The organism is Arthrobacter sp. SIMBA_036 (assembly GCF_046535135.1).
Taxonomy (GTDB): Bacteria; Actinomycetota; Actinomycetes; order Actinomycetales; family Micrococcaceae; genus Arthrobacter.
The window spans coordinates 1-57671 of record NZ_JAWRXG010000014.1 but is presented as its reverse complement, the minus strand read 5'-3'; the positions used below and the strand labels follow the sequence as shown (position 1 = coordinate 57671).

The window sequence follows — 57671 nt, the reverse complement described above, 5'->3', positions numbered from 1 at the left end:
ACAATTATTACACATTTCGTTTACATGCGGTAGACCGCAACTCCTCGCACAATGCGCAGCTTCTCAACAGTTTCCAGCATTGGTCAGCCTAAGCCATTCCAAATCTATACAACAACCTGTTGATTCTCTGATGTGATGTACGGCATACTTTCAACGGGTGGGGTTCAGGTCATCCATATCCGCCTTTTCACTCATTAGGTCGCCTGACCGCGGGCCCGAGCCAGGACGGTGATCGCCCTTGCCTGCTCGGTGTCGGCCGGCAGGGGCCGGTGCGCGTGGGCGTCGGTGCGAAGGATGATCGCCAGCACCAAGGCATCCCCCGGGTCGGACTTCTTCTTCGAGACACCGTGCCTATCGCGGTAGCGGGCGGCCGAGAGCGGATTGACCGCGTAGATCTTCCGGGTGCCGGCGCGCAGGGCTGCGACGAGCAGGCCTTGGCTTGTCTCGATCGCCACCGGGACCGGGTTCTGGGGTGTGTCTCCGTGTTCGGCGAGCCGTTCCATCAGGTCCCGGTAGCCTGCGGCGTCGTCGGTGACCCTGCGTTTGGCCAACAGCTCGCCGGTGCTGTCGATGATGGCAATGTCATGGTGGCCCTCCGCCCAGTCGATCCCGCAGTAGAGGTCCAATCTGTACTCCTCGCAGTCAAAGTGTGTTCTGTTCCCGGGGTGTGCCAGTTCGGATCACGCAGCGCCCTAATTCCAAGACTCGAAGTCAGCACCCCGAGTTTTGTTTCGGCGTCTCTGACTTCGGCCGCCGAGCGACCCCGGTCACCGGCACTGAGTGTGCGAATGGCGACCTGCCGCCGCCACAGCGCAAGCCGGCCACGGCGGCAGACCGCCAGCGCTGACCACCCCGGCAACGGGACGGCCACCTAAAGGGACTACTCTGCGAGGAGTTCGGCCGCATCGGACACCAGCACCGCCGCGCCTTCTGACATTTGCGGTCCCACCGGTCGAGGCTGCGCCGACGACCACCAGGGAGGCGCCCCAACGGGGTCCTGCTTGCGGGTGAATACCCCCACCGGGTATTTGACGGGATACCCGGGAGGGGTATAGCTTTGGGGGTATGGAAACTGTTGCCGTACCCGTTGACGAACACGTCAACCACGCCTACACCACGAACAAGGACGCCCTGCTGAAGCGACTGAGCCGCATCGAGGGCCAGGTCCGCGGGGTCAGCCGCATGGTCGAGGAGGAAAAATACTGCATCGACATCCTGACGCAGATCTCCGCGATCAATGCCGCCCTGCACAAGGTCAGTCTCGGCCTCATTGAGGACCACGTTTCCCATTGCGTGGTCAACGCCGCGGCCCGGACGATCGAAACCGGCGACCAAAGCTTCGTGGCCGACAAGGTTTCCGAAGTGACCACGGCCATCGGCCGCCTGCTGCGCTAAAAGGCCACCGCAGCGATTTTCAACCCCCACGAGAACAACCAGGAGAACACATGAGCAACGCGACGGGCTGCGGTTGTGGCTGCGGAAGCAACGCCAACAAGGGCCTCATCATCGAAACGCGGTCCGCCGCGGAAACGACGGACCTGAAAGCGAATACCGTCACCCTGGAAATTGACGGGATGACCTGCGGCCACTGCGTCGCTTCCGTCGCCGAGGAACTCCTTGCCGTCCGGGGTGTCAGCGACGTCGACATTGACCTCGCCGCCGGTGGAACCTCCACCGCTACCGTCACCACCAGCGCTCCCGTCGAGAACTCGGTTCTCGAAGCAGCCATCACGGAGGCCGGCTACACGCCCGTCTCCGTCAGCGCCTAAGCACCCGGCACCGACGGCCGGCCCCGCCGGCCCGCCGGGCACAGGGGCCGGGCCAGCGCCCGGGCCCCTGTCTCCGGATCTGCGACAAGAAATGGAATCATGAGCAACAACGTCACCTTCCCCGCCAATCAACGCATCGTCGAGCTGGACATCCAGGGCATGACCTGCGCCTCGTGCGTGGGCAGGGTCGAGCGGAAACTGGGCAAAATCGAGGGCGTCGAGGCCCTGGTAAACCTTCCGCTGGAATCGGCGCGGATCACGGTCCCCGAAAACGTCAGCGATGACCAACTCATTGCCACAGTCCAGTCGGCCGGCTACCAGGCAAACCTCAAGGCCGACCCGTACGCCACGGCCGGCGCGGGCGCCGCACGGGACACCGAAACCCCTGGCTCCCGCGACGTCGTTGAAGAACGCATGCCGGCCCCGGCCGGCCACGCCGACGTGGCCCCGAAATCGGACCTGAAACGGCGCCTGATTGTCGGTGCGATCTTCACGGTGCCGTTGTTCATCATTTCCATGATCCCGGTCGCACAATTCCCCCACTGGGGCTGGGTTGCGCTGGTACTGGCCACACCGGTCGTGTTCTGGTCCGCCTGGCCGTTCCACCGTGCCGCGGCCATTAACGCCCGCCACTTCGCCTCGACCATGGACACCCTTGTCTCCCTCGGCGTGCTGGCCGCCTACTTCTACTCCTTCTGGCAGCTGGGCGCGGACCCGAACATCACCGCACACACCGGCATGTCCATGAGCGACCACGCACTCTACTTCGAAACCGCCGGGGTGGTGGCAACCTTCCTGCTGCTAAGGCGCTGTTGGATCTGGGCGCCAAGGAAGCAACGGTGCTGCGTGACGGCGTCGAAACCAGAATCCCAACCTCTGAACTAATACAGGGGGATGAATTCGTGGTCCGCCCGGGCGAGAAGATCGCCACCGACGGCTTTGTCGTCACCGGCCACTCCGCGATCGATACCGCCCTGGTCACCGGCGAATCGGTACCCGTCGAGGTAGGCCCGGATGACACCGTCACTGGGGCCACCATCAACACCTCCGGCCGCCTTGTAGTCCGGGCCACCCGCGTCGGCAAGGACACCACGCTGGCCCAGATGGGGCGCCTGGTCTCCGAAGCCCAGACCGGCAAGGCCCCGATCGCCCGGCTGGCCGACCGCATCTCCGCCGTTTTCGTACCGATCGTGCTGGCCATCGCCGTTCTGACCTTCGTGCTCTGGATGGTGTTCACCGGAGACCTGAACGCAGCGTTCGCCGCATCCGTCGCGGTGCTGGTCATCGCCTGCCCGTGCGCCTTGGGACTGGCGACCCCCATCGGTCTGCTGGTGGGCACCGGGCGCGGCGCCCAGCTGGGCATCCTGATCCGCGGGCCACAGGTCCTCGAGGACACCCGCAAGATCGACACCGTGCTGCTGGACAAGACCGGCACCATCACCGAAGGCAATCTCGCAGTCACCTCCATCACCCCCGCCGAAGGATTCAGCCGGGCCGAACTGCTGGCCCTGGCCGGTGCGGTCGAGTCCGGGTCCGAGCACCCGATCGCCCACGCCATCGTCGACGCGGCACAGGCTGAAGCGCCCCTTGGGGTGGCCACCTCGTTCACCTCGGCACCGGGCGGCGGCGTCCGCGCCGCCGTCGCCACCCGAACCGTGGTTGCCGGCCGGGAAAGCTGGCTTGCCGAAAACGGCATCGACCTGACCGGCGCACAACGCGCCGGCCTTGCCGCCGCCCAGCAGAGCGGCGCCACCTCCATCATGATCGGCGTCGACGGAAGCTTCGCCGGACTGGTCAACCTCACCGACACCATCAAGGAATCCTCCGCGGCCGCCATCGCCAAACTCAAGGACCTGGGCCTGCGCCCGGTCCTGCTCACCGGCGACAACGCGGCAGTGGCCAAGCAGGTCGCCGCCACGGTCGGAATCGCCCCGGACGATGTATTCGCCGATGTGTTCCCCGACGGCAAAGCCGAGGCCGTGCGCAAGCTGCAGGACCGTGGCCAGGTTGTTGCCATGGTCGGCGACGGCGTCAACGATGCCCCGGCCCTGGCCCAGGCGGACCTTGGCATTGCCATGGGATCCGGTACCGACGTCGCCATCGAGGCCGCTGACCTGACCATCATGGGCAACGACCTCACCCAGGTCGCCCAGTCCATCGAGTTATCCCGCAAGACCCTGGGCACCATCAAAATGAACCTGTTCTGGGCCTTCGCCTACAACACCGCCGGCATCCCAATCGCCGCACTCGGCCTCCTGAACCCGATGATCGCCGGCGCCGCCATGGCCGCCAGCTCCGTCCTGGTCGTCGCCAACTCACTGCGGCTGCGCAGCTTCAGCAAGCACAACTAGAAAAGGGGGTGCCACACGCCGGGCCGGTCCGGCCGGCTGCCAGCCGGTGAGTCCGCACCCGGTCTGCATCCTCGAAACCCGCATCTTGATTCAAGGACGAGCCATGGAAGAGCACGCCCGGCACGATGCCCACCGCGGCCACGCCCCGGTCTCCGAAGCCATGCGGACCACGCCACCCATAGCCAAGCCATGCCCGCCGGGCACGCGCATTCGGCCATGGATGAGCATGCGGTCCATCAGCGCGGCCAGCACGCCGGACACAGCACGGCGATGTTCAAGAACGAGTTCTGGCTGTCGCTGCTGCTCTCGGTCCCGGTGGTCTACTTCAGCCCCATGTTCGACCGTTTAGCCGGCTACGAGCTCCCGGCGTTCCCGGGAGCTGCCTGGATCCCGCCGGTCCTGGGAACGGTGATCTTGCTACGAAATTGCTATCCACTTGATAGCAATCATAGATCCGGGTGGCTTACTTACTCGTAACTGTCGCGGACCTGCTCGAGACCGATCCTAAGAGCACGCAATGCCATCGGATGCTTCTTGCGGCCTTCGAGCTTAGCCACGTCCGCAAGTAAGTCCATGAGTTCACGGTCCTCGTCAAAACGAAGCAACATCGTTCTGGCGGTCCCCTTGTCCCTTGAATCACTAAGTGTGGGCGTGACACTGGGCCTGGCTGGAATTCCGCGCTCAGCGCTGACAGTCGGCGAGGTCAGTAGTGGTTCAGCGGCATTGCCAAACGCCTCGATAGCCTCGTCCCTAGCTTTCTCGGACGCGGACCGCTTCTTGATTGCCACTACCCCATCAACTCCTCTACCAGCCCACGGATCTCCCTCGCTGCTTTAGGGTTCTTCCACTCAACAACTCCGAGCCCCTCCCCCACCACGTCTCGATATGCCTTGCGCTCGTACAGAACGGTTCGCAGTGGTTCGATACTCGGATAGTCGGAAAGGTAATCCCTGGCGTCGCCACTTTCAGATTCGAACGCGTTGGTTGATACCCGTGTAAGAGCCCCCCTGACTCGAAGGGTGGGATTGAAGTCACGGGCAGTTTCGATCAACCTATCGACAGTCGCAAGGGTGTCGAGGTCAAATTGACTCGATTGCGTCAGGATCAACAATTGATGGGCCGCAGTCATGGCTGTGCGCATCTCCTTGCTGTCCTTCCCTGCCACATCGACAAGGACAACGTCATAGCTCGTATCCAGTTCACGCAGTGTCTCGTGCAGGCTGCCAAGCTTCTCCACTACAAAGATGCGAGGTTCATGCCCGGCCTCTTCGCGGTCTCCGGCCCAGCGAGCAGTGGACCGCTGCCGGTCACCGTCCACGACCGCTATACGCATCCCCCGCTTCGCCAGCTCAACAGCAAGGTTCGTTACAACCGTGGACTTGCCTACGCCGCCCTTTTCGCTACCCACAACAATGATCATGCCTCCAATCTAATGCCGAGAATGATAGCAAAACGCTAGCGACACGCTACCTGTTTGGTAGCACTATGAAAGCAGTATCAAATAGCCCCGATCCGGATAAGATCCTCCGAAACCGTGCTAGCAGTTTCAAACTGCTAGCACTTCACTATCAAACATGACCGCTACAAGCGTTGAGAGACGCCCAAGCTGGACCTGCGCCGTTACTCACCCCCTGGCTGGGAGGTCATGCGTCATATCGAATACTGTTCGCTACTAAATCGCTATTGAATCACTATCAATCTGCTAGTCGTTGCGCCTGGCAGGTACGACCGACCGATGACTATGAAGAGAGCAACTTGCTAGCGAAACACTAGTTATTCGATAGCACTGTGAAAGTAGTATCAGTACTCGGGCAGCGAACCAATACACACCCCAAGTCAACGCTCTAGCGCAGTACTACAACCAACCGGCCCGAGGACCAACCTCGAACTGCTGGATGAGCCTACATTCAACGCAACGGTTCCCGGCGCGCAGTAGGATTGCTGGACGCACTTGAAGCATGCCCTAGCGAAAGCTACTAAAGCACTATCAGATCGCTAGCATTTTGGTAGCTGCCAGCGAAACCCAACTGCACCGGAGACCTATGCCGGCTGACATATTCGCCACACTGCTGCATCATCCGGGGGTAACCAATACTCATCTCTTTCAGGATCGAACAAATCGATCTCAGCGGTCGCAGGCTGCAGTGTCTTGAACCTATCGAGGTAGGCATGCCAATTCGCGCGTTCCTGGCGGTTCCGGCGGATGTGGTCAAGGTAGTCGTCGAGCACCCCGAGCCTTGCAGCGAGCATGCGGAGGTTCGCTGAAATGGTTTTCCACGTTCCACCGTGGCGCTGGATCATGCCGAGCATCTCCATCTCAGCCAATGCAGCCGAGCAGGCGTTGCGGCTGACACCACTGTTACGAGCGACTTCCACGGTGGTGGGGGAGTGGTGCCCGCGTTCGATTGCCTCGTAGACAAGGGCAGCCACGTCTCCCAGGGCCCGAAATACGGGGCGGATGGCGTGAATTTTTCCTTTTCGCCACGTTAGCTCCCGTGCAAGCTGTTGGTAGTGCTCAGGGAGCTGAATAAGGTAAACATCGGCCGCTTTCTGACGTGCGTCGGCGATCTTAGTAAGGATCCCATCAGAAGCTTGAACCAGAATGGGCAGCAGCCTGGCGATGGTGACGTGATGTTTGCCCATCGCGACAGCAAGAGTGCGGCAACCAACATCCAGGATGTCTGTTTCTTTAGCCCGCATGTATCCCAACAATCCGCGGATCAGTACGCGGAGGCTGAGGCCTTCGCGACCGCGTTTTTGGAGTCTGTGGTCAAGGACTGCGTAAAGAACATTTTCCAAGTCGTTCACGAGTTGGTGTAAGGCGGCACCGCTGGTTGTGCTTGCCCCCCCCGTGGTTAAGGTAGGGCTTGTGTTGTTAATAAGTGCACTCTTTTTCCCCCAATTACGGGGGAGCGGTTTTCGCGTGCTCGAAGCTGTGTTGGTGAAGGCCTGGGCTTTGGCCCACTCGTAAGGAAGGAGCCTTGCCTGGCGTTCTGCAGATCCGTAGAGGGCAGCTAGGCCTGGGAACTGACCGACGAGTTCGTTTTCTACCTGCTGAAGGGACCAGCCACAGGCACTGAAGTGGTTCAGCACGGCCATTCGAGCCTCGGACGGGCCCTTGTATTTAGCCGTGTCGTACAAACCGGTTCGCGCGACCCGTCTCAGCGGCGTCTCACTACTGGATTTCCGTGAGAGCGCCGGTAGCCCGCCAGTCCGTTGAGCGGCTACGGTCTTCGCTTCTCGGGCCTTCAGTGCGCGTTTGCGGGCCAGCTCCGGTGCCAACGCCGTACGCAGCTGCACTAAGCCACGTGCTGGGTTGCGGCGGCGCAGGATGTCGTACGCCTGGGACAGGGGAGTGATGAGGGTTTGGTGGCCACCGGACTTGTGGATCGTTCCTGGGACGCGGATGCAGCCGTCTGTGATGTTCTGATGGGGGCTCGGGTCAAGACTGGTGGCCATAAGGCCTAGCGCTTCGACCAGTTCCCGGGCCTCCGCTGCGTCCATCCGGTCGTGCAGCGGCACGTACAGGTGTCGTCCTCCGCTGGGGGAGAAATCCTCCACGAACCTCATGCCGCACGCCGACAACAATCGACCCACCCGGAACGCGTCCGAGTCCACCACGCCCTTCAGCGCCTTGGAGGTATCAAAGTCCAAGCACAGAGTGGAGACTCGACCATCCGGGCCGTGCACCATTACAGCAGCAGGATGTCCCGGCAGAGAGCGAGTGATCTTCGGCGCTTTTTTCGGCCGAGGATATTGAAACCTCTGCCCAATCCACCGCCCCAACCGGTACGAAGGCGCGCCAGCAATCAGCGGAGCAAGGCCCCATGCATCTTCTGGTCTGGGACGTGGAGCGACACTCACAAGAGCATGCGTTGACGTCAATACCGGTTCCGGTACCATAGGGACAGTAGTTCCTTTCGAGGTAACACAAATGGCACCCACAGGGTGGGTGTTGTAACAGCTCTGATCCGGATCTTGGCGGATGAGGGATCTGAGCGAAGGATTAGGAAGGTCCCTCCTTTTAGGAGGGGCCTTCTTCCGTTAGGAAGCCTTATCGATAGGCAGGGCTCCTTGTTCCTGGTAGTCGTCTATGTCAGGCCAAGTCGGCAACCCGCGAGCATCCAGCCGGATGCTCATCAGGAGGCGTTCGGCTGCCTGTCCTTTGGAGAGCCCCATGTGGGTGGCAAGACGTTCCACCAGAGCTTTAGCATCAGCAGCAACGTCAACTTTGAGGACGACGTTGCTGGCCCCTGTACCCCGTACGCGTCTGTGGATGGCTGCACTCATAGGCCCGAGCTTATAGGTACCGGTACCGTTAACTACGCGGCCCGTTCGGCGTGTCGTTTCCATTAGACGAGGTCAGAAGCCTTTGGCGACGGCGGCCGCTGCGGCGAGCCAGGCGCGTTGGGTGGCGGGCTGTAGTGCGTCGTAGCGGATGGGTCCGTTGACCAGGGCGGGGTCGTAGGGGATGCGGACGACGGCGCGGACGTGTGGGGTGAAGCCGTCAGCGATTCTGCGGGCTTCGTCTTTGGCGCGTTTAAGCGCGTCTCCGCTCATGCTGCGTTTGGCGTCGGTGGATTCGGAGACGATCACCACGGCGTTACGGGCGAGCTCGGCGTCGTGGCCGCCCCGGGATTCGAGCGTCTGGAGGGTCAGGCGCGCGGCCTCGGCGCGGTCCTCAATGGCTGTTACGGGGACCACGAGCTGGTTGGTGTGGTGGATCATCCTCCGCCAGTTTGCCGACCGGGCGGTGTTGCCGGAGTCCATGACGATGAGCCGGTAGTAGCGGGTGAGCACCTGGTGGGCAATGTCCACTTCCTCGGCGGTCACTTCGTGGTCGCCTTCCTCGTTCTCGTCTGAGCGCAGGACGTCGAACTTGTCCGAGGTCTGGTGGTGTACGAATCGGGCGATCTCGGCGGCGTTGGTGCTGGGGGAGAGCAGGGTCTGGGATGAGTCAATGAGGTCCAGGACGCTGTTGTCGTGGCTGCCCTGTTCGGTCCGCCAACCGAGTGTCCCTTGGGATTCGTTGTTGTCCCAGGCGACGGTGGCGGCGCCGCTGTAGCGGGCCAGTATTGCACTGAGCATGACGACGGTGGGTGTCTTATTCGCTCCGCCCTTGCGGTTGACGACGGCCACGGTGCGGGGGCCGGGCCAGTGCTGGCTCACCGTGCGGATGTCTTCGCGCTCGGCGAGTTCGTCGGGGGAGGGTTCCATGCGAAATCCCAGGCGGGTGAGCGCGCCGCGCCAGCCGCGCGTGGCCGGCTCCATCGCGGGCGCGCTGACCAGGAAGGACGTCTCTTTGAGGCTCCGACGCGTGGCCGATTCCGGGGTGGCTGCCTTGGCAGGGGTCGAGGGTTCCTGGGTGTGGTTGACGGCTTCGTTGAAGGTGACGGGGGCAGCGGGAGCCGGGGTTTCCTTGGCGGCCGGTTCTATACGGGTTGGTGCCTGTGGTGCGGCGGGGGCCGGCTCTGGGTCTTGTTGTCTCCGTCGGCTGGGCTTGGCCGGGGCGGCTTCGCTGACGATGCCTTCGGGAGTGACGACGATAAGGCCCTGCCCGTCCGGGTCGGTGGTGCTGACCCGGACGGGCCGGCCAAGCTGGGCTGCGGTCTCGGTGATGAGCTGCAGCGCCTGGCTGAGCACGGCGGCCTCGTCCTCGGCTTGGATCGGATGGGAGGTGCCGTTGATGGTGACTTCGCCGGTGCCGTTGGCGCGCAGAACGGCGTTGATCTTGGGGAAGTCGAGTGCTTGGGTTTCCATCTTCTGTCCTTACTTGGTGCCGTTCGGGGGTGTGAAGCGGTTGACTTGCCAGGGCTTGTCGGCCGCACTGCGGAGCAGCTGCACGTCGTAGTCCCCGGCATTGGTCGGGAACACGACATGGCAGCCGAAGCCGTTGCTTTCATCGATCTTGAGCTGCCCTGCCCCGGTGATCTTTTTGGCTGGGATGTTGGCCGGGTCAACGTACTGGTAATCGGCTGCGGCTTGGGCCGTCAGGAGCTGTCCGAGCTCCTGGATCCAGACCTTGTCGGTGACTGTGGGGCGGGCGTAGAGCGTCATGGCCTTGGTCGCGGTGTCCAGGGCAGTGGCCTTGCTCGGCTCGTCCCAGGCAATGCCCAGGGTGGCCGGGGCGGTGCCTCCGGGGGCCTGGGACCTTCCTCCGGCGCTCAGTGTTGCCGGGGCGGTGGTGGAGGTGCTGTGCGACGGTTCGGCGGGTGTTGTGCTGGACGCCGGGGCGCAGGCCGTGCACACGAGCACGGCCGCGAGGGCTGTCAGGGCGCGTTTCATGGTTCCTCCGGTTAGTTGCTGCCGGGCAGGTACAGGAAGGCACTGGGAGTGCGGTTCGGGACCTTGCGTGTGTAGTAGGTGTGGTCGTTCGGTGCGGGGTTGCCGTTGTAGCCCTCTTCCAGGTAGCTGCCGTCCCCGTTGACGGCCTTGACGACGGCGACGTGCCCGTAGGTGCCGTCCGCGCCACCCGCGCCGGGGGCGTACCAGACGACAGCCCCGACGCGGGGGGTCTTGCCGGTGGGCCAGCCTTTGGCGTCCCATCCGTCCTTCCAGGTCAGGGCGGATCCGAGCAGAGCACCATCGGGCCGGAAGGTGCCGTTGAGGACCTTGTAGGGCGCGCTGGCGCTGCCCAGCTGCTGGTTGACGCGCCAGAGGGCGAAGTCGACGCATTCGCGGTTGAGCATGCCCAGGGGGGAGGGCTGGTAGATCTGCGCTGTCCGCCACGGCAGGTCATCGCCCTTGCCGGACTCACCCGGGATGCCGCAGGAGCTTGCCTCCCCGGCACCGGTGGGTTTGACGTCGCCCAGGGCGGCCACGACTTCCACGGCTGCCGGCCAGTAGGCCTGGTAGTGGAAAGGGTCGGCGTTGCGCTGGACCCTGTGCGCGGCCGTGGTGGGTTCGAGCTGGTCCCAGCCGCTGACCTTTTGCAGGGCCTTGAAGAAATTGGTGGCCGAGGTCGTAGGGTTCATCCGGTCCTGGTAGGAACCCCACGCGCCATTCCCGCGCTGCTGGAACAAGCCGCGGGAGTCCGGGCCCGGGCCGTCGCCGAGGTCCAGGACGCGCAGACCGGACTCACCCATGGCTGTCATGACACCGATGGTTTGCCCTCGGGCAGACAAACCCAGGGCTTTCCCGGCGTTGATGACCAGGGCGGCATTGGTCAGCTGTTCGCCCTGGTAGCCGGCAACGGCAACCCTGGGCAGCTTGCTTTGGTCAGCGCTGACGCTGCCGGCCCCCGGTGAGCAGACGTCGGCGGCGGCTTGGGAGCCGCCGCCGAACAGGATGATGGAAAGCACCAGCACCATCGGGGCGAGAACCGCCCCGATGACCAGCACCGGCCCGGTCTTTCGATACTGCACGTGTCCCCCTCACATTCAAGGCCGCTACGTCTGGGCCTGGTCCTCGCTTGCTCGTGGCGTCTTGCCCTCGCGAAGCGTGTTCCGGTTCTCCCACACCCAGTCTTTGACTTGATCTCTGGCGATGAGCCATGTTTTCTCGACCTGGTAGGCCGGAATTACTCCGGTCTGGAGCCACCGGTAAACCGTGTTGCGGGACAGACCGAAGATCTCTTCGAGGTCCTGGGGCGTAAGACGCTCCGGGTACTTGGCGAAGAGTGCTTCCAGGTATTTAGGGTCCACGCTCAGTCCGTCCCACAGCATAGGTTCATCGTAGCCCATCCATTGGTACTGTGATGTACTAGACGTGATTGAAAGGTACTAAAGTTGTAGTTGGGGGTCACTCTTGGCCTTTCGTGTCGGATGGTACAGATACGATCTTTGCTGACATGACAGGGGGATGTGAAATGTCAATCTCAAAAAACCGGTGGATGACCTTCGCGGAGACTGTGGAGGAACCACCTCCGGCCGTTGAAGAAACGCCGGCCTTCGCGCCCGTTGGGGCCACCAGGCCCCAGCTCAGCGTTCCGCAGCCGGACGCCGCGGACAGGCTGCCCCACTGGAACGTCTCCGGAATCACCCCGGACTACTGGTGGCTGGGCGTCCACGGCGGGGCGGGTGAAACCTCGCTCGCGCGCTTGGACAAGAACACCAGGGCCGCTGAGCACCGCTGGCCCATCACGGCCGCTGGTTCCACCGTCGTCCTCGTGGCCCGGTCCAACATGTCAGGCCTTCGCGCCGCGCAGCTGGCCGCCACCGAATGGGCCTCGGGCAGTCTTCCAGGAACCCACATTGCCGGCCTTGTTGTCCTGGCCGACGCTCCTGGACGCCTTCCCAAGGAGATCCGCGAGTTCGCCCGGGTCATCGGCGGGGGAGTACCGCATCTGTGGCATTTCCCATGGATCGAGGTGTGGCGCTTCGGTCACGACGTCCCGCCCGAGGACCTTCCCAAGGAAGCCCGCACCGTGCTTGACCAGGTGCGTATCGCAACGAACACCGCTGCCGGGCTCCCGGCTAACTAGAAAGAGGAAAAACCAATGCTGTTCTCCAAGGCCATGGAATGGTCCGGCTTTGTCATTACCGAGATCCCGAACCCGGGCACAGGTGAGGCCCCTCCCGGCTCCGCCGGTCTGCTGACGATCCTCAAGTGGGTCGCCTGGATCGTCTTCGGCCTGGCCGTCGCCGGCATCCTGATCACCGCCGGAACCATGATGATCAACAACCGTCGGGGTGAGGGCGGCGAACACGCCGGCCGCCTTGCCTGGGTCCTGGGCGGCTGCATCCTCGCAGCCTCCGCCGGCGGCGTCGTCGGCGCCCTGGTCTAAGGAGGAATCAAGCCATGACGGAACCGATAAGGAACGAAGAACAAAGCCCGTTGACCAAGCCCAAGTTCATCATCTCGGCCGTTGTCGTGGCGATCATTGTTGCGCTTGGGATCATCCTGGCCCTGGTTCCCAAAGGTGGCGGCACACCGTCACCTGAACCCACCAACGCCGGACCTAGTACCGGCAGCAGCCAGCCCAACGCCACGGCCGCCGCCAGCGTATGCGGCCTTCCGTCCGGTGACCAGGCAAAGCCGGCCACCGCGCCCGACACCAAGTGGGAACTGGTCGGAAAGATCGCTGCACCGACGTCACCGAAGCAGTTCGGTCCCGGAAAGACGGAACCGAACGGCCTTCGGTCGTGCTTCGCGCACTCACCAACCGGAGCGCTATACGCAGCCGCCAACGTCACGGTTCTTTCTGCCGCGGGCAAAGCCCGCCTCGTATTCGAGCAACTGGCAGTCCCAAGCCCGGAACGTGATGCCGTATTGAAGTCATCTCCCACCGCTGTCCCGGATTCTGTGACTGCACAGCTGGCCGGATACACGATCCGCTCGTATGACTCGGATCGAGCCGTGATCGATCTTGCCTTCAAGGGAGCAAATGGAGCCCTCGTATCCATTCCGGTTCCGTTGCAGTGGTACGGCGGCGACTGGAAGTTTGTTGTACCAGCCACAGGGGACACCGGTTCACGGCAGATTGCGGATCTGAGCAGCTACATCGAGTGGGCAGGTGTGTAAATGGCCGACTGTTCAGGATGGAACGCAATAAACCCTTTTTGCCATGCGGGAGCGGCGATCGAGGATGCTGCGAATGACTCGATCAAGAACATGGCCAAGGCAATTGCTGATGCCGTGGGACAGACGGTCAAGACCCTCGGGACGTTCTGGGTGAACGTGGGGACGCCTAGCCTGACGGAAGTGCCAGGGGGAGCCACGGCGAGTGATTCGGTGTTGTTCCTGCAGAACAGCCTCTACTTCTGGACGGCTGCTCTTGCTGTGCTGTCTGTATTGGTGGGTGCAGCCAAAATGATCATTGAACGCCGGGGAGCGCCGCTGCGGGATCTCGCCCGTTCGCTCGCAACGCTGATTGTCGTCTCGGGCGCGGGCGTCGCGGCGGTGGGGCTGCTGACCGAATCGGCGGATCAGTTCTCGGCCTGGATTATCAAGAACTCCACGGATGGAACGTCGTTCAACGACAACATCACCGGGATGTTGGCGCTCTCGGCCACTAGCCCGGTTGGATCGGTCATGATCATCCTTTTGGGGCTGATTGCGATTCTCGCTTCCATTCTCCAGATCGTGCTCATGATCGTGCGTGGTGGCCTGCTCGTGGTCCTCACGGGGATCTTCCCCACCGCGGCAGCCTTCACCAACACGGAGGCCGGAAAGGGCTGGTTCCAGAAGTGCACTGCGTGGCTGATTGCCTTCATCCTCTATAAGCCGGCAGCGGCCATTATCTACGCGACAGCGTTCCGTCTCACAGGTACCAAGATCTTCGGAAACGGTGGCGATGGCAAAGACTTCGGCTCTGCATTGTTGACGACTGTCACGGGCTTGGCGCTGATGGTCATTGCCTTGTTCGCTATGCCGGCCCTCATGCGGTTCGTGACGCCGATGGTTGGAGCGGTTGCCGGCGGCGGTGGTGCCGCTGCTGCTGGTGCTGTCGGCGGGCTGGCTTCCGGCGCCATCAACATGGGCAGCGCCGGCCGGGGTGAGGGCGGAACGGCCAGCACCATACCAAGCAGCTCACCGAATCAGTCTTCCGGCTCTCAGGGGCCTTCGGGCACCGGGAGCCAAGGCACAGCAGGGACGGCCGGCACGGCTGGTAAGACGAGCGGTCACGGTTCCTCCGCAACACCGCCCGCAGCGAGCGGTGCACAGGCAGGAACTGGAGCCCCTGCTGGCAGCGGTGGAGCTGCGACTGGTGGCCCGGCCTCCGTGGGTGGAGCCGGAGCCGCGGCTGGTGGGGCTGCGGCGGCAGCCGGCCCGGTGGGTGTCGGCGTCCTGGCAGCACAGAAAGGCCTTGAGGCCGGCCATGCGGCTGCCGGGGCTGTCAGGAACATGAGCGAAGAATCAACGGGGGGTGCCTGAGGTGGCGGCTATCGAAAACACATACGTGGAACCGACCTATGGCAACTGGCGTCGGCCGCGGAAGGCCGGTATCGGCACTCTGGGCGGTCTTGCCACGGCGGGCCTTTTCATCGGGCTGATTGTCACGGTGATCTGTTTCTTCGTCGGTGGTTGGGCTGCCGGGCTGGTGTCGTTGCTTGTCCTTGGTATGGCGCTGGCCGTTGTTTCGGTGACGGACAAGCACAACAAGTCCGTGGGTGAAAGGGTTTTTGCCCGGCTGGCGTTCCGCTCGGCGCGACGCAGACGCGCGAACATCTACCGTTCAGGGCCGTTGGGTTTGACTCCCTGGGGCGAGTATCAGCTGCCGGGGATCGCCGCCGGCTCAAGGCTTTACGAGTTCGCGGACTCCTACGGCCGGCCGTTCGCGTTGATCCACCTTCCGTCCACCGCTCACTACACGGTGGTCTTCGGCACGCAGCCTGACGGCGCGTCCTTGGTCGATCCTGACCAGATTGATGCCTGGGTGGCCAATTGGGGAGGCTGGCTGGCGTCCTTGTCGAATGAACCGGCCGTCGTGGCTGCATCGGTCACTGTAGAGACCGCACCGGATTCCGGGGCGCGCCTGCGCCGGGAAGTCGAGTCGAATATCCATGAGGACGCCCCGGCCATTGCCAAGGCAATGCTAAGAGAAGCCCTTCAGACGTACCCTCAAGGGTCGGCCACGATCCGCGCCTGGGTCGCACTGACGTTCAGCGCAGCAGCCAGGGCCGGCGGCAAGCGCCGCACCGCCGATGAGATCGCACGCGATCTCGCCTCCCGTCTCCCCGGCCTGACGGAACGCCTGGAATCCACCGGAGCCGGGGCCTGCTCGCCGCTGAATGCCCAGGAGCTGTGCGAAGTGGTTCGGGTCGCTTACGATCCTGCCGCCGCACGTCTCATTGACGAAGCCCACTACCAGGGCACCCCTGTTGACCTGGACTGGGGCGAGGTCGGTCCTTCGGCACATCAGGCCGGCTGGGAGAGCTACCGGCACGACTCAGGGCACTCGGTGTCCTGGACGATGACCGGAGCACCGCGCGGCCACGTCCTGGCGTCCGTGCTCGCCCGTCTCGTCGCCCCGCACGGGGAGATCGCCCGTAAGCGCGTCACCCTGCTGTACCGGCCCATTGAATCGGGCCGTGCGGCCGCCATTGTGGAATCTGACCAGACCAACGCCCTCACCCGGGCTTCATCGACCAGCCGGCCTACGGCACGCGCCCTGGTGGACGCCCGCGCAGCGACGGCCACGGCTGCCGAAGAAGCCAAGGGGGCGGGCTTGGTGAACTTCGGCCTGGTCGTCACGGCCACGGTGCTTTCCGCCAGCGCCTTGGAGGATGCTGTGGCCGTCGTGGAGGGCAACCTCGGCCCGTCCGCCCGCTTGCTGCTGCGACGGGTCTACGGCTCCCAGGATTCGGCTTTTGCCGCGTCCCTGCCGCTTGGTCTGGTCCTGCCCAAGCACTTGAAGGTGCCCGAAGAGATCCGCGAGGCCATGTGATGTTCGGTAGCAAAACCAAGCACAAAAGCGCCCCTTCCCGCACAACCAGGCTCGCCGCTGCTGTTGCACGGCGGCCCGGCCTGCGGGGCTGGCGCGGACGCGGGCAAGGTGAGGCCGTCTACGTGACGGCCGCCGACGAGTGGCGCGGCACCTCCGTACAGGTCTGCGGAATGTGGCCCTTCGTGGGCGGGTCCGGTACCCCGATTGTGGGGGTGCCGATCGGTGTTCACACCGACACCGGTGCACCGTTCGGGGGAGATCCCATCAGCTGGTTCATGCACGGCATGATCAACAACCCCTCGATGTTCGTTCTCGGGCTGCCGCACTACGGCAAGTCCACGCTGGTCCGGCACATCGTCCTGGGCCTGTCCGGGCGGGGGATCAACCCGTTGATCCTGGGCGATCTGAAGCCCGATTATGTTGATCTCATCGAAGCACTCGGCGGCCAGGTCATCAGCCTGGGGCCAGGACGTGGCCACCTCAATGTCCTGGACCCTGGCGAAGCCACGGGCGCGGCCGTCCGGCTGCTCGCCTCGGCAGAAGAACACCGGGCACAAGCCAACCAGGCCTCGGACCAGGAAGAAACTGTGCAGTTGCTGGCCGCAGCGGCGAAGGCGGAAAAGCTGGCCGAACAGCTCATGGCGGACTCGCACAACCGGCGCCTGAACATGATCACCGCGCTGATCACGATTGTGCGCAACGCCAAGCCCAGCTCTCACGAGGAATCCCTGATCGACCGCGCGCTGCACATCCTGGACGAGCGCCTGGACCGGGTGCCCCTGATCGGGGATCTGATCGAGGTCATCAAGGACGCGCCCGAGGAGCTGCGGGCGATTGCCTTGGACCGTGGCGACATGTCCCGGTACCTGGACGCAACGGACCAGCTGCGCCAGTCGCTGTACTCACTTAACGGGTCGGGCCGGTTCTCGGACATGTTCTCCCAGCCCACCGATCAGCCGATGGATCTGACCAAGCCGGTCGTCTTCGACCTCTCGGGGATCTCCGACACGCAGCGGGATATTCAGGCCGCTTGCCTGCTGGCGTGCTGGTCCACCGGGTTCGCCACCGTCCAGGTGGCCCACACCTTGGCCGACGCCGGTCTGGAGCCGCGCCGGAACTACTTCGTCGTCATGGACGAACTGTGGCGGGCGCTGCGCTCCGGTGAAGGCATGGTCGACCGGGTTGACTCCCTGACGCGCCTCAACCGCACCGAAGGAGTCGGTCAGGCCATGATCACGCACACCATGAGCGATCTGGAAGCCCTGCCCACCGAGTCCGAGCGGATGAAGGCCCGCGGCTTTGTGGAACGCTCCGGCATGGTCGTCTGCGGGGCACTCCCCGGGGCTGAGATGGAGAAACTGAACAAAGCCGTCACGCTCTCCCGCGCTGAACAGGCCCGCCTCATTTCCTGGGCCGATCCGGGATCCTGGACCGACGTCGGCGGCTCCCGCAAGCGCGTCCGACCCGGCCTGGGCAAATTCCTCTTCAAAGTCGGCGGCCGCCCAGGAGTTCCCGTGGCCTTGAAGCTCACCAGTGTCGAAAAATCGCTGCACGACACCAACAAACGCTGGACCATAAACAGCGGGAATGGCGAAGGGGACAACTGATGGGGGCACCCAACAGCGGCAAGCGATCCAGGCTCGACGGCGAGACGATCCTGCTCTGGATCTTCATCACCGCCGTGGTGCTCGGGGTCGGTTCGGTGACCGGAGCCGTTCACCTGGGATCGATGATCAGCGGTGACAACCAGAAATTGCCGGCCAACCCTTTTGAACTGGTCATCGGCCTGTTCACCCACAAGGTCATCTGGCCGGCGGCCGCCACAGGCGTTCTGATCGGTTTCGGCGTCGTGATCGTCGCCCTTGCGGTCCTCATCGTACGCGCCGTGCTGCGCCGCCGGTCCAAGCGGACACGGGTGGACGCCGCCGCCCAGCACATGGCCAAGGGCCGGGACCTTAAGGCGCTGAGCCTGCGCGGGGCGACGGCCACGGCCGAGCGTCTGGGCGTGAAAGGCTCACCCGGTGTCCCGGTCGGCAAGACCGTCCTGGGCGGGCAGATGGTCTACGGCTCCTGGGAAGACATGCACATCGACATCTGGGGGCCCCGGACGGGCAAGACGACGTCCCGGGCCATCCCGGCGATCCTTGCCGCCCCGGGAGCTGCCTTGGTGACCTCCAACAAGCGGGACATCGTTGACGGCACCCGCGACGTCCGAGCCGCCGACGGGCCGGTGTGGGTCTTCGACCCCCAAGCGGTCGCCCTCGAGGAACCCACCTGGTGGTGGAACCCCCTGTCCTACGTCACGGACGAAGTGAAAGCGGCCCGCCTGGCCGATCACTTCGCCGCAGGCTCCCGCGGCCCGGACGCCAAAACGGATGCCTACTTCGACCCTGCCGGGCAGGATCTCCTGGCCGGGCTCCTGCTCGCCGCGGCGCTGGACGGCCGGCCGATCACGCAGGTTCACACCTGGCTGACCAGGCCGGCGGACGACGAAGCGGTGGACATTCTCAAGGCCCACGGCTTCACCCAGACCTCCAACGCTGTCGGTGGCGTCGTCAATGCACCCGAGAAGCAGCGCGGCGGCGTGTACGGCACGGCGCTGCAGATGGCGTCCTGCCTGACCAACCGCCAGGTCGCCCGGTGGGTGACCCCGCAGGGCGAAGAAGACGAGCGGCCGCAGTTCGATCCGGCAGCGTTCGTCCGGTCCAAGGGCACGCTGTACAGCCTCTCCAAGGAAGGCAAAGGCACCGCAGGGCCACTGGTAACGGCGCTGACCGTGGCCACAGTCGAGGCCGCCGAAGAACTCGCCGTCCACTCACCCGGCGGCCGGCTCGCCACACCAATGATCGGCGTCCTGGACGAAGCAGCCAACGTCTGCCGCTGGCGAGAACTGCCCAACCTCTACAGCCACTACGGCTCCCGGGGCATCGTCCTGATGACCATCCTCCAATCCTGGTCCCAAGGCGTGGAAGTGTGGGGCCGCGACGGGATGCGCAAACTCTGGAGCGCATCCAACATCAAGGTCTACGGCGGCGGCGTCGCCGAAGCCGAGTTCCTCAACGAACTCGCACAGCTCGTAGGCGAATACCGGTACTCCAACATGACCAGAAGCCGCTCCAAACAAGGCACCTCCTACAGCCACGACGACGACCGAAAAGAACGCACACTCGACGTGTCGGACCTGGCCGCGTTCCCCCGCGGCCGAGCCATCATGTTCGCCTCCGGCGCCCCCGCAGCCCTGCTGGGGACGGTGCCCTGGATGAACGGGCCCCACGCTGACGCGGTGCGTGCCTCCATCACCGCACATGACCCGGCGAACAAGCCGGCGGCCGCAGCCGGGAACCGGTGGGTCACCGCGGGTGCCTCTGATGAGTGAGGGCCTGGGGGAGTGGGACGAGGAGCTGGAGGACCCCGCAGACCCGATGGAGCCAACCGAGGAGGATTCGGACGCGCCTGAGCTGTTCTACCCGAACGTGGCCGAATTCGTCAGCAGCAAGCTGGCCACCAGCTACCGCCGGCAGCTCAACGTGCAGGGTGGTGTGACTTGGTGCCCGCAGTGGTGGAAACACGCCGAAGCGATCAGCCGCCTCGAAGCGCTCTGGCGTGCCTGGGAGTTCCTGCGCCTGGACGGCACCACAGGGATGAGCGTGTGGTGGCGGGACCACGCAGACCACCACATGTCCGTTCTGCTCTCAACTGATGGGCCGTTTAAGGGCTGCACCCCGGACGACGGCCACCGCTCCAAACTCGCACCTCTACCCTGCGAGGAACCACCCGCAGGACTGTTCTAAACCGCATGTTGGTAGCCAGCACTGAAAGGTGACCACACGGGCTGGCCATGGTTGGGGTCAATCAGGGTTATCCACGGTTGGAACCAGGAGCCATCAGGAAAGCTCCCTCAGCAGCAGTAGCGGTGGATACCCAGCAAGGATTGTCCCCGGCTTTGGGCAGCTGGGAACAATCGCCCAATAGATTTCTGTATAATTCCGCGTCTCGTGATCCAGCCGCCTACTGGTGGACTGGTTCAAGCCATCATGCTGGTAGTAGGTGTGTGTGTCGCCAGCACGGGAAGGGGCACTTCAGAGCTATGGCGTGCTGCCGTGCGGACGGAGCGTTTGAGGGCCAGTGCCGTGCCGACCAACCGTGCGGCGCCGACCATTTCGGCGGAAGTTCGAAGACTCAGTGCGGGCATGCATGGCCGCGCCGCTGTCACCGTCGGCAGGCGTCCCAGAGTTTCTAGGCACCCTGCCGATTGTCCCCAAGGCTCCACCGACCCTTTCCCTTCCCACGCCCGCTACTGCTTAAAATAGTTGAGATAGGACTCGACTTCCTGAGACTTCTCCGGGCAGAAATACGCGACTGTCAGGCGGACTCCAGCAATGCCGCCGCCTGTCTTGTTCCCGCCAATGGAGCGAACGTCCACACCTAAAGCTGAGCCGGTCTGCTCACAGATCTGTTTCTCCATATAGTCGGCGAAGCCCTTAATGTTGTCCGGGACGACGCCGAGTGCGGCGAGGTCCGCCGCATAGTTGCCGCTCGTCGGAATTGTGGATTGTGTCGGCGTAGCGGTCACTGTCACAGTCTCGGTCGCCGTGGGCATTGTCGTGGGGCTCGATACGGCGCCCGCGCTGCTGCCTGATGCTCCGCAGCCAGACAAGAGCGCCACGACCAACACGCCGGTGCCGCTGTAGATGTGCTTCTTCATGGGTCCTTGTTCATTGTGGGTTGCTTGTGCTCGGGAATGGGCGAAAGCCTAGTGCTGGAATCTCCGTGTCACCGCGGCCGCTGGGGTTACCATCGTAATTCGTTACCGTTGACGCCAGCGCGGGGGCGAAACGCCAATTCGTGCGAGCCGAAAAACGGGTTCCTTAAGGTTTAGATGGCCTGCCTTGATCCGCGGGAAGCGCTAGGAGGAGCTTCCCGGTTTCGGTGATTTCTGGTTGGCGGTGCGGGCAGAGGACCGCAGGTCGCTGAGGACTAACTCCTATTTTGCGGCGTCGAGGAGTTGATAGCGGTCCATGAAGGCGGCCATGGCATCCCGGGCGACAGCGGTGAGGGGGGCGAACGTTCTCGTTCCGTCAGGTTGCGTCCATCCGGTGGTGATTCCCGTGTTCGCAAGCCAGGTGATCGGCTTGTAGAACTGGTTGTCGGTTGCGATGTCGGTAAAGGGGCTGATCGGCGGAGCGGTGAAGGCGGGGCTGCCGGCGAAACGGTACAGGAACGCTGCCATCGCGTCTCGGTTGACCGCGGATAGGGGGTGGTAGCTGTAGGTACCGTCCCCGTTCGGGTAGCCGGTGCTGATCTTGGCGGTGTTGAGCCAGGTGATTTCCTTGTAGAACTGCGTGGTGGGGGTGATGTCCGTGAAGGGGGAGATCGTCGGTGGCGTGTAGGCGGGGGACCCGGCGAGCCTGTACATGAACGCGGCCATGGCGTCGCGGTTCACGGGCGACAGGGGTTGGTAGCTGTTGGTGCCGTCCCCGTTCGGGTAGCCGGTGCTGACTCCGGTGGATCCGAGCCAGGTGATTTCGTCGTGGAACTGGGTTCCGGTGGGCACGTCTGTGAAGGAAACGTTCGGGCGCATGGTGAAATCAATGCCCGTTACTGTTTGGCCCGAGGTGACAGGTAGCCCGGCTGCGGTGCTGCGCAGTATTTTCCCTGCGTACCATTGTCCGGCGAACGGTTCGGGTTGAAAGTTTCCGTTGTTATAGGTGCTCCAGTCGGGGCCTGCGATCGCTTCAACTTTCACGGACCCGGCAGGCACCCGGGTGATGGTGTAGGTTCCGTCGGTGTTCACTCCACTGAAGGGTACGAATTGATTGAGCCAGTCACTGGGGGCGCAGGTCGCAGCCGCCGCTTCCGGTTTCATCGTCGGTCCGGCCTTTTGGGGCTTTGAGGCGAACTGCGTCACAGTTGAGGCAGTGGCCGTCGAAGACGAAGTGAACGCGCCGATGCAGGTGTTCGAAGCCGCGGACGGTCCGACTCGACCGGTGATGGTTGCTCCCTGGGCCATGGTAATAGCGGAGGCGGCAAGGGAGTGGCCCGATGTCACAGTGAGCGGGTCCGCCGTGGTGAAGGAGGTCTTGTTGGCGTACCACTGCGTGACAAGGGTTCCTTGAACGTAGGCACTGGTGGTCGAGTCGAGGTAATCACTCTCGTAGTACACCAATTTGTAACTGCCCGCGGGTAAGTTCAGTGAGTAACTGTTGTTGTAGACCCAGCCCGATCGGACGCCTCCGTTCCCGTTGCCGGAGGCGTCGAACGCCACGATTGTCATAGCGTTTTGGTTGGTTCCCGGTGGCAGATTCACTGTCCCGGTGATGGTGGCGGCAGGGGCCATCGTGACGTTAGCGCCGCTGAGCCCCTGGCCGGTTACCAAGGACAACACCGAGGTCTTGGCCTCAAGCGTGACGAGGTTGGTGCTGGCGTCAATGTATCGTGCTTCGAAATACACGATAACTCTGCCCGCAGGCACAGCGGGGATCTGATACGTACCATCGCTGGCAACGTTCGGTCCGTGCCACTCCCAGTCGCCTGGGCCGATCGCGTGAACGCTGATGCCGGACTGGATGGCCGCGAGCGGTGCAGAAACTGTTCCGCTGATTGTTGCCGTCTCCGCTAACTGGGCGGAGGGAGCCGCTGAAGCCGGCGGGGCCATCAGCCCGGCGAGAGGAAGGGCACTGAGGATTGTGAGTACTGTAACCAGCAGCCGCCCACGTGTTCTGACACCATGCATCGAAAGACCTGTTCAGTCATGGGCGACTGGACGTCGCACCCCCAAAAGCCTGCGAACGCAGACCCACGAACAAAATGAACCTAGAAATCATCAAGACCGCTATGGCTAGGGTCACGTTACCTCTCGTTGCATCGAAAGTGGAAACAATGTCGGAACGTGGGGCGAGCCGGATGGGGTGGAAGGAAGGGACCGGTCAGTGCTGGCTATTGATCCAACGCGGCCGGGTTTGCTAAGTTTCGCTCGTCTGCAGCAGCGGCGGACAACTATTGGGGGGCGGCACTTCCGTCACCATGTACGGAAGGACCGTCAATTGCTTGCGTCCCGAAAGCGCGGGCGGCTTTTTGCCGCCCTTCTCAGCACGATCACCGCATCGCTCCTCATCAGCGGAGCACCCGCTCTGGCCGCAACCGGTACAGGGTCCGTCAGCGGAAAAGTCTCCGTCCCGCCTGAGGGCTCGTCCACCACCTGGGTCGACGTGCATAACGCAACAAACTACTCCGACCACTACTACACGCTGGCCGGAACCGATGGTTCATATACGATCACGGGAATACCGTCAGGAAGCTACAAAGTTGATTTCTCCGCTGGCGGGGCCGTTGGCCAGTGGTACGCAAACCAATCCTCCTACGATGTCGCCACTGAGGTTAAGATCGGTGCCGGGCAGGCGATCACGGGTTTGAACGCGACACTCGTTAAAGGGGCAACGATCGGCGGCCACATCACGGTCCCTGCAGGGTATAACGCCTCGCAGGTTAAAGTGAACGCCTACGACCCCAAATCCTTCACGTCCTACTCAACAGTTCCGGTCGGATCCGATGGTCATTATTCCATCGGAGACTTGGCGTCAGGGTCGTACCAGATAGCCATCTGGGGACCAGGGCTCCTCGACAAAAACCTCGCAAGCCCGGTCACAGTGACGACGGGCCAATCGGTGACCGTCGACGCGACCATGGCTGGGGAGGCAACGATCAGCGGAACGATCACCGGCCCCCCAAGTTCCGAATTCGCCCAGATGAACGTACGCGTGTACGACGCCGCCGGCGACGGCACCGAGTCAGTGGAGAGCAGCAATGTCAACACCGACGGCACCTACAGCGTCGGGCGGCTGGCAGCGGGAACCTACAAAGTCTCCTTCAGCGCCGGTGATACGTATTTGGGCCAGTGGTACTCCGGAAAGGACAGCTTTGCTTCCGCGGCCGCGCTCACGGTAGGGGAGTCGCAGCACCTCACCGGGATCAACGCCGCCCTGGCTCAGGGCGGAGCGATTTCCGGAACCGTTGCCGGTCCCACCGGACCAGAGCTCACCAATGTTACCGCCTACGTGTACCAAGCGTCGGCAGCAGAGGGAGCCTACAACTACAAATCCTCCCCCGTTCAGTCTGATGGCTCGTTCACGGTTCCAGGGCTGCCGACAGGTTCCTACAAGGTGTACTTCGGAGACACGGGCTTTCAGGACACCAACGGCGTCCATCAACAGGCCTACGCCAGCCAATGGTATTCCAACCAAGCCACTTTCAACGCTGCCGGGGCTGTCACCGTCACTGCCGGGAAAACCACAACACTGGTCGGCGCAATATTAAACTTGGCCACCGCCGTCGCCGGCCGGGTTACCGGCCCGAATCCTGCCCAGATGACCGGAGTCTGCCTCGCAATCTTCCCAGCCTCCTCACCTTCCCAAGCCGTTCAACAGGCAGCGATGGGCGCGAAGCCGGAGAGTGCATCTGGCGGACCCTGCCTCGGTGTTTTTGCGAACGCGACGGCAGCGCCCACCGCGGTCACAGTTCCGGCTCAGGATGGTTCATACATCGTGCCGGGTCTGCCCGCGGGTTCCTACCGGGTCGTGGCCATGCCAGCGAACTACTGGAACGCGGGAACGTCCCAGCCCGTACCATTCGCTGAGCAATGGTTCGCCGGCAAGATCCTTCGAAGTTCCGCCACGATCGTTACCGGAGGCTCCGGAGAGACCAAACTCGGAGTTGACTTCGCGCTGCGCCCGACCATGGCCTTCGCGGACATCCCGACGGGTACCTTGTTCAATGACGAAATCACCTGGCTCGGGTCCGAAGGCATCAGCACAGGCTGGACTGAAGCGGACGGGACGCATACCTACCGGCCGCTCATCCCGGTGAACCGGGATGCGATGGCTGCTTTCCTGTACCGCCTGGCCGGCAGCCCGACCTTCACTGCCCCGGCAACCTCGCCCTTCACGGACGTCGCCACCGACAACCCCTTCTACAAACAGATCACCTGGCTGTCCTCCACTGGCATCAGCACCGGCTATCCCGGGCCGAACAACACCCGGACATTCCAGCCCCTCAGCCCTGTCAACCGTGACGCCATGGCGGCTTTCCTGTACAGGTTCGCCGGTAACCCCACCTACACGGCGCCCCTCGCCTCACCCTTCACTGACGTAACCACGAACAACCAGTTCTATACGCAGATTAACTGGCTCGCAGAAACCAAGATCACCACCGGATGGACCGCAACAGACGGAAGCAGGACCTTCCAACCCGTGGCCGCCGTCAACCGGGACGCCATGGCGGCCTTCATGTTCCGCTACCAAAACATGGATGCTTTCAAGCAGTAAACCGCCGACAAGTACAAGTGGGCCTTTCAGCCGGGCCATCGCTGGCCGGCGTGGTTCTCAACGACTGAGCTGATGCGAGTTGACCGGCAGTCCTGCGTTGCTTGAGCGAATCTTGACATATTTCTCGGTATCGCTTGAGGTGGGACCGTCATACTCGAATGGTTAGGCAGAAGCCCGGGCAGCCTGGGTAGATGGTCTTGCAGTGGGCTGTCTACCTCCGGTTCGCTTCCTTGCCGGGCATCCGGGAAGGTTTCCTTGCCCGCCCTCACTTCGTGCCACTCCTGACGAGGACCAGAACGCCCGGCTTACGGTTGCCTAACCCCAGGAATGCGAGGGGAGTGGACACACAGATCCGCGGCAAACCTACAGCAAGCACGCGCAGCACGACTACTCTTCCCATGCCACCGTTCAGGTCCCATCAAAAGAATCGAAGCCATGAAAGTTCGCAGTATTGCAGCACCGTTGCTCTTGCCGTTGATCACCTTTGGCATATACGCATTGGTCTGGAGCGTCAAGACCAAAAACGAATTGAACCAATCCGGAGCCTCCATCCCATCAGCCTGGCTGCTCATCGTACCTATCGCCAGCATCATCTGGCTCTGGAAGTACTCCGTCGGGGTCGAAATGTTCACTCGCAAAGGCCTTGGCCGACACGCGACTTTCTGGCTACTGCTTCTGCTTGGCTCGATTGGTTCGGCCATCGTCCAAAACAAATTCAACAAGGTCATCGAAGCTGTTCCTGCAGCTACAGCTGGCGCTGGAGCGAAGCTCTGAGTAATCCCGGATGACGGATCACCTGCCCAGACGGAGAGAAGGGACTATCCGCAGGAATTGAACCGCTCGCCGGATTCTGGACCAACGAAATTCAGTTCGGAATCCGAAGGAGCAGTCAGTTACGTTAAGTAGTCCATCTGAAATCCACTGCGAGGCCGCTGACGCATATTTTGAGAAGGGCTTCGTCAGTTGCGACGAAATGCAATCAGGTGCCCCCGGCTTGTTGACCGAACATCTTCGTTGGGCCCCGCTGTGACGACCAGAGCAAAGCAGAATTGTCAGGGTGTGCCCTAAGAGATCCACGGGCCTGTGTCAGAAGGCGGCAATATCCAACCTAACCTGACAGCCTAGGCTTGGTCATCTGACGTCAGGTTGGGGTGTACCTCAAGCTGACAGGTGGCGCCTAGGGTGGGGTCATCAGAAGTGAGGGACTTGATTTGCGGTCAACCGCGATCCCGGTTCCAGCGTCGACAAGCGGGAAAACTTTCATGGCTTATCCACCCCTGCTGCTGCTAGGGGAGCTACCCTTACGGCTCCCAAATAGTCTGCCGTGGATAGCCGAATTGGCCCCAACAGCGGATGCAATCAGGGTCACCGGAACGAGTTTGTCGAGCTCAGCCAGGTTGACGAAATCGCAATTATCGGGGGCTAACCCACGGGAGTAGAAGTAGCTGCGAATACTCCCGTGCACAGACGAACCGGACGTTTTCGCAGGTCAGAACCGCTTTGCATGCCTGGGAGTCTTTCGCCCGTGACATTGGATTTGGCGCGCCGAGCCTTAGTGCCGTAGGTTTCCTGCATCTAATGCATGTTTCCATGGTTTAGGGGTTGCAGTGACTGGAGTCGTTTCGGGTTTCGTCCCGCGGATGCTGGTGGATCCCGATGTCCGGCTTTTCAGGGCCCATGAGCGGGCTTTCACGGCGATGCTGGATGACCTGCGTACGCCGATGCGTTTTCCTCTTGGCCCGTGGCGAACGCAGGAACTGGGGCGTCCCGCCCGCGAAAGATCCGCGGACAATCAACACGGATAGTCGCCGAAAACTATCGAACGCGGAGAGCGGCAGATCTAGTCCCGACGTCACCTTTTCCACCACGCGCTCATCATTCTTTGCAGGGCATATTTCGTGATTGTCGCCTTCGACAAACAAGCTGAAGAAATTTGTCGGAACAGGAGCTGGCTGGGCCGCTGGGGTGGCGGATGATGGATCAAACCCATTCTCTAGGAGGCCACCTTGGCTAATTCACTGCTGGACGCATTGTCCCAACTCCAGCATCGGATGGTTGTGGATCTGGAGTTACTTGTATCCGCCGAGTCGCCGTCGGCGCATCCAGTGGAGCTCGGTTCGGCGGCGTATGTTGTCGCACATGTGGGGAGGGGGCTGCTCGGGTGTGAGCCGGTCTATCTGCCAGGAGAAGGTTGCGATCATCTGCTTTGGACCATGGGTGATCGGCCAAAGGTCCTGGTCGTTGGACACTACGACACTGTTTGGCCGCCGGGGACTACTGCTCGATGGCCGTTTTCTGTGGATGGAGACAAAGCCACGGGGCCGGGCTCTTTCGACATGAAGGCGGGCCTTGTGCAGGCGTTCTATGCAGTACAGGCCCTCGGACGCCCGGACGGAGTCCAGATTCTTATCACAGGGGATGAAGAAATCGGGTCACCGTCATCCCGGAGCTGGATTGAGAAGCTCGCAGCCGGTGCAGAAGCTGTCTTGGTCCTTGAGGCAAGTCTGGACGGTGCGTTGAAAACGAGTCGCAAGGGCGCAAGCACCTATCGGCTACATGCTCGGGGGCGTGCCTCGCACGCCGGTCTTGAGCCGGACGCCGGGGTCAACGCCACCCTTGAGATTGCGCAGCAGATCCTGTCGATAGAGAAGCTGGCGGACGCTCCGGCGGGAACGTCGGTTACGCCGACCACGCTTCGGTCAGGTGACGCTTCCAATCAGATTCCGGCTTCTTCCTGGCTGGACATCGATGTTCGCGCGGCGTCAATGGATGAGCTGGAACGGGTCGACTGCGCGCTTCGCAGCCTCCGGCCCCAGCTTGATGGCGCGAGTCTCAAGATCGAGGGGGGGATCGACAGGGGCCCGCTTGCGCAGGCCCGGGCCTCAGCCCTGTTTGACCGCGCAAATGAGGTAGCGCAGTTTCTCGGCCTGCCTCCTCTACGGCAGGCGATGGCTGGGGGAACCTCCGATGGAAACCTCACTGCGGCATTGGGGATTCCAACACTGGACGGTCTAGGCGCCGTAGGTGCAGGGGCCCATTGCGAGGGAGAATGGGCTCAGGTCAGCGCGATGCCCGAGCGGGCCGCCTTGCTGGCCGGGCTCATCGATTCTCTGCTCAGGAGCCCTGTCGAGAGCCCGTCGACCTCATAGGAGCCTAGGTATGGAGAACGACCCGAATCCCGAGTCAGGTACTTCCCTGAGCGTTCTGCTGGCAACTCTTGGGCCGTTGTTGCTGTGGCCCCACGGACATGCCGATGGTTCTCCTGCCGTCGACCCCGAGGTTCGGGCCTCTGTTGTATGGGATCCAATGGAGAAGGTGCCTTCCATACCGGGCGGGATTCTCCTTATGACTGGAGCCTCGATGGTTGAGGGAATTGCGTCGGCGGCTATTGAGCAGGCCGCAGCTTGCGGCTACGCCGCTGTTGTCATCAAACCCCGTGATTTGGCCGAGGGGGCAGTGGACGTATCCCTTGCCGGGGGCGTTCAGGTGCTGTGTGCTCCCGATGACGCCTCCTGGAATTCTCTTCATGCACTAATCAGTGCGGCTGTATCCAACCCCGGGGACATCCAGTCCGCCTCTATCGCTGGTGTCACGCCCGGTGACTTGTTCAGTCTGGCCAATGCGATAGCCGCAATGGCAGGAACTGCCGTCACCATTGAGAACGTCAACCGCGAAGTGGTGGCCTATTCAAATATTGCCGATCAGGAAACCGATGGCAGTCGCCGTGACGCGATTCTGGGCCGTGTCGTACCCGACCTGCCCTGGTATCTCGCCCGCTATCGGGCCGTGGCCATGGCAACCGAACCTGTTTTCTTCGGGCAGGAGCACGGAGCCTTGGACCGTGTGGCTATGCCGATACGCGTGGGATCACGCTTGATTGGTTCTCTGTGGGCTTTTGATGATGGTGGCAGTCGAAGTCAGGAAATTGCCAGGGTCCTCGCTGACGCGGCGCCTATCGCGTCTCTGCACCTGATGCACGCCGCCAGTGCCTACAGTTTGCAGCGCCACCGCCGCGGTGAACTGCTTACCGCGGCCCTCGGTGGCGATCAGATCAATCCTGGCGTTGCTCTCACGTTGGCCAGGCAAATGCCTGTCGTCCTCATCGGTTTTGCCCAGTCCGATGAACCTGGAACCGAGATCGATCTCGGGCGGGTTGCCGATATCATCGCGTTGAACGCTGAAGCTGTCCGCAGGACCGCCTCATGCACTGTCCTTCGAAGTTGCGTGTTTGTGCTCCTTCCCCGGGCTGATCAGCTCAGCAGCCAGCGAATCCAGCAATTCCTGACAGCTTCACAGCGGGCGGTATCAAGCGCGGCAAGTGCCGATCTCAGATGTGCCTACTCCGGAGAGCTACATAGTGCTGCTGACCTGGACAGAGCACACAAGGACATAGAGACAGCCTTCCGCTTTCAGAGCACGGAAGCCCTGGATACGTCGATATGCACCGAGGATCAGCGCCACCGGATCCTGTTGCAGGAGCTGTCCGAAGGAACGGTAGCCGCCTCTGACCGGTTACTGCCCTCTGTACAACGAATCCTTGACTATGATTCGCAGAACAGCACAGAGTACGCCTCGACACTGTTGGCATACCTGGACACTTTTGGTGATAACCGCCGGGCTGCGGAAATCACGATGGTCCACGAAAATTCGCAGCGGTACCGGATGCGACAGCTGACGAAGAGATTTGGAATTGATCTCGACGACCCGGCCCTCCGCCTGATCACGTGGCTGCAGCTCTACCTGCACAGACGCGACAGGCGCTGGAGGCCTTTGGCCCCGTGAGGTCCGCGGTGTTCCGCGGGCCACGCCTCAATGCTCAATCGCAGGATTGGACACCGCGGCGGTGCCGGTGTGGCAGCGGGAGACTGCCAGCGTGTTCTCCTCTTCAGGTGCGGAAACGGCTGTCCCTCAGTTCACCCATTCGCGATCGACGGTGACGGATTCCAGGTAATCCAGGTCCAACACTGCTGCGGTTCCCGGGCCCTCCGGGACCTTGATGGTCCCGGACTCGATATGAAAATCCTGGCCGATGTCGCTGTTGTAATAGCGTTTGGTGGCCGAGATGTCTGACGGAAGGGTGAAACCTGGCAGCGAAGCGAGCTGCAGGTTCGCTGCCCGGCCGATCGCGGTCTCCAGCACACCGCCGCACCATACCGGGATTCCCTGGGCCAGGCAGAGGTCGTGGATTGCCCGCGCTTCAATGTAGCCGCCGACACGTGCAGGCTTGATATTGATGATCTCCGCCGCGCCGAGATGGATCGCTGTCGCCGCAGAGGCACAGGACGTAATGGACTCATCCAGGCATATGGGAGTCTGCAGGTACTCTGCGAAACGGGCATGACCGAGCAGATCTTCAGCGGGGAGCGGCTGTTCCAGCAAGGTGAGGTCGAACTGGTCGAGCCGGCGAAGTGTCCTCATGTCAGCGACGGTGTATGCCTGGTTCGCGTCCACCTGAAGAAGCAAGTCGTCGCCGAACTCGCGTCTGACGGCACGCACCGGTTCGACATCCCAGCCCGGCGCGATTTTCAGTTTCACCCGCGGATATCCCTCGGCCACATAGCCTTCAACTTCGCGGAGCAGGGTGTTCACCGAATCCGAAATGCCCACCGAAACGCCGACGCTGATCTTGTCCCGCGAGCCGCCGAGGTAGCTCTTCATGGACATGCCGTGCGCGCGGAGTTCTGCGTCCAGGATGGCGCTTTCCAAGGCTGCTTTGGCCAACGGATTCCCTGGGATGCGTTTCATGGCAACGTGGGCCCCGGCGGCGGTCACCGGGGCGGCCGCTGCGACCAGTGGAACGAGTACGTCCGTGATGAGGCGGCGCGCCGACTCAAGCCGCTCCGGAAAATAGACCGGGTCCGGATCCGCTGCGCATTCGGCCCACCCCTCTGCGTCGTTCGTAACCCATCTGACGAGAAGCATCTCACGGATTGACTCGCGTCCCCGCGACGTCCTGAACTCCCCGGCAAGCGGCATGCACAACGTGCGCAACTCCACACGAAATGACCTGGTCACAGCGCACGCACCTTGTCCAACACGTAGTGTCCGGAGCTTGAGACCGATACGGGGACCAGCCCGTGGGTCTCGGCCTCACGAAGAACTTCTGCCATGGCGAGGCGCCATTCCATGGCCAGACCACTGTCCTCGACTCGCATCCGCTCTATATCGCGGGGGATCCATACCCGCATGCGGCGCTGAGGGTGGATGCCGTTGCCCTTCGGGCCGCCGTCGGCTCCGGCCCGAAGGGCAACGGCCCCATCATCCGCTGCAGGCGCTGACGGGCCTGCAGATGTGAGGTCCCAGCTGACACAAAGGCGGTCCGGGCGGTCCGTTCGGTTCAAAGCGTCGTGCATCGGCGGGTAGAACTCCGGAATGTAGTCCACTACCTGCGCGCCCAAGCGCACGAGGTTGAAATGCGCGTTGCGCCTGATCAACGGGTCGTAGGTCCACAGCATCCGCCTGGCACCTCGTTCCAGGGCCCACACCCGCTGAGCGTACTTCAGCGCGATGCCCACACCGCGTCCGGCAAATTCCGGGCTGACCCCCGCGATCAGGGAATACATGTTCTCGGATGCCGGTGGACCGGAAATCGCGACGGCAACGCCGACGACGACGTCCCCGCCGGCGATCGCGCCGATGACGCAGGCATCGGCATGGCTCAGGCTTCGGAGAAGATCCGAGGAAAGCGGCGAAGAGTCAATACTCGTGCCCCAAATACGGGCCAGAAGGGTCGCTGCAGCCGCGAATTCTTCATTGGAGGACAATGGACGTAATTCGAGGGCCGCCCGTCTGGCCAGGTCTGTTGCCACGTCACGGGCGGCCGTTATGGGTTCCGAATCAATTCTCATGCCTTACATGGTGGCGGGAGACCGCTGCACTCTATTTGTCGCGGACGACAAAGCTGGGCTGTTTTTTTGATTAACACAACCATGTGGGCATCGTGGCACGCTGCCAAGCTCGATGGACATCAGTTGCTCGCGTGGCCCACGTCACGTAGCACCCCACCAGAAGTGAACAGATCACATCAGCCAAGCGGATTCCTCTGCCCAGGTGGCTCTAACGATCTGTTTCCGAATCGAGCATTGGCTCGATCGATGAAAGGCAAAATACGATGCGATTCACCAATAGGGCGGTAGTGCTCCTGACGGCAAGCCTCACTGTGGCCGCCACCAGCGGCTGCACAACAGCGTCCGTGGGCGACTCCAACGGAACAAGCCCGGCAGCTGGCCCTTCTGTATCCGTCAGTACGTCTGTAGCCGTCAATGAGGAAGCCCGCGCCCTGCTGCCTCAGTCAATTCGGGACAAAGGGACCCTGGTCATCGCGACGGATCCCACGTATCCGCCGTTTGAGTACTTCGATACAGACAACAAGACCGTGATCGGCTGGGACGTCGACACCGGAAACGCCCTGGCCGCCGCACTCGGACTCAAAGCACAGTACGTCCCCGCTACTTTCGAGACGATTCTGCCGGGGTTGACCTCCAAGAAGTACGACGTCGGCATGTCTGCCTTCAACATCACGGACGAGCGCCGGAAAGTGGTCGACTTCGTGGCCTATATCTCCGGAGGTTCAGGCATGGCTGTCGCGCCTGGCAATCCCGCCAAGCTCTCAATGACCGCTTCGGCTCTCTGCGGGAAGAAAGTAGCGGCACAGAAGGGTACTCACGAAGCCCTCGACATCCTGCCGGCCATGTCGAAGGAATGCACCGACAGCGGCGCGTCGCCCATCGACCAAATGGTCTTCCCCGCCCAAACAGATGCCAATCTCGCCCTGCTCTCCGGCCGGGTTGACGGTGTCATGGCAGACAGCATCCCGTTGGCGTACCAGGGAAAACTTGCCGGCAACAAATTCGAACTGGCCGCCGGTAGTGACTACCAGCCAAGACTTTCCGGAATAGCCCTGAACAAAGACTCCGGTCTGCGCTCTGCCATCACCATGGCCATGAAGGCGATCGTTCAGAGCAAGACCTACGCCGAAATCAACGAGCGTTGGGCAATCCCTTCCACCTCCGCCATCTCAGCTGACAGGGTCTCCGGCTAACAGCCGACGGGACAGAGAGGTATTCAAATGAGCACCACAGCAATCCCGGTGGGAACGCCGCTCAGATCTTTCGATGACTACACCACGGTCAAGGCGACATACCTGGGCCGGTGGATTTCAGCGGCCCTGGTCCTGGCGCTGGCAGTTCTGGCGGCGCAGTCCGTAATCACCAATCCCCGCTTCGGCTGGGAAACGGTAGGTAAATACATCCGGGATGCCTCAATCGTGAACGGCATCGCGATCACGCTTATGCTGACGGCAGTCTGCATGGTGATCGGCATAATTCTCGGGGTGGTCCTGGCCGTCATGCGACTCTCCCTCAACCCGGTTGTCCGTGCAGCAGCATCCGCATATGTGAACTTCTTCCGCGGGACACCCGTCCTCGTCCAGCTGCTTTTCTGGTACAACCTCGCAGCTCTCTACCCGGTGATCAGCTTCGGCATTCCTGGCGTGCAGCTTGACGCCAACCAGCTCATCACCCCGATGGTCGCAGCGATACTGGGTCTCGGACTGAACCAGGGCGCCTACATGTCCGAAATTGTGCGCGCCGGAATTCTCTCAGTTGACCACGGCCAGTCTGAGGCTGCCGCTGCGCTTGGAATCAACCGCTTCCGCACGATGCAGCGAATCATCCTGCCGCAGGCCATGAAAGTGATCATCCCCCCGACGGGCAATGAAACCATCGGCATGCTCAAGACCACAGCACTCGTATCGGTAATCTCTGTCCCGGAACTCCTCTACTCCTCCCAGATCATCTACGCCAGGACTTTCGAGACCATACCGCTGCTGATTGTTGCGAGCATCTGGTACATCATCATCACGTCCATCCTGGGCGTCGGCCAGTACCACCTGGAACGCCGCTACGCCAAGGGCGGTCAGCGTAACCTCCCACTCACGCCCTGGCAGAGACTCGTTCTGTTCTTCAATACCCACGACCGGCTGGGCCGGAAAGGCGGAACCCGATGACCTCCACCACGACTGTCCCGACCCGGGCCGGCACAGGAACACGAACAATGATCAAAGCGGACTCCGTCCATAAGAGCTACGGGCCGCTCGAAGTCCTCAAAGGAATCGACCTCGAAATCGCTGCGGGCGAAGTCGTGTGCCTGATCGGTCCTTCGGGATCGGGCAAAAGCACCCTACTGCGCTGCATCAACCACCTTGAGCGTGTCGATGGCGGCCGCATGTGGGTGGACGGCAAAGTCATAGGTTACGAAATCAAAGGAAAGAAACTCCACGAACAAAAAGACAGCGACATCTGCCGCAGTCGCGCAGACATCGGCATGGTGTTCCAGCATTTCAATCTCTTCCCGCACATGACAGTTCTGGAAAACCTCACAGAAGCACCCCGACGGGTTCTGACGCAGAAAAAGGAAGAAGTCACGCCCCGCGCACTGCAACTACTGGAGCGCGTCGGTCTCGCAGACAAAGCCGGCACATATCCCCGCCAACTCTCCGGAGGCCAGCAGCAACGCGTCGCCATCGCAAGAGCCCTTTGCATGGAGCCCAAACTGATGCTCTTCGACGAGCCCACGTCCGCGCTGGACCCTGAACTGGTTGGCGAGGTCCTGAAGGTCATGAAGGACCTCGCCCAGTCCGGAATGACGATGGTCGTCGTCACCCACGAGATGAACTTCGCCCGCGATGTGGCCGACCGTGTCGTGTTTATGGCAGACGGCGCGATCGTGGAACACGGCCCGGCACTGGACGTGATCACGAACCCTCAAAACGAGCGAACCAAGACCTTCCTCAACTCCGTGCTCTAGCCCCGAGCAAGAGCACTGCACCTGAAACCCCTCCGTGGGAGCACCAAAGCAATGCAGTTGAAGCTGAACAGGCCGCGGCGGTGCACCCATGGACGGGCCAGGCTACTTCTACCAGCCCACCGTCCTCGCTGACGTGCCCAACGACGCAGCGATCCTGGGCCAGGAAATCTTCGGCCCCGCCGCACCCGTCACCACATTCACCAAAGAGGAAGACGCCATCCGGCTGGCTAACGCCAGCGAGTACGGTCTCGCCTCCTACCTTTACAGCTGCGACTTCAACCGGCTTCTACGCGTAGCCGAACAAATCGAATTCGGCATGGTCGGCTTCAACGCCGGCGTCATCTCCAATGCGGCAGCACCTTTCGGCGGCGTGAAACAGTCTGGTCTGGGCCGCGAAGGCGGCACCGAAGGCATCGCTGAATACAGCACCACCCAATACATTGGCATCGCCGATCCCTACGGCAGATAGTGGTATGAGGAAACGCACTCACCAGCCCGCTGAACAGAGATTGAGAACAAGCTCGATAGAGCCGTCGAGGCAGCGATCGAGAAAGCCCTCAAGAACCCAGGATGCGGGGTAATCGTCACCCGACAAGACCCACAGACGTTCTCCGTGGAGCTTTCTCACGACGTTCCCCAGGGAACGATCTCGGAATCAGCCCTCTTCTCCGCATAAACTCTGACCCCCGTGACGACCGTCCCCTCCGGGCCCCAAACCACCGGAAGCCATCTCCAGCATCGCGGTTAGTTGCTGGCACCTCGATGTCGAGGTACGGACGGAAGCTGGCTGGTCCATTATCTCTGTCTGAAAACCAACAACGACGGGGCAGCGTTCGAAAAGCCACCAAAATCAACATCCCACGCCAAGGGAGATTTCATGTTCAGCGAGATAAGCACACAGCCAACCCAGGGATGTGACGAGCCCGAACGGAGCGTAATCGAAGAAGCCATGCGAATAATTCGCCAGACCCCCTTAAGGACGAATTGATCGCGCTGCCCTGGATGGGCTTGCAGTACAGAAACGAATCCTAATTGAACTGACCGCTCGCCCCTGCCGCCCGGCGGTTCCACTGAATAAGGCCAAAGCACCGCTGGAGCGCAATCCGTCGAGGAGCCCGGCAATCCTGCGATTGTCCTTCCGGTAATGAAAGCCGTATCGACGCCAGAGCTGGTGATGGTGTTGAAAGAGCGAAGCGCGATCATCGTCGGGGGTCCGCGGATGGCTTGGACGCCCCACCATCTAGGCGGCTCGCTCGGTCCCACCCTCGCAGCCAGCAGAGTCTATGCCTGCCGGTTAAGCCACACCCCAATCTGACGTCAGGGCATCCGACAAGGGAGGATTCGGCTTGGGGGAAGAGCCCGAGGATGGGGAACCCGAAATGGCGGAGCCATCGGAGGAAGATGGCAGTGACCGTGACCGAGGCTGCCGGGGGAGTGGCGGTTGCACATACTGCCCCCACCCGAACCCGTCACCCAGCGGATCCGGCACCCCGCAGCCGGGCACGAGCAGGAGCAGATGACGGTTAGGCCTTTGCCGGGGTCTCGAAAGGGTTCGAAGTTTAGGCTTCGATGATGATGCCACCCGCCGGACCTTGCAATTCCACACCAACCTAGATTTACGTAGGGCGGTAGTGATCTAAATGTGGAAAAGTGTGGGCATGGCTGCACTCATTGAAGAGTATGCGTTGCTGTCGGATCTCCGAACGGGGCCTCTCGTATCCCGTAATGGCAGCGTGGATTGGCTCTGTTTCCCGCGTTTTGACTCGCCCTCGGTGTTTAGTCGGATCTTGGGCACTGATGACCACGGGCACTGGTTGTTGGCTCCCAGCGAACCCGGTGCTGAGGTTGTCGGCCGCGGCTATATCGACTCAACATTCGTGCTTCAGACCACATGGAAGACCAGTGGTGGGAAGGTGCTAGTCACCGACTTCATGCCACTGGGCGGCGAGGGCTCGTCCCTCGTCCGCCGGGTTACCGGGGTGGAAGGCAGCGTGAGAATACATCAAGCGCTTCGGATCCGCCCGGGATATTCAACGGCCCTGCCCTGGGTGAGTCGTGTCCGCGACAGCGGGTCGTCGTCGGCGCCGGTACTTCTGGCCATGGCCGGTCCGGATGCCCTCGCATTGCGGGGACCTCATCTTCCGCAAGCGCATGCGCACGGGCACGAGGGAGAGTTCCCCATTTCACAAGGCGAGCAGGCTGATTTCGAACTCAGGTGGTTCCCCTCGCACCGTCCCTTGCCGCCGGCGGTAGACGTTGACGCCGCTCTTGACGAGGCCACAGATTATTGGGGCCGCTGGGGGAGCCATTGCCGACAGGACGGTGTCTACGCCGGGGTGGTAAAGCGCTCCCTGCTGGTGCTGCGGGCCCTGACGCATTTTGAAACGAGTGGCATCGTCGCAGCACCTACTACCTCCCTGCCAGAGGATTTCGGTGGGCCACGGAACTGGGACTACCGGTACTGCTGGTTGCGGGACGCGGCATTGACGCTGGAATCCATGCTGACCCACGGCTACGAAACCGAGGCCCTGCAGTGGCGCAACTGGCTCCTTCGGGCCCTGGCTGGAGACCCCGAACAGATGCAGATCATGTACGGGGTAGGGGGAGAACGGGAACTCCCTGAACGCGAACTCGACCACCTCCCTGGCTATGAAGATTCCCGACCCGTGCGCATCGGGAACGCGGCAGTGTCGCAGTTCCAAGCGGATGTTGTTGGCGAGGTGATGGTGGCCCTGGAAAGACTGCGCATGGCCGGCGGCAAGGAAGACCACTTCTCCTGGGCCCTTCAGCAGGCACTTTTGGGATTCGTCGAAAAACACTTTAACGACAAGGACTTTGGCCTGTGGGAGATGCGTGGTGAAGCACAATACTTCACCCACTCCCGGGTGATGATGTGGGCCGCGTTCAACAGCGGGATCCGGGCCGTCCAGATCCATGGACTACCGGGGGATGCCAGGAAATGGGAACATCTCCGCGAGCGGCTGCGTGAAGAGATCATGCGGGAGGGATTCGACCGAAGCATCCACTCCTTCACCCAGACCTACGGCGGACGGCAAACAGACGCAGCGCTGCTGGTCATGCCTCAAGTCGGCTTTCTTCCCTACAACGACAAGCACATGCTTGGTACAGTTGCCCGGCTGGAACAGGAACTCCTTACCGACGACGGCCTTCTGCTCCGCTACCGAACAGAGAGCGGCGTTGACGGCCTGGAGCCGGGCGAACATCCTTTCCTCGCTTGCTCATTCTGGCTCGTCGAACAGTACGCACGCACAGATCGACACGTGGCGGCAAAGACCTTGATGGACAAACTCGTAGGGTTCGCCAACGAGCTCGGCCTGCTGAGCGAAGAGTACGCAACCGACGAAGGGCGGATGGCCGGTAACTTCCCCCAGGCGTTCTCACACCTGACCCTGGTCCGGGCAGCCGACGCCATGCATGGGGTTGATCGCCTCTCTCTGGCTGTTGACTCCTTGGAGTTCAGTGGTAGGGCCTCGGAGGGGTTAGGACCAGAGTAAGAACAAACTCCAGTAACGCCACATTAGGTTGTGAATCAGAGACTTTATGCCGGGCTTGATCTAAGCCTTAGCACCTTCTGCATCGGGGGTCTTGGCGGGCAGATAGAAGATGTCGCCGTCGAACATGCATCCCACGCCTCGTGTGGTGAATGCGGCGCTCATTTACCTCTTTTCTGTGTATGCTTCACGGCCAGGCACAAAATGCGGACGGCAAGTTTGCACAACTTAAGGCGCTGTCTGCAGGACGGGGCTGCGGCGTTTAGGGTGCGCGGCCGGCGCTAGGGGCACCGATGAAGAGTCGCCACGGCATGGCGAGGATGTCTATCTGCTTCCCCGAGTATTGTCCGGGCGAGTAGGTGCCTCCCATGAAGCGGCCGGTGTTGGTTGCGATGATCGCATCCTGCTGGTCAATGAGGCACGTATTCGGGGGTAAGGCCCGAAGGTGAGGTTCGAGGTGGCTCTGGATTCCGCGGACGAGTACATCCGCAGCGACGATCCCAACCATTTCCTCCTCCACGAAAACGGCTTTGCTAAAGGTGACGACATTTTCGTTGCTCCCGTTGGCATCCAGGTACGCATGGCTGATATGGACGGCCCTGTCGCCATAGTGCTTAGGGCGCCACGCTACGGTTCCGATGTCATATAAGTCCAAGTCGACCACGAGCCGCTGAAGTGATTGGGGTCCCGTCGGAGCATGGCACCACGCATTGCCCGCATGGCTAAATGCGGTGTCAGACAGGAAGCCAGCTCCGTACAGCAGTGCGGCGTTCCCTTCAAGAATCCGCCGCGATACGTCGTAGATAGCGTCCAGGTCAGAGGTGCCAGCCTGACGCTTAGAGCCGAGTTGGACGTGTACTGCGTCTTCAATCGACCGGATCGAGGAGGAGGCCGTATCGGCCAGCAGCTTAGCGAAGGATTCGATCAACGCGACTTCGCGTTCTTCATTAGCGGGGTCAGGAAAAGATTCTTTCCGTGATGCATCCGCGCTCATGCGTAGGTCGAGTACCCGGTTCATGTCCGCACGGACATGATCTTCGGCCCGGGCCCGGGCCCGTGCTTTGTCACGGGACCGGATGGCCTCGACGATAGCGGCATGTTCTGATGCCGCGTTCGCGTATCCGGCAGGGGCTGCGCAGATCAGTGGCCCCATCTCGGCCTGCATCGCCATTTCCTCGCGCGTGAGCCGCAGGGAGCCTGAACTTGCGGCAAGCTCGATGTGGAACATGCTGTCGTCGCGGATCGCCTGCGCAGCATCCTGAGCCGACTCGATCTTCACCGCCATCGATGCCAGGCGCCCATGGGAAAGCCGCCCGCTTCGGTCCGCTGCGGCAGCGGCTGCCGATCCCGCCAGGAAGGCCCAGTAGTCGCGGATGTCTCGCAGGTCATCGAGGGAGTAGGTTATGAGAGATTCACGCTCGGCCTTGATGATGTCGTCGGTGCTGGCTTTAACGAAGCTTCCGCCGCCCTTGCCGCGCCGCGTCTCGAGCAAGCCGCGTCCGCGCAGTTCGGCCAACGCCGAGCGAAGGGTCAGGGTGGAGACGCCCATCTTGGCTGCAAGCTCGTTTTCGCTGGGCAGCTGGGTCCCGTCTTCAAGCACGCCGAGTTCAATGGCGTACCTGAGCCGCCTTCCCACCTCTTCCCCCCGATCAGAGGTGGCCAAGGGGGCGAACGCGAGCTGCTCTCTCCACGTGTTCATCGACGTGTCGCTCCTTCTCAGGGTTCCCCGGGTGTCCTATCTTCATTGTCTAACCTTTAATGTCAAATGTCTATTGACATGTAATGTTAAAGGTCTAAGCTTATAAGCAAGCGAGATGTACTTATCTGCATAAATCGGTTTTGAAAGGAATGATCGGCATGACACGTGAAGAAGCCTATGCAGTTTGCCCTTCAGACTCGTACGTGGAGTTCTACGTAGGCCAGTGGCTTATCGTCCCGCTCGCGCCAGTTGAGCAGCCCTCCTTCTTCACCTGTCTGCCCCGCAGCAGGCGGGGCGCCAACCGCCAGGTTGAACGTCTGAGCTGAGCGAACCGGCGCGGCCAGCAGGAGGAAACACTGAGGCGGTAATAACCAAGCGGTACGGCCCGGGTCTCGACAATTACGGGACGAGGCCTGCGTAGGTTGAACTTCTCAGCCTTGAATCCCGTAAGCTTTGGCCCGATCTAGACTGGCGGCATCGACTCCGGCCTGCTCGCCTGCGGCCCGAACGTCATCGTCCTCGCCCTCGCCAAGCCCCTACGGCCTGACGCCCTTCCGCTGTTGTTTCGCGGATGAGTGAGCGTTCAAATTTCACGAAGAGGCCCATAAAGGAGGAGCGGCGTGAGGTTGGGCGTGGGGGTCTTCGCGGTGAAGACGATGGCCTTCTTTGACCGACTACACTTCATCTCCGGCTCACACCAGCTCAGCGGCGGCCGCCTGATGTGGCACCTAAACCAGCTCCCCGCCGAGGGCACCATCGTCACCTACTGCCAGTCAGGGGTCCGGAACTCGGTCGCAGCCAGCGCCCTGCGCCGGGTGCGACTCGTCGAACTCAACGACAGTTACGCCGGCTGGGAGGTATGGCGGAACTCTGTTCCCGCAGCTAACCAGGCATCTCCTGACTCCGCCCGGGTCGTCACTCCTCGGGCTCGGGCAGACCTTGCACCCGCTTTAGTCACTCGACCGAAGCCTTGTCGTGCTTGCGGGCGTAGGCGCGGTTTGCTCTTTGTCTGGCGCCGCATCGTTCGGAGCACCATTGTCTCCTTGAGTGGGTTCGAAGCAGGAATCGGTCACACGGTGTGGATGCGCATTGGGCGAGCCGATGCGCATCCGGGCCGGTTAAGAGTGAAGCGGCATCCTCGGTGATCTTCGCCATCGCGTGATCGACGAGCTGGGTCATTGGATGGCTCGGAACCCGGGAGAACCCTTCGGAGGGGTCGTAACGCAGCGGCGCCGCGCTGGGCACCGCGATCAGAGCACGATTTATGCCCTTCAGGGACTTGGCGTCCGGCGCGACGCCCTTGGTGTGCGATTCCAGGACCTCCCGGAGGTGCCCCCTCAGATCCGTTAGTTGTAGCTGGCAATAGGCCAGCAGCCCGGTTCCTTCGGGTGCGAGTTCGTGCGCTACCAGCCAAGCGGTGGCATTTTCCGGGCTGTTTAGTTCATCGACCCGTTGCCCGCCGGGAAGAGTAACGATGCTGTTAGCCAGCGCCAGGCAGGGATGCTCGCTGTTTCCGGGAGCGGGAGGTAGAGGGACCTTCATGCTAATCACGGTATCAGTTGAAATTTGGCGTGAGAATGGCCTAGTGTTAACCTCACGCCAAAAGCAAGGTTTTTCCGTTATAGTGAGGTTTTCCATGAATAGTTCGCGCTCTAGCGGCACCGCCCCGTTTGTTCTGTCGGTGCTCGACAACGCCTTTACCGGTGTCGGCCACTCGGTACAGGAAACCTACGATGAGATCATCAAGCTTGCGCAGCTGGCCGACCGTCGCGGCTTCCAACGGTTCTGGATGTCCGAGCACCATGCAATGCCTGGCGCCTCCATACCTTCCCCGCAGCTGATGGTGGCGCTGCTCACCGGCGAGACCGAGCGCATCAGGCTCGGAGCGGGCGGAATCATGTTGCCGAACCACGTGCCGCTGGTCGTCGCCGAACAAATCGGCATGCTCGACGCGCTGGCCCCTGGACGGATCGATCTCGGGTTGGGACGGGCTCCCGGCACAGACGGAGCAACCGCGTCAGCCCTGCGCCGTCACCACACAGCGAACGACGAATTCCCCGAGCAAATAGCAGAACTGCTCGGCTTTCTGGGCAACGACTTCCCCCAAGATCACCCCTACCGCGACGTGCATGCCGTGCCCGGACCCTGGCAGGCAGAGCAGAACCGCATCCGGCAGCCCGAGACCAGCGCTGATATCTGGATTTTGGGGTCGTCGATCTATTCCGCGCAGATTGCAGCCCGACTCGGTCGACCATATGCTTTCGCCCTTCAGTTCGGCAGCGCCGACGTTCTCAACGCCATGCGGATCTACCGCCAAAGATTCCGCCCATCGCCCTTCCTTCAGGAACCGTACAGCCTGGTCAGCATTGGGGCGATCGCAGACGAAGATCCCGCTGAGGCACGGCGTCAATCAACGTCCACCGCGATGGCAATGTTAAGGATGTTCCAACGCAAGTCCTTCTCACTGCTTCCGCCCGAGGAAGTAGAGGCCTATCAAGCCAACAGTCAGGAGCGACAGGTCATTGAGGACTACACCAATCAGGCTCTTCATGGAACCGCTGCCGACGTGGCGGCTGGCTTGGAGGAACTTCACGACCAGACAGGTGCCGACGAGGTGATGCTGGTTGCCCAGGGATACTCGCGCAGCGCTCAAGCACAGACCTTGGAACTGATTGCAGATCACTACGGCATGCCCACTGGCTAACGGCAACATCCCAACAATCTTTTGGGGAAAGAGCGTCGCCCAGCATGACACGTGAAAAAGCCTAGGCAGTTAACCCTTCAGACTCGTACGTGGAGTTCTACGGAGGCCAGTGGCTTGTCATCCCACTCGCGCGGGTTGAGGGGCCCTCCTTCTTCACCTGCCTGCCCCGGAGCGAGCGGACATCAACCGCCAAATTGGACGGACGACATGAGCGAACCGGCGCGGCCCGTCAGCAGGAAACATAAGGCCAGCCACTACACTAAACGGCCTGGCTACCCACTTGCCATCCCCTGACGGTTTCGACACCTCTGAGCAAGGCTTGGGTTCCCCTGCCCGTTCCTGCGGCATCACTCCTTTGGCGCCTTACCCATTCGCACGGTGTTTCACGCGTTCCGCAGCGGGGCTGCCACAGGTCGCCGGTCGATCAGAATAATTCCTGGATCCTGTCGTTCGGGCAACTGATGGCGGCTGAGCGTCGCAAACGAGCTGTACGTGCTCGAAAATCTGCAGCCTGCCACCGTGGCCCCCGCGCCGCTATTTAACAAGGGCTGGTAAATTGCAGTTGTGTCCATTACAACTGACGGCCCCCTGACCCTGCGTGAGCGGAAGAAGCGCCAGACCATGGAAAGCGTCTTGGCGGTCGCGCGCGAAATGCTCTCCGAAAAGGAGTACGACAGCATTACGACCAAGGAACTGGCCGCCAGGGCCGGTATCGGCGAGGCAACGCTTTTCCGCTATGTGCTCAACAAGAAGAACCTCTTCCTCCTCATCTACGAAGAGTTCTTCAACGACGTGCTGCAAGCTTGCCTGGACGAGGACGCCAAAGACACCACCGAACACGGCACGGCCGAATACTACATCGGCCGGATCACAACGATGTACACATCCCTCGCCGGACTCTACAAGCGTGACCCCGACAGCGGGTATGTATACGTGCGTGACTCCTTCAGCCCCGAAGACTTCGGCCAACGCGGCTTGGAACAGGGCGACCGCTGGCACGACCTGGTCGAAAATGTCATCCGCAGAGGCCAGGACGCCGGCGTACTCCGACCATCGCCGCCACGCCTCATCGCCCAAAACGTCCATGCCATCTACGTTCACGAAGTGCTTGCCACACACGCCCGCCGCCACGACCCCAAAACAATAGACGCCAGGCTCGCCCGCCGCTTAACAGCCCTGCTTGAACCCCTGAACCTAACTGCAGCGTAGTAGGAAACCTCCTTACTGACATGTCAGGGGGGCGTAAACACTGCTTGGTTGGGCTTCGGCCCGGTGTCGGTCCTGGACGGCTAATGTCACTTGCCGCGGAACCTGGCGCAGCCCGCTGCTACGCCTGAAATTTTGCCGTCGCCAAACGCATGGGTCCCCCTTCGCGCGCCCAGGATAGCTCATGATCTCAGTTCCAGCGGCTTCGAAGAAATAATGGTCGTCGTATGGTCGCAGTTGAAGTGGATTGGTTGGTCATTCCTTGTCCGTCATGAGGTGCGTTCCCAGACGTCACAAGCCCTCACTTCGTGCACTGTCATCGCCCTCCCCGCGCCAGATTCTTACCAGGCACCCTTGTGTCCCCTCGCGTAAAGTGCTCTAATGAAAGTGCACTCCGAACGAAGTTCACTTTCATTATCTCAAGGGACCAAAGGAACGCCATGACTACACTCGCCGTCACTGAATCATTGGACCTCAAAGAGGTCTTCTCAAAGTTTCCAACTGGGGTTGCTGCAATCAGCGCGATGGTACGAGGAGTTCCAAAGGGCCTTGTTGCCTCCTCGTTTACGGTAGGAGTCTCCATGGACCCACCCCTCGTTTCCTTTTCGGCTCAACACACGTCCACTACGTGGCCTGTTCTCCGTAATGCCGAAAGGATCGGTGTCTCCATCTTGGGATCGCAGCAGCAGCAGACATGCCTCAGAATGGCATCGCGCAGGCCCGACAAGTTCGACGACATCCTTCACAACGTCAACGATCAGGGAGCCATTATTATCCCGGGCTGTTCGCTATGGCTGGAATGCTCCGTCTTTGCCGAACTTCCCGCCGGAGATCATTCGGTGATACTCCTCAAAGTGGAATCTGCCCACGCCTATTCTGACAACAGCCCCATCATTCTCCACGACTCCCTGTTCAAGTTCTTGGAAGCCCCGATCGCAGTTTAAGCCCTGGCTCTTCGAAAATGCTGGCGTCGAACGGTCATGCCACATCGCGGCGCCCGCGAATGTCACATTACTGCGACGCTTGCGAGGCATCCGGTCCGGGTGAGTTTCGCCGAAAGGGGCGGGAAGCCCTTCGCCTCATTCCGTTGTGAAGGACATCGTGGCGTGTACCAACAGCGCAGGGGGACCGCCTGTGGAAATGTCCGCGCCCGAACAATCCCCTTACTGTCTGCCGACGTATCCTCGGCGTGTAACTGTTTTCCTTCATCTGGTGGCAACTTCGGCCACCTGGCACCTGCAGCGCCGGCGCCGGTCCACAAGCAGGATGCCCGGCCACAGTTATATAGTTGGGGGCTCTTTCATGGTTCATGGGGAAGGGATCCCAGAGATGAACCTCAAGCCGCGCCGTCCGGGCGGGACGTCGTGAGAGATGGTTTTGTAATTGCCTGTGTAGTGGTGCCCGCGCGCAGTGAGTTTGATGTCCTTGATGGCGCTGCGTTGACCTCGACCTTGCCCATCGTAGCGCCGGTAATGATGAGCACCCCGGTCTCCTTCCACCCCGGCAGATGGTGCGGTAGAGCCTGTTTGTTTCCGGCCGTGCTGCTTTCTTCACGAGTTTCTCGATTTCTTTTTCGCAGCCGCAGCGCCTTCCAAAGAGCCGGTGGCAGCAGGTCCCTGAGATGTTCCGTGATCTGCCAGACGGCCCGGAGGATGCCCTTCGGATCGTCAAGCGTGAGTACATCGTCCAGGCGGAGGGCAGCCCCACAAGCTGAAGTTGTCACCGCCGCTCAGCAGGAGCGTGAGGCGGGCTATGCCCTTCTCGATGGCTGGCCGTGGAGGAACCGATAGCGATGACCTCCACGCCAGTCGCCGTGCCAGCGGGCGAGCGAAGATCCATTGTCAGGTGCCTAGTGATCCCGACCGTTGACCACGCCAAGGACCTGCCTGGCGTCCAGAAGGCACGATGGTTGTCATCCATGGTCCGAACCGGGTCCACCCCTACATTCACGGGTCTTGGAAGTAGGGCATCGACCGGTCCGTTGGCGGAGTGACTGCCAGCTGGACACCGGCACATCCTGAATCACCTGAAGCAACACCAGGTTCTCCATAATCGGCAAAGGATTTCACTACCGAGTGAGGCCAGGTTGCCATGTGCAACCCCGGCACTCACTCCTCAGGACAGCACTGATGGTTGGTTCCGATCTAGGCCTGGACCCACAGTTCCATGCCGTTGTCCTTATGGAAAAAGGATCTCGTGGTCACGCCGTTAGCGGCTATCCATATCCCAGACCCGTCCGGCATTTCAGACTCGAGAACCCCTCGTCGAACCAAAGTCTCACCACTACGGATTTCAACGACGTCGCCTATGCGGCAGGCCCGCCATTCATCTGCAAGCCGGAGGGGATCGGCAATAGGTTGCGGTGAATGAACTGATGCGGGGTCGTCCATGCTGGAACGACCAAGGGAATGGCTCATGGTGCAGTCCTAGGTAGGGGAAAAACTGAATGGACGGTGAAAGCGTCGGCAGTACTTGTGGCCGATGGTGCACCGGTGTCCGGGCAAGTAGTGGGGATTCGTACTCTTGAATTTTCTGGTATCTGCGCTGCTGGTCGTATCTACCAGCCGCGCTCGGCGAGGCGGTGCGGCTGTGGGATTTCGTCGACGTTGATGCCCACCATGGCTTCGCCCAGGCCGCGGGAGACCTTGGCGATGACGTCGGGGTCGTCGTAGAAGGTGGTGGCGTTGACGACGGCGGCGGCGCGCTGGGCGGGGTTGCCGGACTTGAAGATACCGGAGCCGACGAACACACCATCGGCGCCGAGCTGCATCATCATCGCCGCATCAGCCGGGGTCGCGATCCCACCGGCGGTGAACAAAACCACCGGGAGCTTGCCCGTGGCCGCGATTTCCTTCACGAGCTCGTACGGGGCCTGGAGTTCCTTGGCCGCAACGTACAGCTCGTCCTCGGGCAGGGCGGCGAGCTTGGCGATCTCCGCACGGATCTTCCGCATGTGCCCGGTGGCGTTGGAAACATCCCCGGTACCGGCCTCGCCCTTGGAGCGGATCATCGCCGCACCCTCGTTGATGCGGCGCAGCGCCTCACCGAGGTTGGTGGCACCACAGACGAAAGGAACGGTGAAGTTCCACTTGTCGATGTGGTTCACGTAGTCAGCCGGGGTCAGGACCTCGGACTCGTCAATGTAGTCCACGCCCAGGGACTGCAGGACCTGGGCCTCGACGAAGTGGCCGATGCGGGCCTTGGCCATGACCGGGATCGACACGGCGTCGATGATCGCCTCGATCATGTCCGGATCGGACATCCGGGACACGCCGCCCTGGGCGCGGATGTCGGCAGGGACACGCTCAAGCGCCATGACCGCCACAGCACCGGCGTCCTCAGCGATGCGGGCCTGCTCGACGTTGACGACGTCCATGATGACGCCGCCCTTGAGCATCTCGGCCATACCGCGCTTCACACGGCTGCTGCCCGTGACGGATGTAAGGCCAGTATCTTCGCTGCTGTACACCGATAATTCCTCATGTTCTAGAGACCGAATGCCTGACTAGACATGTCCGATCGTTTGCTGGATGAAATGGACCTGCAACAGAAGGCCTGCGCCGGGAAGTGGAACCTGCCTGGTGCCCTGTCCTTTACTGCTGGAAGCGATTCGCGCTCAGCCGTTCCCAGAGAGGCAAACCCCACTAACTTTGTCACCCTTGGCGGGCTCGGGCGCAGCCGGCATTGCGCGCGAGCCTGCTTCGGATTTACGCACAAGCCTGTGTTGCGAGCGGAGTTATTCTAGGTTTACCTGCCGAACTGCCGTGTACCCGGAAGGGGTGAGCCCGCGGCGGCCTTCAGGCCTGGAGGGCGGCCAGAGGGGATTCGGCTTCTTCGAGCACTCCGTTTACCCTGTCTGCCTGCCCGTCGATTTCGTCGCGTACTCAGCAGGGCAGTGGTAGATCAGCGGGCCGCCTCCTTGCTGATCTACCACTGCCCTGCTGAGTACGCCTGCGGACAGCACCGCCGGGGCCAGGTGATTTGCCACAAAAGCGGCAGCATCGATAGGGCCGTCCCAAGAGCGCTTTTCCTTGTCCGTGGGTAGCTCGAGGGTTCAGTGATAGCCAGCACCCCGAACGTCTCCGACGAGGCCAAGCGAGCCCAGCTCCTCCATTCGGGCTTGGAATTACTCTTCGTGCCAACTCCCCGCAGTTGGCCTTCAGAAATGTCCCGGTGCACGGCCTCCCTCCCGGAAAAGGAAACCATCCCTAGACATCACGAGGCAGGCTGCGGCCACGACGAACTGCTACCGACCCGCGCTGCTAGTGGACTGGAGTGACCAAGCCTTCAGATTCCGTTTCAACGATACGCCTTTCGGCTTCCAGGTCCAGGTTCCGGCAGAAGGCCAGATATAGCAGGCCAGCGACTGGAAGGCCGATAAATATCGAGTAATCGACTCCTTCGAGGGCAGCGGCAATGAATCCGGTGAACGGTAAGGTGACCATGAAGGGCACCATGACGGCGAGGGTGATTCCGTACGCGAGCTGGCCTCGCCAGCCCCAGCGACCGTAGATGCCGTCGGGTCGGAAGATCTCCCTGATGGAGTACACGCCGCGTCGGACAAAGAAGTAGTCGACGAGGTTGATCGCGGTCCAGGGTGTGAACAGGTAGGCCAGGAAGATCAGGACGTTGCCATAGAAGGCGTTGAAACGGTCGATGCCGACGAACTGGGCGATTGCCCAAACCGCCACGAACATGATCCCGATGCCGATTGCGCGGATCCGTCGGGTTGGCCTCACTGGTTTGAAAGAGTCACGGATGGAGATCATCGACATCATGCCGCCGTACTGGTTGATCGCCATGACTGACAGCAGCCCGAAGAGCAGGCCGAGGACTACGATCCCGCCGAGCCCACCGAAAAGGCTGTCGGCGGCTTCCTTGAAGGCGAGAACGGGGGTGGCGTCCGGGCCCGCAGCGGCGTAGGTAACCGCGCCGACAACGAAGACCCAGATCGCAGACAGGCCGCTGGGCAGGTAGGTCCACCAGAACGTTGCGCGAACGCCGACCCGCGCCGGCAGGTAGCGGGAGTAGTCCGAAACATAGGGCGCCCACCCGAGTTGGAAACCAGCCACGATGACGAACACGGTCATAAACGGGGCCATCTTGAACTCACCAAGTGCTAAGGCCCCGGACGGCAAGGCGGAATTGTGCAGTGCGGCAACCGTCAGCAGCACCATGATGACGATGAGGGGCCAGGTGAGCCAGCGGTTTATCCGATGAATCCACTGGTAACCGTACAGCGCGATCACAGCGGCGACGCTGGCGGCCAAGAAGTAGCCCACACTGGCGTCGACGTTAAACAGGGTGTGCATCGCGTCTCCGGCGAGGAGCGCGTCCGAAGTGTTGTAGGCGACGTAATTGACGAGAGCGAAGATACACACGGTGATCGCCGCTCCGAAGTAACCGAACTGAGGCCGCGACTGAACCAGCTGGGGCAGCCCCAGCTGGGGCCCCTGAGCGGAGTGGAACGCCATGAAGAACGTCCCGAACAGCGACCCCAACACAGTCGCGATCACCGTCCATATAAGGCCCGCGCCGATGCTTAGCGCCGCAATCCCAGTGGCCATCGAGGTCAAATTGATGTTTGCGACGAACCAAATCGCGCCCAGGTGCAAAACCTTCCCCCGTCGCTCGGATTCGGGTACCCAGTCGATGGAGTGCACTTCGATCCCGGAGGGTTTAGCCCGTCCGTCAAATTGGTCCTCTGGCTGAATCATGGGTTCTCCTTCGAATTCAGGGGGTCGCCCGGCTGCGATCCTCTGTGGTAGCGCGGCTCAATGGTGCCACGTTCGGTTGGCCGGCGAACCAAGTCCTGCGGATTTCGATCTCCGTGATTTGGTACCGGCAGTGTCCTCGGATGCGACATAGCCACACGAGGTCATACTCTTGCCGGGCTGATCAAGCCCCAGCGGTTTTCGGATAATGTCCGATAGGCGACGCCGTCCGTGTAGGCAGCGACGGAAGACTCTCGTCCACCCGCTGGAAATCCCTCTCTCGGTGGGGACCCCGGCGCGTCGCTGCCGAAAGATCCATGGACATCGACCCGCAGGAGGGAAGGACGCTGTCGCCCTGTGCGGCTGGCCCCTCAGGCGATGGTCAGCGGGTTCATGGCGTCGAGGGCATAGACCCCCAACGGTTCAAATTTGGTTACGACGGAGGGGCGCCGAGACGTTCGGTGTCTTTACCCCGGCACGAGTAACACCCAAGATCAGGAGTCATTACTTCCAAGGACGGCGCAGGCTTCCTCAAGCACACCCGTGACCCTGGACACCAGCCAGTCGATTTCGTCGCGGCTGATGATAAGGGGCGGGGAGAACTGGATCAGCGGGCCACCTCCCTGCTGATCTACCGCTGCCCTGCAGAGTACGCCTGCGGACAGCAGCGCCGGGGCCAGGTGATTTGCCACAAAAGCGGCAGCATCGATAGGGCCGTCCCAGGAGCGCTTTTCCTTGTCCGTGGCCAGTTCGAGTGTCCAGTGATAACCAGCACCCCGAACGTCTCCGACGAGGCCAAGCGAGCCCAGCTCCTCCATCCGGGCTCGGAAGTAGTCTTCGTTGTGTCGGACACTACCCAGAACATCTTCGCGTTCCATGATGGCCAAGTTGGCCAAGCCGGCGGCGCAGGCTGTTGGGTTTCCCCCGTATGTGAGGCCATGCATGTAGATTCCTGCAGGACCATTCAGCACTGTGTCGACAACATCGCTGCTGGCGATCATTGCACCGAGGGGGACGTAAGCAGAAGATATTCCCTTGGCGCAGGTGATGATGTCTGGCTTGATGCCAAAACGCGTAGAGCCGAACCATTCCCCGAGTCGTCCAAACCCTGTAATCACTTCGTCCGCAACCAAGAGAATGCCGTATTTATCGCAGATAGCACGTACACCTTCGCCGTATCCGCGCGGAGGTGTTACCGAACCGGCCGCGTTTTGCAGCGGTTCGATGAAGATACCAGCAACGGTGTCGGGTCCTTCGTGGTGGATCAATTCCTCAAGCTCATGGAGCAGGAAGCTCGTGAACTGCTCTTCGGTTTCGTTAATGGGGCGCCGGTATCGGTTCGTATTTGAGAAATGGCGAGCCCCGTACATGAGCGGTTCGAACGGCTTCCTGAAGTTTGTCAGGCCGTTGATGGACAAAGCCGCAAAGGATGTGCCGTGGTATGCATTCCTCCTGGCCAGGAATTTTATCCGGGAACCTTCGCCCTTGGCCTGATGGTACTGGCGAATCAGTTTGATGGCAGCTTCGTTGCTTTCGGCCCCGCCGGATGTCAGAAAAACCCGGTCCAAGCCGTCGGGTGCGAGCTCTGCGACCTTTGCGGCAAGCCGGACTGCTGGGGGATGGGCGTAGCCCCAGTTGGAGTAGTACGGCAGGTCCGACATCTGTGCTTTGACGGCGTCCCCGATCTCCTCACCGTGGCTGTAGCCAATCTGGACACAGTACAAGCCGGCGAGTGCGTCGAGGTATCGGGTGCCCTTTTCGTCCTCCAGCCAGCATCCCTCACCTTTGACCATAATGGTAGGAGGGGCCTCCGTGTAGGTGCGGGCACCGGTGAAATGCATCAGGAGGTGCTTTTGGGCAAGATCCTGTAGTTCCGAGGACTCCCGAGCCGCTGCTGACGTCTCAGGTGCAATCGTTTCGGTTGGCATTGACATAATAGTTCTCTCTTTCTGAGAGACACCGGCCTGCCCGTACAAAAGTAGCAAGCAGGCGCGTGTCCCATAGGATAAAGGTCCAAGGAAGAGCCTTGGGCTAGAAAGCTTTGGGGTCCAAGGAAGGTCCAAGGAAGAGCCGTAGGCTAGAAAACTTTCGGGTCCAAGGAAGAGCCGTAGGCTGGAAAACTTACTTTGAGCGTACACTCCGATCGAAGCGTGCAATCAGTAAAGCATGGCAACCCTGCCTGTGTGAAGTGGAACACGAAAATTTCCTTGTTGTGTCACAGGTCGCACGACTGGCACCCTCTTCCCCGCGCTCTGAACCTTCCTTTCGCTGGGCATGCAATGGGTAGTTCCGCTGCAAGACGAGTAAGGGGACCGGCTCCTTGCAAGGGGATCGATCGGGGGCCGACCGGGGTTTCCTCTTTGCGGGCTGCCGGCTTGCCTTTCCCCGCGCCCCGGATATTCTGCCGGCCAGGCGGATAGCCGCAATGCCGACACGCCTATACGTATTGCCTGAGCAGCAACCCAACGACCCTCTTCCTGGGGGCGGATTCGGGATTCATGCTTCAAGTCCGCATGCCGGCCCCGAGGAACTCCCGATGTCATCCTTCGGCTAGCAGTTGGTCCCGCCCTGCACCAGCAAAAGCGACGCCACCAGCTCCAGGAACAATGCATACAGACGTCCCCGCGACAAAGCCGAAGCTAGGGTTTCATGCCATTTCAAGCAAGACTTAACCGAGACGGCTGCCAGCGGGTGTCCGGGTTGCGACATGCATACATGTCCGCTTGGCGATGGGGAATAAAACGCTCCGCGGCGGCAAACGGCGCCTACTGTCACTCCCGCGTGGCAGCCGGGTAGCACCCCGGGTCGCAGCAGGACGCCATGAATGGCCCTGTCTTCTACCTGCCGCCATAGCCGAGAAGTGTCACATGGGAACCAGCTGCTTCCCTGACGCAGGAGGCTTCGCTTGGAACTCTTCTTCATGGGCGAAGGGAGAGTTCGAGCCAGCTGCGCAATGCCGTCAGTTAAAGTAGGGGAGCGATGTCACCGTTTTTAAGATCGGAAAACCGCCGCTTGTGCCGCGCGTCACCAACGTGCTCTACTAAGGAGTGAGCTCCTAACGGAGTACACTTTCATTTGGCAGGCTGGTGAGTTATCTTTACTGGCACTGCCTAGGTAACGTCTAGCGTCCCTTCATGGGGCGCTCAGGATGGAGTCGGAGATGTACCAGATCGTTAATCCTGCAACGGGTTTGCTAGTAGAAGAGTTTCCAGCTGCAACTGACGAGCAGGTGGGCGAAGCGATTACCCGCTCACATGAGGCATACCGGTTGTGGCGGGGTCGCCCGGTCGAAGAACGGGTCTTGGCTGTAAAGCGTGCCGGCGAGCTTTTCCGCGAGCGGAGTGAGGAACTTGCCGTCATCATTGCTCAAGAGATGGGCAAAAGGATTGATGAGGGCAGGGGCGAAGTCCAGCTATCTGCTGACATCTTCGCCTACTACGCCGAGAGTGGGCCAGCGCTGATCGCGGACGAACCGCTGGACATCCGGGGCGGCAAAGCGCTGATACAAAAGCGGCCCGTTGGTTCTGTGATCGGTGTTATGCCGTGGAACTATCCGTACTATCAAGTCGCCCGATTTGCTGCGCCAAATTTGGTTTTAGGCAACACCATCCTGCTCAAGCATGCGCCCAACTGCCCCCGCTCAGCTGCAGCAATCGAGCAGCTCCTCCACGATGCCGGCGTTCCTGAAGATGCCTACATCAACCTCTACGCGACGAACGAACAAATTGCCTGGATGCTCGCCGATGAGCGCATCCAGGGCATCTCTCTCACGGGAAGTGAACGGGCTGGCTCGGCAGTGGCTGCCACAGCGGGACGCCATCTGAAAAAGTGCGTTCTGGAACTGGGCGGATCAGACCCATTGATCGTGCTCGATTCTGCCGACTTGGACAAGACTGTTGAAACAGTTGTTAACGCGCGGATGTATAACAACGGGCAAGCCTGCAACTCTCCCAAGCGAATCATTGTCTTGGACGACCTGTATGAAAAGTTCATCGACAAAGTCGCCGCGCGCATGTCCCAGTTCAAGCCAGGTGATCCTCGCGATCCGCAGACAACGCTCGCCCCGCTCTCGTCTCAGCGAGCCGCCGACGAGCTGATCGAGCAAATCCAGGACGCGGTCGAAAAAGGAGCTTCTCTGCTCAGCGGCGGGAAGCATATTGACCTCCCCGGCGCTTTTGTCGAGCCGGCGGTCCTGACCGGAGTGACACAGGAGATGCGCGCGTACTCTGAGGAGCTCTTCGGCCCGGCCATTGTGATCTACCGGGCCGCTACCGAGGAGGAAGCTATTGCCTTGGCCAACGACTCAGTTTATGGCCTCGGCGCTAGCGTTTTCAGTGCAGATCCTGCGCGGGCCCAGCGGGTGGGTGACCAGCTTGAGTCAGGAATGGTCACAATCAACACGCCGCCGGGTTCGCTGCCTGACCTGCCTTTCGGAGGTATTAAGCGCTCAGGTATTGGCCGCGAACTCGGCGCCCTTGGTATTGAAGAGTTCATGAACAAGAGAGCCGTCCAGTTGGCTTAAGGTGCTCATTGTCAGGAGCCGACGAAAGAGTCCACGAGGCCGCGGAGGGCCAATACGCAGTACCTTGCAGCCCCCTGCTGCTTCTGTCGTCGCACTCTTTTTACATGGCTCGAACGGGTGGAAGCTGTGCATGAGGGGCGCCGTCCGGAAGTGGGTGTGGAATCCTCTGGCTGCGCCCCACAAGCTCGGCGTGCCAGGCAACTAGGCCACGTCGACTAACGCCAATCCGGGGCTCATCCAGCTTCAAGTAAAACGGATCGACTCCCACGATCTAGAAACAACTTGCATTTGGCAGGACACGCAGAGAAGCAATTCTGACCAAAATCTGCCAGCACTTGGTTCGGCATCTCCCTTGGCTGGACTTTGACCGTTCGACTGTTTGACCAACTCAAGTCGAACCTCGATTGATTCGGCGCTGATATCAGAAATTGCGCAGTTGAAGGCGAGGGCCCTACCCCTTGCTACCTCAACCCCTTTGAATCCCCCTTTTATTTAGAAGGTAATTAAAATGATCGTCTCTATTCCTAAAGAAATTAAGAACAACGAGTTTCGCGTAGCAATCACGGCGGCAGGCGTGCACGAATTGAAGGCCAACGGTCATCACATACTCATCGAGTCTGGTGCCGGAGGGGGTTCAGGCATCAGCGATCAGGAGTACATGCTCGCTGGTGCGGAAATCGTTCAGAATGTGGACGAGTTGTGGGCAAGGGCGGATATGGTCTTGAAAGTCAAGGAACCGATTTCCTCTGAATACCGTCACTTCCGTGAGGGGTTAACGCTCTTTACTTACTTGCATCTTGCAGCCGAGCCAGCTCTTACGGAAGCGTTGCTGTCGGCGGGTGTTACGGCCATCGCCTATGAAACAGTTCAAGCAGGGCGTTTCCTGCCGCTTCTGGCTCCAATGAGTGAAGTGGCGGGCCGGCTCGCGGTAACTGTTGGCGCGAACTCCCTGATGGCTCCTGCTGGAGGGAAGGGCGTGCTTCTGGGTGGGGTTCCGGGCGTGCGCGCGGCGAAAGTCACAATCCTGGGCGCCGGTGTTGCCGGGACCAACGCTGCTGCGATGGCAGTCGGTCTCGGTGCAGACGTTTCCATCCTCGACATCAATGTCGCGCGCCTAAGAGAACTCGATGCCCAGTACGCGGGTCGCCTAAAGACCATCGCCTCGAACAGCCTCGAAATCGAACGCTCCGTGACTGAAGCGGACCTTGTGATTGGTTCCGTGCTCATTCCTGGTGCTAAGGCTCCCAAGCTGGTTAGCAATGATTTGGTGTCTCGAATGAAGCCAGGAAGTGTCCTTGTGGACATTGCTGTAGATCAGGGGGGCTGCTTCGAGGATACTCGACCGACTACGCACGAAAACCCAACATTCCGAGTGCACAACACCGTGTTCTATTGCGTTGCCAACATGCCGGGAGCGGTTCCTAGCACCTCCACCTACGCACTAACCAACGTCACCCTGCCTTATGCTCTCGCTTTGGCGAACCTAGGGGTCAAGAAGGCCCTCGAAAAGGACACCGCGCTGGCCGCCGGGCTCAATATCGCTGGAGGCAAGGTCACAAATAAATCAGTCAGTGACGCTCACGGGCTTGAGCTAGCTACCTGGTCGGATCTCGTAAGCGCTTGACTCTCCCCGTGGGGCCGTCATTGGTGACGGCTGTTTTCCCTACTCGCTGTTCTCGGTGATCGCGGACTGGGCCGCCGGGAGGTCCACGATGGCCTTGTTGCCGGCGTAGATCGCGATCAGCGCGGAAACGGCGAGGTTGCTCGCCGACCGCGGGTAGCTCCGTGATGCTTGGTGGATCGCGGCGACGGCGTCGTCGGAGAACAGGGTGTCGGATCTGCCGGCGAATTTGCAGCCACCAGCGCGGCCGCATCGGCGCCGCGTGCAGCCAGCCCGGCTTCGAGCAGCACGTGCGTGGCCGCCAACCGGTGCATCGTCCGCGTCGCGGACGGTGGCGCTTCACGAACCGGTCTGCCCCGGCTCCATGGCGGATCAGTCGCAGCCGCGCCCACCCCCAGGGGGCAGCCTCCCCGTGCACCCCGGACAGGCCAACCGCCAGCCAGATCCGACTCGACAGAAAGAGCCTTAATGACTTACCAGTGAGCATCAGCGCGGCGTTTACGCGTCAGAGCGGGCCGGCGTGGACCTTCGAAACTCCCACGCCGGCCGTTCGCCTTATCCGGACATCGTCAGCCTGACGCCGCCAACGGTACTAAATCAAGACACCACGGGAAAAACCTGCATCGTCACCGGCAAAGACGCTCCCGCCGTCAGACACTGCGAGGCGTAACAGGTGGGCGGCCGACGCCGGTCGGGACTGTCTGAACAACGGTGGTGCGCCACGAGGCGCGCGTGTAATTCGAATGGCGGTGGAAGGCCTCCGTCGGCTGCTAATCGTAGTTGCTGGCTGAAGCTCCGGTGAGCGAGACGAGAAGGTCTACGCGAGGAACCGGTGTTGTTACGCCTCTTGAATTTAGGCCTGCTCAAATCAAGGGAATAGGGGCAGCTGAGGGGTGCGTACCCGCTGGTCAATGCGCCGTCGGGGAACTTTCGGTTCGGTCTCACCTGCTGGGACCGGGAGATCACGGTGAAGGTCTACGGCGTAGCCGTGAGGAGGCCGCAGGGGTAAAGCCGGGTGCCTAACTCGTTGATCGAATGGGACTGCTGCACGGATAGGTGACAGTGGTTAGTCACGCTGCCAGTGTGGCCTGCGTGTTCATGATGGACTCGTATTCGAT

At 61.4% G+C, this 57671-nt stretch carries 43 protein-coding genes and 4 pseudogenes; 28 read left to right on the top strand and 19 right to left on the bottom strand.

Going from position 1 to position 57671, the window contains the following annotated elements; genetic code table 11:
- Positions 1-200: 200 nt before the first annotated feature.
- A pseudogene (locus SB659_RS17400) lies at positions 201-626 on the bottom strand (IS110 family transposase); the annotation flags it as partial.
- A gap of 439 nt (positions 627-1065) precedes the next feature.
- On the opposite strand from SB659_RS17400, the gene SB659_RS17395 reads away from it, so the two are divergent.
- From SB659_RS17395 to SB659_RS17380, 4 genes and pseudogenes are all read left to right on the top strand, one after another.
- Positions 1066-1395 (top strand): metal-sensitive transcriptional regulator, encoded by a 330-nt coding sequence (locus tag SB659_RS17395; protein WP_410551246.1) that lies wholly within the window; start codon positions 1066-1068, stop codon positions 1393-1395.
- Between the two features lie 50 nt (positions 1396-1445).
- A complete protein-coding gene (locus SB659_RS17390) occupies positions 1446-1769 on the top strand; it encodes a heavy-metal-associated domain-containing protein (protein WP_410551245.1) in 324 nt (107 codons plus the stop codon).
- Positions 1770-1868: 99 nt separating this feature from the next.
- A pseudogene (locus SB659_RS17385) lies at positions 1869-4120 on the top strand (heavy metal translocating P-type ATPase).
- 216 nt (positions 4121-4336) lie between these two features.
- Positions 4337-4597, top strand: coding sequence for a hypothetical protein (locus SB659_RS17380; protein ID WP_410551244.1), 261 nt, complete (start codon positions 4337-4339; stop codon positions 4595-4597).
- Here SB659_RS17380 and SB659_RS17375 read toward each other — a convergent pair.
- The 8 genes from SB659_RS17375 to SB659_RS17340 form a co-directional block, all read right to left on the bottom strand.
- Positions 4588-4908, bottom strand: coding sequence for a hypothetical protein (locus tag SB659_RS17375; RefSeq protein ID WP_410551243.1), 321 nt, complete (start codon positions 4906-4908; stop codon positions 4588-4590). The genes SB659_RS17380 and SB659_RS17375 overlap by 10 nt on opposite strands.
- On the bottom strand, positions 4908-5540 hold the full coding sequence (locus SB659_RS17370) for a division plane positioning ATPase MipZ (protein ID WP_410551242.1): 633 nt from the start codon (positions 5538-5540) through the stop codon (positions 4908-4910). The genes SB659_RS17375 and SB659_RS17370 overlap by 1 nt, the downstream gene beginning before the upstream one ends.
- A 620-nt stretch (positions 5541-6160) precedes the next feature.
- Complete coding sequence (locus SB659_RS17365) at positions 6161-7774, bottom strand: hypothetical protein (protein ID WP_410551241.1); 1614 nt, start codon at positions 7772-7774, stop codon at positions 6161-6163.
- Between the two features lie 390 nt (positions 7775-8164).
- Complete coding sequence (locus SB659_RS17360; protein ID WP_410551240.1) at positions 8165-8410, bottom strand: hypothetical protein; 246 nt, start codon at positions 8408-8410, stop codon at positions 8165-8167.
- A 72-nt stretch (positions 8411-8482) separates the two neighbouring features.
- Positions 8483-9880: a MinD/ParA family protein gene (locus tag SB659_RS17355; protein ID WP_410551239.1), complete on the bottom strand. Its 1398-nt coding sequence runs from the start codon at positions 9878-9880 to the stop codon at positions 8483-8485.
- A gap of 9 nt (positions 9881-9889) precedes the next feature.
- Positions 9890-10405, bottom strand: a complete 516-nt coding sequence (locus tag SB659_RS17350; protein WP_410551238.1) for a hypothetical protein — start codon at positions 10403-10405, stop codon at positions 9890-9892.
- An 11-nt stretch (positions 10406-10416) separates the two neighbouring features.
- Positions 10417-11430 (bottom strand): CHAP domain-containing protein, encoded by a 1014-nt coding sequence (locus SB659_RS17345; protein ID WP_410551278.1) that lies wholly within the window; start codon positions 11428-11430, stop codon positions 10417-10419.
- Positions 11431-11508: 78 nt separating this feature from the next.
- Positions 11509-11784, bottom strand: coding sequence for a helix-turn-helix domain-containing protein (locus SB659_RS17340; protein ID WP_410551237.1), 276 nt, complete (start codon positions 11782-11784; stop codon positions 11509-11511).
- Positions 11785-11927: 143 nt separating this feature from the next.
- Between SB659_RS17340 and SB659_RS17335 the strand changes: the two genes are divergently transcribed.
- Genes SB659_RS17335 through SB659_RS17300 form a run of 8 tightly spaced genes read left to right on the top strand, consistent with a single transcriptional unit; the run spans position 11928 to position 20239 of the window.
- The gene (locus tag SB659_RS17335) at positions 11928-12542 is read left to right on the top strand and encodes a DUF6668 family protein (protein WP_410551236.1); all 615 of its coding nucleotides are present in this window, start codon (positions 11928-11930) and stop codon (positions 12540-12542) included.
- Positions 12543-12557: 15 nt separating this feature from the next.
- A complete protein-coding gene (locus SB659_RS17330) occupies positions 12558-12845 on the top strand; it encodes a hypothetical protein (RefSeq protein ID WP_410551235.1) in 288 nt (95 codons plus the stop codon).
- A 14-nt stretch (positions 12846-12859) separates the two neighbouring features.
- Positions 12860-13582 carry a hypothetical protein gene (locus SB659_RS17325; protein WP_410551234.1) on the top strand — a complete coding sequence of 241 codons (723 nt, stop codon included), beginning with the start codon at positions 12860-12862 and terminating at the stop codon, positions 13580-13582.
- Positions 13583-14935: a hypothetical protein gene (locus SB659_RS17320; RefSeq protein ID WP_410551233.1), complete on the top strand. Its 1353-nt coding sequence runs from the start codon at positions 13583-13585 to the stop codon at positions 14933-14935. It abuts the gene before it with no gap.
- A gap of 1 nt (position 14936) precedes the next feature.
- Complete coding sequence (locus tag SB659_RS17315; RefSeq protein ID WP_410551277.1) at positions 14937-16448, top strand: SCO6880 family protein; 1512 nt, start codon at positions 14937-14939, stop codon at positions 16446-16448.
- Complete coding sequence (locus SB659_RS17310) at positions 16448-18055, top strand: ATP/GTP-binding protein (protein ID WP_410551232.1); 1608 nt, start codon at positions 16448-16450, stop codon at positions 18053-18055. The genes SB659_RS17315 and SB659_RS17310 overlap by 1 nt, the downstream gene beginning before the upstream one ends.
- Positions 18055-19824 carry a type IV secretory system conjugative DNA transfer family protein gene (locus SB659_RS17305; RefSeq protein WP_410551231.1) on the top strand — a complete coding sequence of 590 codons (1770 nt, stop codon included), beginning with the start codon at positions 18055-18057 and terminating at the stop codon, positions 19822-19824. Before SB659_RS17310 ends, SB659_RS17305 begins: the two co-directional genes overlap by 1 nt.
- On the top strand, positions 19817-20239 hold the full coding sequence (locus tag SB659_RS17300) for a DUF4913 domain-containing protein (protein ID WP_410551230.1): 423 nt from the start codon (positions 19817-19819) through the stop codon (positions 20237-20239). Before SB659_RS17305 ends, SB659_RS17300 begins: the two co-directional genes overlap by 8 nt.
- A 503-nt stretch (positions 20240-20742) precedes the next feature.
- Here SB659_RS17300 and SB659_RS17295 read toward each other — a convergent pair.
- Positions 20743-21153, bottom strand: a complete 411-nt coding sequence (locus SB659_RS17295; protein WP_410551229.1) for a hypothetical protein — start codon at positions 21151-21153, stop codon at positions 20743-20745.
- Between the two features lie 279 nt (positions 21154-21432).
- The gene (locus tag SB659_RS17290) at positions 21433-23103 is read right to left on the bottom strand and encodes an S-layer homology domain-containing protein (protein ID WP_410551228.1); all 1671 of its coding nucleotides are present in this window, start codon (positions 23101-23103) and stop codon (positions 21433-21435) included.
- A gap of 388 nt (positions 23104-23491) precedes the next feature.
- Here SB659_RS17290 and SB659_RS17285 point away from each other — a divergent pair, with 388 nt between their 5' ends.
- The 5 genes from SB659_RS17285 to SB659_RS17265 all read left to right on the top strand — a co-directional run bounded on the left by SB659_RS17285 (position 23492) and on the right by SB659_RS17265 (position 30550).
- Positions 23492-25768 carry an S-layer homology domain-containing protein gene (locus SB659_RS17285; RefSeq protein ID WP_410551227.1) on the top strand — a complete coding sequence of 759 codons (2277 nt, stop codon included), beginning with the start codon at positions 23492-23494 and terminating at the stop codon, positions 25766-25768.
- Positions 25769-26203: 435 nt separating this feature from the next.
- Positions 26204-26542 carry a DUF4234 domain-containing protein gene (locus tag SB659_RS17280; protein WP_410551226.1) on the top strand — a complete coding sequence of 113 codons (339 nt, stop codon included), beginning with the start codon at positions 26204-26206 and terminating at the stop codon, positions 26540-26542.
- Between the two features lie 833 nt (positions 26543-27375).
- Complete coding sequence (locus tag SB659_RS17275) at positions 27376-27573, top strand: hypothetical protein (RefSeq protein ID WP_410551225.1); 198 nt, start codon at positions 27376-27378, stop codon at positions 27571-27573.
- Positions 27574-27774: 201 nt separating this feature from the next.
- Complete coding sequence (locus SB659_RS17270; RefSeq protein ID WP_410551224.1) at positions 27775-28917, top strand: M20 family metallopeptidase; 1143 nt, start codon at positions 27775-27777, stop codon at positions 28915-28917.
- A 10-nt stretch (positions 28918-28927) separates the two neighbouring features.
- Positions 28928-30550: a PucR family transcriptional regulator gene (locus SB659_RS17265; protein ID WP_410551223.1), complete on the top strand. Its 1623-nt coding sequence runs from the start codon at positions 28928-28930 to the stop codon at positions 30548-30550.
- Between the two features lie 126 nt (positions 30551-30676).
- On the opposite strand, the gene menC is transcribed toward SB659_RS17265, so the two are convergent.
- Both menC and SB659_RS17255 read right to left on the bottom strand, forming a co-directional pair.
- Positions 30677-31783 carry an o-succinylbenzoate synthase gene (menC, locus tag SB659_RS17260; RefSeq protein ID WP_410551222.1) on the bottom strand — a complete coding sequence of 369 codons (1107 nt, stop codon included), beginning with the start codon at positions 31781-31783 and terminating at the stop codon, positions 30677-30679.
- On the bottom strand, positions 31780-32616 hold the full coding sequence (locus SB659_RS17255; protein ID WP_410551221.1) for a hypothetical protein: 837 nt from the start codon (positions 32614-32616) through the stop codon (positions 31780-31782). The genes menC and SB659_RS17255 overlap by 4 nt, the downstream gene beginning before the upstream one ends.
- A 263-nt stretch (positions 32617-32879) precedes the next feature.
- Between SB659_RS17255 and SB659_RS17250 the strand changes: the two genes are divergently transcribed.
- From SB659_RS17250 to SB659_RS17230, 5 genes and pseudogenes are all read left to right on the top strand, one after another.
- Complete coding sequence (locus tag SB659_RS17250) at positions 32880-33809, top strand: ABC transporter substrate-binding protein (protein WP_410551220.1); 930 nt, start codon at positions 32880-32882, stop codon at positions 33807-33809.
- Positions 33810-33836: 27 nt separating this feature from the next.
- Positions 33837-34775 (top strand): amino acid ABC transporter permease, encoded by a 939-nt coding sequence (locus tag SB659_RS17245; RefSeq protein ID WP_410551219.1) that lies wholly within the window; start codon positions 33837-33839, stop codon positions 34773-34775.
- Positions 34772-35575: an amino acid ABC transporter ATP-binding protein gene (locus SB659_RS17240; protein ID WP_410551218.1), complete on the top strand. Its 804-nt coding sequence runs from the start codon at positions 34772-34774 to the stop codon at positions 35573-35575. Before SB659_RS17245 ends, SB659_RS17240 begins: the two co-directional genes overlap by 4 nt.
- A gap of 76 nt (positions 35576-35651) precedes the next feature.
- A pseudogene (locus tag SB659_RS17235) lies at positions 35652-36044 on the top strand (aldehyde dehydrogenase family protein); the annotation flags it as partial.
- A 1189-nt stretch (positions 36045-37233) separates the two neighbouring features.
- Positions 37234-39090 carry a glycoside hydrolase family 15 protein gene (locus tag SB659_RS17230; protein WP_410551217.1) on the top strand — a complete coding sequence of 619 codons (1857 nt, stop codon included), beginning with the start codon at positions 37234-37236 and terminating at the stop codon, positions 39088-39090.
- A 259-nt stretch (positions 39091-39349) separates the two neighbouring features.
- Here the strand turns inward: SB659_RS17230 and SB659_RS17225 are convergent, their stop codons facing one another.
- On the bottom strand, positions 39350-40786 hold the full coding sequence (locus SB659_RS17225) for a GntR family transcriptional regulator (protein ID WP_410551216.1): 1437 nt from the start codon (positions 40784-40786) through the stop codon (positions 39350-39352).
- 683 nt (positions 40787-41469) lie between these two features.
- Between SB659_RS17225 and SB659_RS17220 the strand changes: the two are divergent.
- Positions 41470-41658: pseudogene (locus SB659_RS17220) on the top strand (rhodanese-like domain-containing protein); the annotation flags it as partial.
- Positions 41659-41740: 82 nt separating this feature from the next.
- Here the strand turns inward: SB659_RS17220 and SB659_RS17215 are convergent.
- Positions 41741-42328 carry a CGNR zinc finger domain-containing protein gene (locus SB659_RS17215; protein WP_410551215.1) on the bottom strand — a complete coding sequence of 196 codons (588 nt, stop codon included), beginning with the start codon at positions 42326-42328 and terminating at the stop codon, positions 41741-41743.
- A gap of 94 nt (positions 42329-42422) precedes the next feature.
- On the opposite strand from SB659_RS17215, the gene SB659_RS17210 reads away from it, so the two are divergent.
- The 3 genes from SB659_RS17210 (at position 42423) to SB659_RS17200 (ending at position 45640) form a co-directional block, all read left to right on the top strand.
- The gene (locus tag SB659_RS17210; protein WP_410551214.1) at positions 42423-43490 is read left to right on the top strand and encodes an LLM class flavin-dependent oxidoreductase; all 1068 of its coding nucleotides are present in this window, start codon (positions 42423-42425) and stop codon (positions 43488-43490) included.
- 564 nt (positions 43491-44054) lie between these two features.
- Complete coding sequence (locus SB659_RS17205; protein ID WP_410551213.1) at positions 44055-44699, top strand: TetR/AcrR family transcriptional regulator; 645 nt, start codon at positions 44055-44057, stop codon at positions 44697-44699.
- A 437-nt stretch (positions 44700-45136) separates the two neighbouring features.
- On the top strand, positions 45137-45640 hold the full coding sequence (locus SB659_RS17200; protein WP_410551212.1) for a flavin reductase family protein: 504 nt from the start codon (positions 45137-45139) through the stop codon (positions 45638-45640).
- A gap of 1200 nt (positions 45641-46840) precedes the next feature.
- Here SB659_RS17200 and SB659_RS17195 read toward each other — a convergent pair.
- From SB659_RS17195 to SB659_RS17180, 4 genes are all read right to left on the bottom strand, one after another.
- Positions 46841-47113 carry a hypothetical protein gene (locus SB659_RS17195; RefSeq protein WP_410551211.1) on the bottom strand — a complete coding sequence of 91 codons (273 nt, stop codon included), beginning with the start codon at positions 47111-47113 and terminating at the stop codon, positions 46841-46843.
- A gap of 140 nt (positions 47114-47253) precedes the next feature.
- Positions 47254-48165: a pyridoxal 5'-phosphate synthase lyase subunit PdxS gene (gene pdxS / locus SB659_RS17190; RefSeq protein WP_410551210.1), complete on the bottom strand. Its 912-nt coding sequence runs from the start codon at positions 48163-48165 to the stop codon at positions 47254-47256.
- A gap of 793 nt (positions 48166-48958) precedes the next feature.
- The gene (locus SB659_RS17185; RefSeq protein WP_410551209.1) at positions 48959-50413 is read right to left on the bottom strand and encodes a purine-cytosine permease family protein; all 1455 of its coding nucleotides are present in this window, start codon (positions 50411-50413) and stop codon (positions 48959-48961) included.
- 491 nt (positions 50414-50904) lie between these two features.
- A complete protein-coding gene (locus SB659_RS17180; RefSeq protein ID WP_410551208.1) occupies positions 50905-52338 on the bottom strand; it encodes an aspartate aminotransferase family protein in 1434 nt (477 codons plus the stop codon).
- A gap of 1232 nt (positions 52339-53570) precedes the next feature.
- Here SB659_RS17180 and SB659_RS17175 point away from each other — a divergent pair.
- Both SB659_RS17175 and ald read left to right on the top strand, forming a co-directional pair.
- A complete protein-coding gene (locus SB659_RS17175) occupies positions 53571-54932 on the top strand; it encodes an NAD-dependent succinate-semialdehyde dehydrogenase (RefSeq protein WP_410551207.1) in 1362 nt (453 codons plus the stop codon).
- Between the two features lie 508 nt (positions 54933-55440).
- Positions 55441-56556, top strand: a complete 1116-nt coding sequence (ald, locus tag SB659_RS17170) for an alanine dehydrogenase (RefSeq protein ID WP_410551206.1) — start codon at positions 55441-55443, stop codon at positions 56554-56556.
- Positions 56557-57671: the final 1115 nt, after the last annotated feature.

What these genes read in the sequence shown, in the direction of transcription:
- SB659_RS17395 (WP_410551246.1), top strand. Translation starts at nt 1,066, where the DNA reads ATGGAAACTGTTGCCGTACCCGTTGACGAACACGTCAACCACGCCTAC.
- SB659_RS17390 (WP_410551245.1), top strand. Translation starts at nt 1,446, where the DNA reads ATGAGCAACGCGACGGGCTGCGGTTGTGGCTGCGGAAGCAACGCCAAC.
- SB659_RS17380 (WP_410551244.1), top strand. Translation starts at nt 4,337, where the DNA reads ATGGATGAGCATGCGGTCCATCAGCGCGGCCAGCACGCCGGACACAGC.
- SB659_RS17370 (WP_410551242.1), bottom strand. Translation starts at nt 5,540, where the DNA reads ATGATCATTGTTGTGGGTAGCGAAAAGGGCGGCGTAGGCAAGTCCACG.
- SB659_RS17360 (WP_410551240.1), bottom strand. Translation starts at nt 8,410, where the DNA reads ATGAGTGCAGCCATCCACAGACGCGTACGGGGTACAGGGGCCAGCAAC.
- SB659_RS17355 (WP_410551239.1), bottom strand. Translation starts at nt 9,880, where the DNA reads ATGGAAACCCAAGCACTCGACTTCCCCAAGATCAACGCCGTTCTGCGC.
- SB659_RS17350 (WP_410551238.1), bottom strand. Translation starts at nt 10,405, where the DNA reads ATGAAACGCGCCCTGACAGCCCTCGCGGCCGTGCTCGTGTGCACGGCC.
- SB659_RS17345 (WP_410551278.1), bottom strand. Translation starts at nt 11,430, where the DNA reads ATGGTGCTGGTGCTTTCCATCATCCTGTTCGGCGGCGGCTCCCAAGCC.
- SB659_RS17340 (WP_410551237.1), bottom strand. Translation starts at nt 11,784, where the DNA reads ATGCTGTGGGACGGACTGAGCGTGGACCCTAAATACCTGGAAGCACTC.
- SB659_RS17335 (WP_410551236.1), top strand. Translation starts at nt 11,928, where the DNA reads ATGTCAATCTCAAAAAACCGGTGGATGACCTTCGCGGAGACTGTGGAG.
- SB659_RS17330 (WP_410551235.1), top strand. Translation starts at nt 12,558, where the DNA reads ATGCTGTTCTCCAAGGCCATGGAATGGTCCGGCTTTGTCATTACCGAG.
- SB659_RS17325 (WP_410551234.1), top strand. Translation starts at nt 12,860, where the DNA reads ATGACGGAACCGATAAGGAACGAAGAACAAAGCCCGTTGACCAAGCCC.
- SB659_RS17320 (WP_410551233.1), top strand. Translation starts at nt 13,583, where the DNA reads ATGGCCGACTGTTCAGGATGGAACGCAATAAACCCTTTTTGCCATGCG.
- SB659_RS17310 (WP_410551232.1), top strand. Translation starts at nt 16,448, where the DNA reads ATGTTCGGTAGCAAAACCAAGCACAAAAGCGCCCCTTCCCGCACAACC.
- SB659_RS17305 (WP_410551231.1), top strand. Translation starts at nt 18,055, where the DNA reads ATGGGGGCACCCAACAGCGGCAAGCGATCCAGGCTCGACGGCGAGACG.
- SB659_RS17300 (WP_410551230.1), top strand. Translation starts at nt 19,817, where the DNA reads ATGAGTGAGGGCCTGGGGGAGTGGGACGAGGAGCTGGAGGACCCCGCA.
- SB659_RS17295 (WP_410551229.1), bottom strand. Translation starts at nt 21,153, where the DNA reads ATGAAGAAGCACATCTACAGCGGCACCGGCGTGTTGGTCGTGGCGCTC.
- SB659_RS17290 (WP_410551228.1), bottom strand. Translation starts at nt 23,103, where the DNA reads ATGGCCCCGCCGGCTTCAGCGGCTCCCTCCGCCCAGTTAGCGGAGACG.
- SB659_RS17280 (WP_410551226.1), top strand. Translation starts at nt 26,204, where the DNA reads ATGAAAGTTCGCAGTATTGCAGCACCGTTGCTCTTGCCGTTGATCACC.
- SB659_RS17265 (WP_410551223.1), top strand. Translation starts at nt 28,928, where the DNA reads ATGGAGAACGACCCGAATCCCGAGTCAGGTACTTCCCTGAGCGTTCTG.
- SB659_RS17255 (WP_410551221.1), bottom strand. Translation starts at nt 32,616, where the DNA reads ATGAGAATTGATTCGGAACCCATAACGGCCGCCCGTGACGTGGCAACA.
- SB659_RS17250 (WP_410551220.1), top strand. Translation starts at nt 32,880, where the DNA reads ATGCGATTCACCAATAGGGCGGTAGTGCTCCTGACGGCAAGCCTCACT.
- SB659_RS17245 (WP_410551219.1), top strand. Translation starts at nt 33,837, where the DNA reads ATGAGCACCACAGCAATCCCGGTGGGAACGCCGCTCAGATCTTTCGAT.
- SB659_RS17240 (WP_410551218.1), top strand. Translation starts at nt 34,772, where the DNA reads ATGACCTCCACCACGACTGTCCCGACCCGGGCCGGCACAGGAACACGA.
- SB659_RS17230 (WP_410551217.1), top strand. Translation starts at nt 37,234, where the DNA reads ATGGCTGCACTCATTGAAGAGTATGCGTTGCTGTCGGATCTCCGAACG.
- SB659_RS17225 (WP_410551216.1), bottom strand. Translation starts at nt 40,786, where the DNA reads ATGAACACGTGGAGAGAGCAGCTCGCGTTCGCCCCCTTGGCCACCTCT.
- SB659_RS17215 (WP_410551215.1), bottom strand. Translation starts at nt 42,328, where the DNA reads ATGAAGGTCCCTCTACCTCCCGCTCCCGGAAACAGCGAGCATCCCTGC.
- SB659_RS17210 (WP_410551214.1), top strand. Translation starts at nt 42,423, where the DNA reads ATGAATAGTTCGCGCTCTAGCGGCACCGCCCCGTTTGTTCTGTCGGTG.
- SB659_RS17200 (WP_410551212.1), top strand. Translation starts at nt 45,137, where the DNA reads ATGACTACACTCGCCGTCACTGAATCATTGGACCTCAAAGAGGTCTTC.
- SB659_RS17195 (WP_410551211.1), bottom strand. Translation starts at nt 47,113, where the DNA reads ATGAGCCATTCCCTTGGTCGTTCCAGCATGGACGACCCCGCATCAGTT.
- SB659_RS17185 (WP_410551209.1), bottom strand. Translation starts at nt 50,413, where the DNA reads ATGATTCAGCCAGAGGACCAATTTGACGGACGGGCTAAACCCTCCGGG.
- SB659_RS17180 (WP_410551208.1), bottom strand. Translation starts at nt 52,338, where the DNA reads ATGCCAACCGAAACGATTGCACCTGAGACGTCAGCAGCGGCTCGGGAG.
- SB659_RS17175 (WP_410551207.1), top strand. Translation starts at nt 53,571, where the DNA reads ATGTACCAGATCGTTAATCCTGCAACGGGTTTGCTAGTAGAAGAGTTT.
- ald (WP_410551206.1), top strand. Translation starts at nt 55,441, where the DNA reads ATGATCGTCTCTATTCCTAAAGAAATTAAGAACAACGAGTTTCGCGTA.